The sequence below is a fragment of the Hafnia alvei genome, assembly GCF_900095695.1.
GTDB classification, from domain to species: Bacteria; Pseudomonadota; Gammaproteobacteria; order Enterobacterales; family Enterobacteriaceae; genus Hafnia; species Hafnia alvei_B.
The window spans coordinates 1-42,172 of the sequence record NZ_FMIQ01000047.1 but is presented as its reverse complement, the minus strand read 5'-3'; the positions used below and the strand labels follow the sequence as shown (position 1 = coordinate 42,172).

Sequence of the window (42,172 nt, the reverse complement as noted above, 5' to 3'; positions counted from 1 at the left end):
ATCCTTTAGTCGGGCTACATCTGAAAGATGTGCTTTAAATCAAAAAAGTAATATTTCCTTAACATTTTTATCTCATTTCAATAGGCAAATATTAGCCGCCCATCTATAATCGGCGGCGATTCATAGCCGGGGTTCGGCTTTTGAGGTGTGAAATAAGAGAATAATCCTTTCATTCAAATGGTTAGTGCTCTAAAAATATTCCATCTGCCTCTTACTGCTCGTAAACTCATAAAAAGTATCCCTAGAATCATTGGTGTTATGCCAAGGTCCAGCGGAAATAACGGCTCTCATTGGAAGTTAGACAGAGGTTTAAATGACAGTAGAACGTACCTTCTCCATCGTAAAACCGAATGCGGTGGCTAAAAATGTTATCGGCGCTATTTATTCTCGCTTTGAAGCAGCTGGCCTGAAAATTGTTGCGGCAAAAATGGTTCATCTGACTCGTGAACAGGCTGAAGGTTTCTATGCCGAACACAAAGGTCGCCCGTTCTTTGACGGTCTGGTGGATTTCATGACTTCTGGCCCAATCATGGTTCAGGTTCTGGAAGGCAAAGATGCCGTTCGTCGTAATCGTGAAATCATGGGCGCGACCAATCCTGAAAATGCTTTAGCTGGCACATTACGTGCTGACTATGCGGATAGCCTGACTGAAAACGCCGCTCACGGTTCTGATTCATTAGAGTCCGCCGAGCGCGAAATCGCATATTTCTTTGCAAACAATGAAGTTTGCCCGCGCACTCGTTAATCGATTACGCAAATCGGGAATTGATTCGTTAAGCTAAGCCTAATGGCATAGCATACCGATGAGAGACCGAGTACAATACCGCGCCCTGAGTGATTATCCTCAGGGACTTTTTTTTAGGCACATTGCTAACCGCTTTATTTAATAAGTGTTTTTAATGTGTTGTACCGAGCAAGACTGAATCAGATGCAAACTGGGTTTGTATCCGTCGCCAACAGGCACTACGCTTGTCGGGTCAGTCACTTTAATACCGTGCCGCAAAGTGTAACAACGAGGCCAGAGTTTAGTATGTCTATAAGCATGTCTGAAGATCCAACAACTACCCCCCATTCATCCAATTCAGATGCTATGTCTGAATCTATTGTCGTCGAGTCAAACTTGTCTGAAATTAGCGCACCAGTAAATGCTGCGCAGGTTGATACTGTGCAACCTGCCCCGGCCAATTCGTCGGAAAAAATTAACCTTCTCGATCTTGATCGCCAACAACTGCGTGAGTTCTTCGCTAAGTTAGGTGAGAAGCCGTTCCGCGCCGATCAGGTGATGAAATGGATGTATCATTATTGCTGCGATAATTTTGATGAGATGACCGACATCAATAAGGTGTTGCGTAACAAACTCAAAGAGATCGCTGAAATTCGTGCACCAGAAGTGGCCGAGGAGCAACGCTCAACCGATGGCACCATTAAATGGGCGATTCAGGTCGGCGACCAACGTGTAGAAACGGTTTATATCCCAGAAGACGATCGCGCCACGCTGTGTGTCTCTTCGCAGGTGGGGTGTGCGTTGGAGTGTAAATTCTGTTCTACCGCGCAGCAGGGCTTTAACCGCAATCTGCGCGTATCTGAAATTATCGGTCAGGTATGGCGTGCAGCTAAGATTATTGGTGCTCACAAAGTTACCGGCCAACGCCCGATCACCAACGTGGTGATGATGGGGATGGGCGAGCCTTTACTGAACCTGAATAACGTTGTGCCAGCCATGAATATCATGCTGGACGACTTCGGTTTTGGTTTGTCTAAGCGCCGTGTCACCTTGTCGACATCAGGTGTTGTCCCTGCATTGGAAAAACTGGGTGACATGATCGACGTGGCGCTGGCTATCTCTCTGCATGCGCCGACGGATGAAATTCGTAACGAAATTGTGCCTATCAACCGTAAATACAATATCGAGACTTTCCTTGGGGCTGTGCGCCGCTACTTAGAGAAATCTAACGCTAATCAAGGACGTGTCACGGTTGAGTACGTGATGTTGGATCATATCAATGATGGTATGGATCACGCACATCAGTTGGCAGAGTGTCTGAAAGATACCCCATGTAAGATTAACCTGATCCCATGGAACCCGTTCCCTGGTGCACCTTACGGACGTAGCTCAAACAGCCGCGTAGACCGTTTTTCTAAGGTTCTGATGGAATATGGTTTTACCGTAATTGTGCGTAAAACGCGTGGTGATGACATTGATGCGGCCTGTGGACAGTTGGCCGGTGATGTTATTGACCGCACGAAACGCACGATTAAGAAAAAAATGGCCGGTGAACCTATTATGGTTCGCGAGGTCTGACGCAGAGCGCATGCATATTAGTGATTTCCCTAGCATTGTTGGTCAGATTTTTTGATGATTCAGCGAAAAGGATAACGGGGTAAAGCAATGAAGCTAAAAATGGGATGGGTAATAGGACTACTGACGGCGAGTTTGTTGGTGGGCTGTTCAAGCTCTAAACCCGAAGGAGAGCAGATGGCTGCGGCATCGCAAAGCCGGCTCGAACTTGGCTTGGAATACTTGAATCAGGGCGACTTAAAAGCTGCCCAACAAAATCTGGAGAAAGCACGAGATGCGGCTCCAGATGATTACCGAACCCAGCTTGGCATGGCGCTTTACCAGCAACGCACGGGCGATAACAATGCTGCGCAGAAAAGTTATCAAAAAGCGATGAATTTAGCGCCACAGAATGGCACTGTGATGAATAATTACGGTGCGTTTCTGTGTAGTTTAGGGCAGTATGTAGCGGCACAACAACAGTTTAGTTCAGCTGCAAATCTTCCTGATTACGGTCAGGTTGCAGATAGCTTCGAAAATGCAGGTTATTGTTTTCTAAAAGCAGGACAGACTGACGAAGCGCGAAAATTATTTAGTCGCGCTTTGAAGAGCGATCCGGATAAGGGAGTTTCGCTAATTGCGGAAGCTATCCGAGAATTTGACCAAGGGAAGCGCGGAGATGCGCGAGTAATGTTGGATGTTTACAATCATATTCTACCGGCGAGTGCCAATAGCCTATGGTTACAAATCCGCTTCGCTGCGTTAGATGGGCGCCAAACGAACTTAGAGCGTTATGGCAAACAACTGGCGCGAAATTTTCCACAATCTCAACAGTACCAGCAGTTCCTAGCGAATGAATACTGAAGCCCCCCAAGATCAAACAGCTCCATTGACTACAGGCGAACGCCTGCGCCAAGGGCGCGAAAAGTTAGAACTTACACAGCAGGCTGTTGCAGAACGTCTGTGCCTGAAAGTTTCAACGGTTCGCGATATTGAAGAAGACAAGGCTCCGGCTGATTTGGCCTCAACGTTTTTGCGTGGATATATTCGTTCCTATGCAAAACTGGTCCATATCCCGGAAGACGAACTAACGCCGCTGTTAGAAAAGCAGGCGCCGTTGAAGGCGGCAAAAGTTGCGCCGATGCAAAGCTTCTCACTGGGTAAAAAACGCAAAAAGCGCGATGGTTGGCTGATGATGTTTACCTGGTTGGTGGTATTTGTGGTTATTGGCATCACCGGTTCTTGGTGGTGGGAAAATCACAAAGCTCAACAAGAAGATATTGCGACAATGGCGGATGAGTCTTCTGCTCAGCTGGCAAAAAATGGTCAGTTACAACCGTCAGAATCGGCTAATGGTTCTGATGAAGCTGCGCAATCTGCGGATACTCAAGAGTCTGTCGGTACACCGCCAGATTCGTCAGTGACCACGGCAGATAATGGCCAAGCGGCTGCTGCACCTACTGATGCCGCTACCGCGCCAGCCACAGCGGCTCAAACCCAGCCAAACCAAAGCAATAATACCGTTGTTGCTCCTAGTCAGGCTCCGGTTGATACCACCTCCACTGCGAATGGTGCAACTTTACCAACCGCAGGGGCGACCGTTGATTCTGCAGCGTCAGCATCCAACAACTTAGCGATGAAATTTAAAGCTGATTGCTGGTTAGAAGTTAAAGACGCAACGGGTAAAACGCTATTCAGCGGAATGCAAAAATCCGGTGCTTCACTGGATTTAGCCGGTACGGCACCGTATAAGCTGAAAATTGGTGCACCAGCCGCCGTGGATATCACGTACCAAGGTAAGCCAGTTGATTTGAGCCGCTTTATCAAATCAAGTCAGGTTGCTCGTTTGACGTTGAATGCTGAGTGATTCGGTAGAGTCACCTATGGTGAATGCAGCGTGCTGTGAATACGAAATGAACCGCTCTGACATTCTGCATTAAGCAGGGGCAAGGCGGTTTATTTTGTACAGCGTTGGCAGTACAAGTACTTTGTTTACCTGATTGTCGGTTAAATGTTGTAAGCAGAATATGCGCGCTTCAATTGATAGCACGGCATTCATGGAGAATTAATATGCATAATGAGTCACCCATTAAGCGGAGAAAATCGACCCGCATTTATGTCGGTAATGTGCCTATCGGTGATGGTGCACCGATTGCCGTACAGTCGATGACTAACACCAAAACAACGGATGTTGATGCCACGGTAAAACAAATACGCGCACTTGAACGTGTTGGCGTAGATATTGTCCGTGTCTCCGTTCCGACTATGGATGCTGCTGAAGCATTCAAACTGATTAAGCAGCAGGTTTCAGTGCCACTGGTGGCCGATATTCATTTCGACTACCGCATTGCGCTGCAAGTTGCTGAGTATGGCGTTGATTGTCTGCGTATTAATCCAGGCAACATCGGCAACGAATCACGCATTCGCTCGGTTGTTGACTGTGCGCGTGATAAAAATATTCCCATCCGTATTGGAATTAACGGCGGATCGCTGGAAAAAGATATTCAAGAGAAGTACGGCGAACCGACGCCTGAAGCATTGCTCGAGTCAGCTATGCGTCATGTCGATATTCTTGATCGTCTTAACTTCGATCAGTTTAAAGTCAGCGTAAAGGCGTCAGACGTATTCCTCGCGGTACAGTCCTATCGTCTGTTAGCTTCACGTATCGATCAGCCTCTGCATCTTGGGATCACCGAAGCAGGCGGCGCGCGTAGTGGATCGGTTAAATCAGCAGTGGGCTTAGGCATGCTGCTGGCCGAAGGGATTGGTGACACGCTGCGTATCTCGCTGGCGGCAGATCCTGTTGAAGAAGTGAAAGTGGGCTTTGATATTCTTAAGTCGCTGCGTATTCGTTCGCGTGGGATTAACTTTATCGCTTGCCCGACCTGCTCACGACAGGAATTTGACGTTATTGGCACGGTAAATGCGCTAGAGCAGCGTTTGGAAGACATCATCACACCAATGGATGTATCGATTATTGGTTGTGTGGTGAATGGCCCAGGCGAAGCCTTGGTTTCAACGATTGGCGTGACAGGCGGATACAACAAGAGCGGCTTCTATGAAGACGGTGTGCGTCAAAAAGAGCGTTTTGATAACGAACAGATGATCGATCAGCTAGAGGCTAAGATCCGTGCCAAAGCATCGATGCTGGATGTTAACAAGCGCATCGAAGTCAGCCAGATCGACGAGAAGTAATTGAATAGCAGGTCGCTTTAGGCGGCCTGTAATCTCATTTGCTTTGAATAAACAATGCTCCCGATTGATGAGATGGCTTCAATCCTCCATAATCGGGGTCATTTTTTTGAATTACATAGTATAGAGAATTGACGTGGCGAAGAATATCCAAGCTATTCGTGGCATGAACGACTACCTGCCGGAAGACACGGCGCTTTGGCAGCCGATTGAAGCTGCGCTCAAACAAGTCCTGACCAGCTACGGTTACAGCGAAATCCGTTTGCCGATTGTAGAGCAGACCCCGTTATTCAAACGTGCGATTGGTGAAGTGACCGACGTCGTTGAAAAAGAGATGTACACCTTCGATGACCGCAATGGTGACAGCCTGACGCTGCGTCCTGAAGGGACAGCTGGCTGTGTGCGTGCCGGTATCGAACATGGTCTGCTGTACAATCAAGAACAACGTTTATGGTATATCGGTCCGATGTTCCGTCATGAACGCCCGCAAAAAGGTCGCTATCGCCAGTTCCACCAGCTGGGCGCTGAAGTTTTTGGCCTGAATGGTCCTGATGTAGACGCAGAACTCATTCTGCTGACGGCTCGTTGGTGGCGTGCGCTGGGGATCTCTGAGCACGTTGCTCTGGAGCTGAACTCAATCGGTTCTCAGGAAGCTCGTGCTAACTATCGTGATGCATTAGTGGCCTATCTGGAACAGTTCAAAGACAAGTTGGACGAAGACTGCAAGCGCCGTATGTATAGCAATCCGCTGCGCGTTCTGGACTCTAAAAATCCAGACGTACAGGCGTTGCTCAACGATGCACCGCGTCTGTCAGAGTATCTGGACGAAGAGTCTCGTGAGCATTTTGCTGGCCTGTGCAAATTGCTGGATGAAGCGGGCATTGCGTATACCGTTAATGAGCGTTTGGTTCGCGGTTTGGACTACTACAACCGTACCGTATTTGAATGGGTGACGAATAGCTTAGGCGCGCAAGGTACCGTTTGTGCCGGTGGACGCTATGATGGCTTGGTTGCTCAGCTTGGCGGTCATGCCACGCCAGCGGTTGGCTTTGCTATGGGCTTGGAACGTCTGGTTCTGTTGGTTCAAGCGGTAAACCCTGATTTCCAACCTCAGCGCGCCGTTGATGTCTATCTGATTTCTTCCGGTGAAGGCACACAAAGCGCTGCTATGCGTTTGGCAGAAAAAATTCGTGATGCGTATCCGCAGGTCAAACTGATGACCAACTATGGCGGCGGTAACTTTAAGAAGCAGTTCGCCCGTGCTGATAAGTGGGGCGCTCGCGTTGCACTGGTATTAGGCGAAAATGAGATGAATGCGGGCCAGGTGAATGTTAAGAACCTGCAAAGTGGCGATCAGCAAACTATTGCACAGGATGACGTTGCGGCGCTCCTGGCATCAATGTTGGCGTAAAGGAGTAGAGAACAGTGGAAGTCTATAGCACAGAGAACGAACAAGTTGATGCCCTGCGCCGCTTCTTTATCGAAAACGGTAAGGCGTTGGCGATTGGTGTTGTAATTGGGATTGGCGCACTGCTCGGTTGGCGTTACTGGCAGAATCATCAGCAGGCAGAGATGACCGGGGCATCCCAGTCATATCAGCAAGCAAGTGAAGCGCTGACCGGTGGTAAAGCCGATGGTGTGGCGTTGGCTGAAAAGTTTATTGAAAAAAACGCTAACAATTATGGTGTTTTGGCTGCTTTGCAGCTAGCGCAACATGAAGTTGACCAGAAGAACTTTGCTAAAGCTGAGCAGCAGCTGGTTTGGGCTCAAGGTCAAACTAAAGACGAAAATCTGAAATCCCTGATTGATTTGCGTTTAGCTCGTGTGCAGCTGCAGGAAAATAAGCTGGACGACGCACTCAAAACATTGGATTTAATTAAAGCGACCGGCTGGGTTGCTATGGCGCAGGATGTTCGCGGTGATGTGCTGGTTAAGAAAGGCGACGTAAAAGGCGCCCGTGAAGCATACAGCAAAGGCTTAGCCTCTGATGCTTCCCAGTCATTGCAGGGTTTACTGCGCATGAAACTGAACAATTTATCCAACTAAGGGGATAATCAATGCAATTGCGTAAAACGCTCTTGGTCGGATTGCTGTCTGTGACGTTTTTGAGCGGATGCTCTTGGTTCAGCAGTGAAACTGATGTGGTCACCATGTCACCGTTGCCAAAAGTTGAAAACCAATTCACACCGAACAAGGTGTGGAGTACGTCAGTCGGTGATGGTGTCGGTGAGTTCTATTCCCACCTGCGTCCAACTTGGCAGGATAACCGCATTTATGCGGCTGACCGTATGGGTGTAGTAAAAGCAATGGATGCGGATAGCGGCGACGTTGTTTGGTCTGTGAACTTGGCTGAAAAAGATGGCTGGTTCTCACACAAAACAGCGCTGTTGTCTGGTGGTTTAGCGGTATCTGGCGGAAAAGTCTTTGTTGGTTCAGAACGTGCCGTTGTGTATGCGCTGAGTACTGAAGACGGTGCCGAAGCGTGGAAAACGACGGTTGCTGGTGAAGCTATCTCTCGCCCAGTGATTAGCGATGGTCTGGTATTGATCCATACCTCCAACGGTATGCTGCAGGCGTTAGATGAAGCAGATGGTTCTATCAAGTGGACCGTTAACCTTGATATGCCTTCTCTGACCTTACGTGGTGAGTCAGCGCCTGCTACGGCATTTGGTGCTGCTATCGTTGGTGGTGACAATGGTCGCGTTAGCGCAATCATGATGCAGCAAGGCCAAATGATTTGGCAGCAGCGTGTTGCACAGCCAATGGGTTCAACCGAAATCGACCGCTTAAATGACGTGGATACTACCCCTGTCGTAGTCGATGGTGTTGTATACTCTCTGGGTTACAACGGTAACTTGGCGGCGCTGGATCTGCGTTCTGGACAAATCCAATGGAAACGCGAGATGGGTTCAGTGAACGATTTCATCGTTGATGCAGGCCGTATCTATGTTGTTGACCAAGATGACCGCGTTGCGGCATTAAGCGCCGATGGCGGTGTTTCTCTGTGGAAACAAAGCGATTTATTGCACCGTAATCTGACCGCGCCTGCGCTGTATAACGGCTATTTAGTAGTGGGTGATAGCGAAGGTTATCTGCATTGGCTCAATACCGATGATGGGCGTTTTGTCGCTCAGCAAGAAGTAGACAGCTCTGGTCTGCTCAGCGCGCCTCTGGTAGCCAGCGATAAGCTGATTATTCAGGCTCGTGGCGGTAAAGTTTACGCATTTACTCGCTAATAAAACAATTATTTAGGGCGGCGAATTAGCCGTCTGGGAACGGCTCCTGATCACCTCAGGAGCCGTTTCGTCTTCTGAAAAGTCCTTGCTCGGGAGTGAATATTCCCCGCGTATTTGGAATTAAATTAAGTAATAGAGGCTTCAACAATGATACCTGTCGTCGCGCTGGTCGGGCGCCCGAATGTGGGTAAATCCACCTTATTTAACCGCTTAACGCACACTCGTGATGCGTTGGTTGCGGATTTCCCTGGGTTGACCCGTGACCGTAAATACGGCCGTGCTGAAGTTAATGGAAATGAATTCATTATCATCGACACCGGTGGTATTGATGGCACTGAAAATGGCGTTGAAACGCACATGGCTGAGCAATCGTTAATGGCGATTGAAGAAGCGGATATCGTGCTGTTTATGGTTGATGCTCGTGCGGGTTTAATGCCTGCCGATGAAGGTATTGCCCAGCACCTACGCAGCCGCGAGAAAGCCACTTTCTTAGTTGCTAACAAAACTGATGGTATCGATCCTGACGTTGCCATCGGCGATTTTTACTCATTAGGCTTTGGCGAAGTTTATCCAATTGCTGCCTCCCATGGTCGTGGCGTTGCTCAGCTGATTGAAGAAGCGCTGATCCCCTTCGTTGATGCGCCAGAACCAGAGCGGGAGCTGACGGAAGAAGAAGCTAACGCGGCCTACTGGGCTGAGCTTGAAGCGGATGAAGCCGATGAGATGGCTGAAGAGGAAGAAGACGACTTCAATCCTCAAGATCTGCCTATTAAGATTGCTATCGTTGGTCGTCCAAACGTCGGTAAGTCCACACTAACCAACCGTATTCTGGGTGAAGATCGCGTTGTGGTTTACGACATGCCGGGAACGACGCGTGACAGCATTTATATCCCAATGGTACGTGATGAGCGCGAATACGTGCTGATTGATACCGCTGGGGTGCGTAAGCGTGGGAAAGTGACCGATACGGTTGAGAAATTTTCCGTCATCAAAACGCTGCAGGCGATTGAAGATTCGAACGTTGCGTTACTGGTGATTGACGCTCGTGAAGGTATTTCAGACCAAGACTTGTCGCTATTAGGCTTTATCCTGAATAGTGGGCGCTCACTGGTAATTGTGGTCAATAAGTGGGATGGCCTGTCTGAAGACGTCAAAACTCAGGTCAAAGAGATGCTGGATCTGCGTTTAGGCTTTGTGGACTTCGCGCGCATTCACTTTATCTCTGCATTACACGGCAGCGGTGTGGGTAATCTGTTTGAATCCATTCAAGAAGCCTATGACTGTGCGACTCGCCGCGTAAGTACATCCTTACTAACGCGTATCATGAACATGGCGCAGGAAGATCATCAGCCGCCGTTAGTTCGTGGTCGTCGTGTAAAACTGAAATATGCCCATGCCGGTGGTTATAACCCGCCGATTGTGGTGATCCACGGCAATCAGGTGAAAGATCTTGCGGATTCTTACAAGCGTTACCTGATGAATTACTTCCGTCGTTCACTTAAAGTGATGGGAACACCTATTCGCATTCAGTTTAAAGAAGGCGATAACCCGTATGCGGGTAAACGTAACATGCTGAATCCAACTCAGCTGCGTAAACGTAAACGTCTGCTTGCTCATATTAAAAAGAGCAAATAACGTATAGCTAATACGCAAAGTTATGATGGGGCGCAGAATATGCGCCCTATTTTTTTATGGTAGCGCCGTGAATTTTCAGTGTATTCTCTTCGTCTGCAAACTATTTTTTCAACGCCAACAAGGATTTGAGTATGTCGTGGGAGACGTGGAGTTTTGCCTTTGGTGTTACGGTGCCCAATTTACTGATGTTGCTGCTGGGCGTTGTGCTGCGCCGGTTTCGTCTATTAGATGATGCTTTCTGCGATGGCGCTACCCGTCTGGTGTTTAATCTCTCACTTCCTTGTCTGCTCTTTTTCAGCATTGCTACCAATCATTCGACGCTTGGCAATAATTTAGCTTTTGTTGTTTATGGGGGCGTGGCAACAGTGGTGAGCTTCTTGTTGCTGGAATTGGTTGCACTCAAATTGGTGAAAGAGCCGCGTGAGCGAGGTATTTTCGTTCAGGGTGGTTTTCGTGCGAATACCGCTATTGTAGGTTTAGCCTATTGTGCCAGCGCTTATGGTAGCGAAGGGGTTGCCGTTGGGTCGATGTATATGGCTGTAACCGTGATCCTGTTTAACGTGCTTTCAGTGGTCACCTTGACCAGAACATTGAGCTCAGATGGCCAGCAGAAAATCAGCTGGGGTAAGATATTACGCGGAGTTATAACTAACCCGCTGATCATCGGCATTGTTCTTGGACTATGCTATTCGCTGACCAAACTACCGGTTCCAGAAGTCTTGTCCTCAACCGGGAAATTTATTTCATCGATGGCGCTACCGTTGGCGTTGCTGTGTACCGGAGCAAGTATCGATTGGCATGCCATGTTCAGCTCTTCTAACGTGGCTGGCTACTCTAGTGCGGCTAAGTTAATTGCCGTCCCAGTACTTATGACGTTGGGCGGCTGGCTGTTTGGGTTTCGTGGTGTGACGTTGGGGGTTATTTTCTTGTTCACTTCCACGCCAACCGCCGCAGCTAGCTACGTAATGACGAGAGCGATGGGCGGAAATGCAACCTTAGCGGCTAATATTATTGCGATTACTACCGTAGGATCTTTTTTCACCACGGCGCTGGGGCTTTATTTTCTACGCGGCTGGGGTGTTATTTAGGAGGTTTAAATGGACGTGTTTTGTCCGAAGTGTCAGCATGAAATGGCGTGGCGGCAGGGCGATTATTTTTGTCAGCATTGCCAGCAAACCTACCAGCAACGTGTCGAGTGTCCAGATTGTGGTAAGCCACTTCAGGAATTGAAAGCCTGTGGCGCCGTTGACTATTTTTGCCCGAACGGTCATGGAATGATTTCCAAGAAACGCGTGGTATTTAGCTACGCGGTTAAAGAGTAAATTTTAAGCTAGGCGCATTCGTGCGCCTAGCTTACGCTAGCTCGGTTTGGCTCCCTACACCTACACGCGGTGCCTTTGAACAAAATTTTCCAGACGAACCATCGCTTGTTCAATAAGCGCTTTCGGCGTGCCAAAATTAATACGGATATAGTGCTCACCGTTTTGTACGTAGTGCGTGCCATCTTCAACAACTACGCCGGTTTCATGAGCCAGCCGATGTGTAAAATCATAGGCACTCATTCCTGTTGCGCTAACGTCAATCCACGCGAGATACGATGACTCGGAACGCATCATCTTTAATGTTGGTAGGCGCTCACTAATGAAGTCATAAAGATAACGTTCGTTTTCAGCTAAGTAGCTATTCAAGGCTTTTAGCCAGTCCAATCCTTGCGTATAGGCATAAATTAATCCCCATACGCCGAACATATTCGGCGAGGTAATTGAGTTTTTCTCTAGCTGCTGACGAAAACGTGCACGTAATTCTTCATCGGGAATAATGCTATAAGAAGTCTTAAGCCCGCCGAGATTAAAGGCCTTATTGGGGGAGGTGAGCAGAATAAGATTATCTGCATGCGCACAGCCCTCATTTAAGGCATTGATGAAGGTGCCGTGCAGAATATGCTCAGCGTGAACTTCATCAATAACTAATATCACCTGATACTTTTGGCACAGTTCAGACACCCGACGGATCTCTGTCGCCGTCCAAATTCTTCCTGATGGATTGTGCGGTGAGCAAAACAGGTAGAGTTTTGGCTGGTGCTCTTTTATCTGCTGCTCTAATTTTTCGAAATCGAGCTGATAGCGCTGATTTACGGCAACCAGAGGATTGGCTATTACGCGTACTTTTTGGCGCTCTGCCGCCAATGCAAAGGGATCGTACACCGGCGTGTTCATGAGAATAGCATCGCCTGCGTTGCAGAATGCCTGAATGGTATAGTGCAGCGTTGAGACTGTGCCATAGGTGAGCGTGATCCACTCTCGAGCAATATCTGCATTATGCTGCTTAGCTTGAAAATCGATGACGGCCTGATAGAACTCATCAAAGCAATAGGTATAGCCGAAAGTACCGTGCTCAACGATTTGGCGCAGCCCTGCGATGATCTCCGGTGGCGATTTGAAATCCATGTCAGCAATCCACATGGGAATAAAATCTTTTGGCACAGCCCCAAAGCGTGAGCAGACGTAGTCATAATCCCACTTGCGGCATTTATCAACGCTACGATCGATAATCTCATCAAAATTATACATACGGTTCCCTTGGGCTAAATTAATGCTTCAATGCCGGTTTTAACGCTTTGTACCTGTGGGCCGATAATAACCTGTAGGCTATGGCTATCGAGAACCACGACGGCAAGTGCGCCTGCTTTCTTTAATATATCTTTATTGATAAGCGCCATATCTTTTACCACCAAGCGCAAGCGAGTGATGCAGTTATCTAAAGAGTCGATATTATCTTTGCCACCCAACGCCGAGAGAATTAACTCGGGATCGTATTTGGAGCCTTTCTTCTTTTCAGCTTTCTGTTCTGCTTTCGCAGTCACGCTGATGTCATCATCTTCTCTGCCCGGTGTTTTAATATCGTGTTTGAGGATATACCAACGAAATACAAAGAAATAAATCGCAAACCAAATAATGCCAACTGGGAATATGAGATACCACTTTGTTGCCGTTCCTTGCATGATACCGAATATTAATAAGTCTAATATCCCACCGTCGGTATTCCCTATGGTAACACCTAAAAGTGCCATAACCATAAGCGCTAGACCCGACATGATAACGTGGAAGACATATAAGAAAGGTGCAATAAATAAGAATAAGAACTCAATCGGCTCTGATATGCCTGTTACTACGGAAACTAAAACACCAGAAAGTAAAAGTCCTTTTATAATTGGTCTATTTTCAGGCTTAGCGGTACGGTAAATAGCATAAGCAACAGCAGGTAGGCCAAAGATAAAGGTTGGCATAAAGCCTTGAGAGAGAAACGCCGTTACATGTGGACTAAATGGCAAGCCGGCCTTTAGTTCAGCATAGAAAATATTAAGGGCTCCTGATATTTCTTGCCCGCCGATGAATTCGGTGCCACCTGCCGGTGTGAATCTTACCATGGCTAATAAAATATGGTGTAAGCCAAATGGTTTTAATAATAGAACGCCGACGCCATATAAGAATGGGCCAAATACGTTAGTGCTCTGAATTAATCGCCCAATGGCAGTGATGCCGATGGCAACATATTCCCACAAAAACGGAATGATCAGCCCAACGATAGAGAGCGTGAGTGCTGTGATGATTGGTACAAAGCGGATGCCGCTAAAAAAGGCAAAAGCATCATGGAGTTGCGTATCTTGAAAACGCTCATGCAAGAAATAGGTAATAACCCCAACAACAATCCCGCCGAGAACGCCCATTTCAAGCGACTGAATACCTAATACCATGGCCTGCCCAGCTTGCTTCATATGTGCTGCATCGGCAAGTTGATGACTACTCATAAGATAATAATTAATAGAAAGGTTCATTATCATATAGCCAACAAAACCAGAAAATGCGCCAATGGCTTTATTACGCTTAGCAAGACCTAATGGAATTGCCATTGCAAACATAATAGGTAAGTAAGTGAATGCGAACCCACCCACGGTTGCAACAAATCCAAACGTTAGCTGAACTAATTCATTGCCTAAAAATGGAAAGCTTTTTATGGTGGATGGACTAGTAATTGAACTTCCGACGCCTAATAACAAACCCATAAAGGCCAATAACGAAACGGGAAACATAAAAGTCTTTCCTAGACTTTGAAAAAATTCCCATAACCTTGACTTAAAAGATTTTGTGTCCGACATGTGGGCACTCCCAATAAACAGGTAATGATAATAAACCGCCATTGTTAAAAACGAATGGTGATAATGTTTTATCTGTGAACTAGGAGATATTTAATAAATATGATGATCCCCTAATAGCCTTAATGGGCTGTGAGGAATTAAAACAAAGCGGGTGTTTATAGAATGCACTGAGGATCACAGTTTTATTTTGCATCGATTTCACGCCATTTAGCTTTCGATTCATAACCAATCAAAAGCAAAGTGAAATTTAAATGCGTTGTTTTTATCTATAAAGCAAGGAAGGGATGACAGAATAACGAAAGTGGGTATAAACAGGATTCAGGTCACCGCTTTTATTATGCGAAGTGACCTACATCACAGAACTCACTATTTAGGCCTACGAGTCATGTTTCACGTTACGCTTTTTAGGCAGTGTTGCGATGGATGTCACGGTGCTTTCGACCCACCCGTCTTGCACTCGGGTTTTTAACAGATCGCCATGAGTCACCTGCTTAATGCTTTTCAGCACGCCGCCGCTTGGTGGCTGCGTCACGCTAAATCCGCGCGCTAGCGTTGCAAGTGGGCTAACGCCTTCTAACTGCGAACAGAGTGCGCCAAAGCGTTCACGATTGCCGCTAAGCTGGCGTTGGACGAGTAATTCCAGCCGGTTGTGAAGCTGCTCGATGCGCTGTTGATGGCGCTGAATGCGTACAGAAGGCTGCTGTTGGTTTAGGCGCTGATTGGCACGTTCTTGCTGGCGCTCCGCCAGGCGCAGGCGCGTTTGCACCGCTTCATCCAAACGGCGGCGTAGCTTAATCAGCAATGTGTGCTGGCGTGCCAGACGTAGCTGTGGATGCTGCTGCTGTAAACGATGATTCAAGCGAGTGAAGCGCTGCTGATGCCGAGCAAGATAATAATCCATCGCCATTTCCATGCGCTGCTGCTGTGAAAGCATTTGGCGCATGAGCTCGGTTTGATTGCGGCTGACTAATTCTGCGGCCGCGGACGGCGTTGGCGCTCGCAGATCGCCAACGAAATCAGCGATAGTGACATCGGTTTCATGGCCAACGGCGCTTACGATAGGGATTAGGCTGGCAAAAATAGCCTGCGCCACGCGCTCATCATTAAAGCTCCATAAATCCTCAAGCGAGCCACCGCCACGACCGACAATCAGCACATCACACTCTTTACGCTGGTTGGCTAATTCAATGGCGCGAACAATTTGCATTGGTGCATCTGCGCCTTGAACGGCGGTCGGGTAAATGACGACTGGCAGAGACGGATCGCGTCGTTTTAATACGTTAAGGATATCGTGCAGCGCGGCACCGCTTGATGAAGTCACAACGCCCACGCAGTGGGCTGGCGACGGTAATGGTTTCTTGTGGGCAGGATCGAACAGACCCTCTTCCTGTAAGCGTTGCTTCAACTGCTCAAATTGCTGTTGCAGCAAACCATCACCGGCGGGCTGCATACTTTCAGCAATCAGTTGGTAATCCCCACGCGGCTCGTACAGCGTGATGGTGGCACGCATCAAAATCTGCTGACCGTTTTGCGGGCGGAAAGTGACACGGCGGTTGCTATTACGGAACATCGCGCAGCGAACCTGAGCACGATCGTCTTTAAGCGTGAAGTACCAATGGCCCGATGAAGGCTGAGATAAATTGGAGATTTCGCCTGATAACCAGATCTGCCCCATTTCCATTTCTAACAACTGACGGACGGTCTGATTTAACCGGCTAACGGTAAAAATTGGTGGGGAAGATGGCAGCGACATGTGACGTAGATCAAACTCTAAATCAAGGTGTTAATCAGTCGATACTACATGCTTGAATGACCTTCGCAAGACTTTTTTATAAAAAGTACTGGAGGCAACCGTTTTCGGCCTGTATAATGCCGCGGCAATATTAAATCTATTTGATTTACCACTCTGGTGAGATATTGCCCATGCTACGTATCGTAAAAGAAGCCCTAACGTTTGATGACGTTCTCTTAGTTCCAGCCCATTCTACCGTTCTGCCAAACACTGCCGATCTTAGCACTCAGCTGACTTCATCCATTCGTATGAATATCCCAATGCTGTCTGCGGCAATGGACACCGTTACCGAAGCGCGCCTCGCGATTGCCTTGGCACAGGAAGGCGGTATTGGTTTCATCCACAAAAACATGTCTATTGAGCGTCAGGCTGAAGAAGTTCGCCGCGTCAAAAAACATGAAAGCGGTGTGGTAAAAGATCCTCAAACGGTGACGCCAACCACCACTCTGCGCGAAGTGAAAGAGCTGACCGAACGTAATGGTTTTGCGGGTTATCCAGTCGTTACTGACGATCTGGAACTGGTTGGTATCATCACAGGTCGTGACGTGCGCTTTGTTACCGATTTAGAACAGCCTGTTACTGCGGTAATGACGCCGAAAGAGCGTTTGGTTACCGTGAAAGAAGGTGAGGCTCGCGAAGTTGTTCTGCAGCGCATGCACGAAAAACGTGTGGAAAAAGCGCTGGTTGTTGATGAAAACTTCCACCTGTGCGGCATGATCACCGTTAAAGATTTCCAGAAAGCAGAGCGCAAACCTAACGCTTGTAAAGATGAGCATGGCCGTCTGCGCGTAGGTGCTGCGGTTGGTGCTGGTGCAGGCAACGAAGAGCGCATTGCAGCGCTGGTTGAAGCCGGCGTTGACGTACTGCTGATTGACTCTTCCCACGGCCATTCTGAAGGCGTGTTACAGCGCATTCGCGAAACTCGCGCTAAATTCCCTGACCTGCAAATTATCGGCGGCAACGTTGCTACGGCTGCGGGTGCAAGAGCATTGGCTGAAGCCGGTGTGAACGCGGTTAAAGTGGGTATCGGCCCTGGTTCTATTTGTACTACACGTATTGTTACCGGCGTTGGCGTTCCACAGATCACCGCCGTTTCCGACGCCGTTGAAGCGCTGGAAGGTACTGGTATTCCTGTTATCGCCGATGGCGGTATCCGTTTCTCCGGTGATATCGCGAAAGCACTGGCCGCTGGCGCAAGCTGCGTCATGGTGGGGGGGATGCTGGCAGGTACCGAAGAATCCCCTGGTGAGATCGAACTGTATCAAGGCCGTTCATTCAAATCATATCGCGGTATGGGTTCACTGGGCGCGATGTCTAAAGGTTCTTCTGACCGTTACTTCCAGAGCGATAACGCTGCCGACAAACTGGTTCCTGAAGGTATCGAAGGCCGCGTAGCTTACAAAGGTCACCTGAAAGCGATTATCCATCAGCAAATGGGCGGTCTACGCTCATGCATGGGTTTGACAGGCTGTGCAACCATTGATGAATTGCGTACCAAAGCTGAGTTTGTGCGTATCAGCGGCGCAGGGATTCAAGAAAGCCACGTTCACGATGTGACCATCACCAAAGAGTCACCGAACTACCGCATGGGTTCGTAATATCTCTACAGGCGGCGAGGGCGCAAAGCTGTTTCTCGCCGCTCAATATTCAGTGACCTATTTTCGTTTTTTTTGGCTATTTATTTTTCTAAACAAGGCCTGACATGACTCAAAATATTCATAAGCATCGCATTCTGATTCTGGATTTCGGCTCCCAATACACTCAGCTTCTGGCACGCCGCGTACGTGAGATCGGCGTATATTGCGAGCTGTGGGCATGGGATGTTACCGAAGAGCAGATCCGTGAATTCAACCCAAGCGGTATTATTCTGTCCGGTGGCCCTGAAAGTACGACTGAAAACAACAGCCCACGTGCGCCAGAATATGTCTTTACTGCCGGTGTGCCTGTATTCGGCGTATGTTACGGCATGCAGACCATGGCGATGCAGCTGGGTGGCCATGTAGAAAGCTCAAACGAACGCGAATTTGGCTATGCGCAGGTTGAAGTGACCGCGCACAGCAAAATGTTTGACGATATCAAAGACTCTCTGACTAAAGACGGCACTCCAGTGCTGGACGTTTGGATGAGCCATGGCGATAAAGTTACCGCTATTCCTTCCGATTTTGTCACCGTTGCCAGCACTGAAACCTGTCCTTACGCCATTATGGCGAATGACGAAAAACGCTTCTACGGCGTTCAGTTCCATCCTGAAGTGACTCATACCCATCAGGGACAGCGCATGCTGGAGCGTTTCATTCTGGATATCTGTGGCTGTGAAGCGCTGTGGACGCCAGCAACGATCATCGAAGATGCGGTGGTACGTCTGCGTGAACAAGTGGGCGAAGATGAAGTGATCCTGGGCCTGTCTGGCGGCGTTGACTCTTCTGTGACCGCGCTGCTGTTGCATCGTGCCATCGGTAAACGTTTGACCTGTGTATTCGTTGATAATGGTCTGCTGCGCTTGAACGAAGGTGAGCAGGTTATGGATATGTTCGGCGATAAGTTCGGCTTGAATATCATCCACGTTAAGGCAGAAGAGCGCTTCCTGAGCGCGCTGTCTGGCATCAGCGATCCTGAAGCTAAACGTAAAACCATTGGCCGCGTATTTGTTGAAGTTTTTGATGAAGAAGCGTGTAAGCAGCCAGGCGTTAAGTGGTTGGCACAGGGTACTATCTACCCAGACGTGATCGAATCTGCAGCGTCAGCAACGGGCAAAGCGCACGTGATTAAGTCTCACCATAACGTGGGCGGCCTGCCAAAAGAGATGAAGCTGGGTCTGGTTGAACCGCTGAAAGAGCTCTTTAAAGATGAAGTGCGCAAGATCGGTTTGGAACTGGGCCTGCCATACGACATGCTGTATCGCCATCCGTTCCCTGGTCCTGGTTTAGGCGTACGTGTGCTGGGCGAAGTGAAGAAAGAGTACTGCGATCTACTGCGTCGTGCGGATGCTATCTTCATCGAAGAACTGCACAAAGCGGACCTGTACAACAAAGTGAGTCAGGCATTCACCGTGTTCCTGCCGGTTCGTTCCGTTGGCGTGATGGGTGATGGCCGTAAATACGACTGGGTTGTCTCTCTGCGTGCGGTAGAAACTATCGACTTCATGACTGCGCATTGGGCACATCTGCCATACGATTTCCTTGGCCGCGTGTCTAACCGCATTATCAATGAAGTCAACGGCATTTCCCGCGTGGTGTATGACATTTCCGGCAAACCACCGGCTACCATTGAGTGGGAATAATCGTTTAAGGATTATTTTTCGCTAATGGGTAAACACTAAACCTCGCTACGGCGGGGTTTTTTTATGTCTAATTATCTGAGTTTTTACCAAGTTGTGGATGGCGGTCTATGCTTAATGTTGTGTCTCATCAAGATGATGGGAATTCATTAACACCATTTAAGGAGAGTGAGATGGGATTTTGGCGAATTGTTTTCACCATTATATTGCCACCGCTAGGGGTATTGTTAGACAAGGGGATTGGCGGCGCTTTTCTGCTAAATATTATCTTAACGCTGCTAGGGTATATTCCGGGGCTTATCCATGCGTTCTGGATCCAAACACGTGATTAAAATGAACGATATTTAGTGAAAACCGTACGCCGCACCGCGGCGTACGTGGGATAAAACCTATTTCTTCATCTTCACAAAACAACGACGCGCAGCGTCGATGGTCTTCTGAATATCTTCCTGAGAATGCGCCAGCGACATAAAGCCCGCTTCAAACGCTGAAGGAGCGAAGTACACGCCTTCTTGCAGCATCAAATGGAAGAACTGTTTGAAACGTTCCACGTCGCAGCGCGTCACATCCTGGTAGCAGGTAACGGTTTCCTGATCGGTGAAGAAGATCCCAAACATGCCGCCTACGTGATTCACTACCAGTGGAATACCTTCTTTCTGCGCGGCATCTAACAGGCCGGAGGCCAGATTGTCGGTGAGTTCGGTTAGCTGTGGGTAGATACCCGGCTGAGAGATCTCGTTGAGGCAGGCGAAGCCCGCGGCCATCGCGACAGGGTTACCTGAAAGCGTACCCGCTTGATAAACAGGGCCGGTGGGTGCCAGTGCTTCCATCACGTCACGGCGACCGCCGAATGCGCCAACGGGCATGCCGCCGCCGATGATTTTGCCTAAGCAGGTCAAGTCCGGTGTCACGCCGTAGTAATCCTGTGCGCCAGCCAGCGCAACGCGGAAGCCTGTCATCACTTCATCAATAATCAGCAACGCACCGTATTGGTCGCACAGCTCACGTAAACCTGGCAGGAATTCAGGCTGCGGAGGAATGCAGTTCATGTTTCCCGCTACCGGTTCAACGATGATACAGGCGATATCGTCAGGGTATTGTTTGAACGCCTGTAAAACGGACTCAATATCGTTATAGGTGCAGGTCAGCGTATGTTTAGCAAAGTCAGCCGGAACGCCCGGAGAGTTTGGTTGGCCTAGGGTGAGGGCACCCGAGCCAGCTTTCACCAGCAGGTGATCGGCGTGGCCATGGTAGCAACCTTCGAACTTGATGATCTTATCGCGCCCTGTGAAGCCACGAGCAAGGCGGATGGCGCTCATGGTTGCTTCTGTACCCGAGTTCACCATGCGCACCATGTCCATGCTTGGCACCAGCGTGGTGACCAGTTCGGCCATTTTTACTTCCATTTCGGTTGGTGCACCAAAACTCAAACCACGTCCAACGGCCTCTAGCACGGCTTCGCGAATCGCTGGATGATTATGGCCGAGAACCATTGGTCCCCATGAGCCAACGTAATCAATGTAGGCTTTGCCATCGGCATCGTACAGGTAAGCGCCATCTGCGCGCTCAATAAATAAAGGCACACCACCAACGCCGGTGAAGGCGCGAACCGGGGAGTTAACGCCACCCGGAATTAGCTCTTTTGCCTGAGCGTACAGACTTTCAGACTTACTCATAAATCGGCTCCTGACCTGTGCTGAATGTAAAAAGTCGCTTCTATTCTAAAGAAGTCGTCACTGAGATGAAATGAAGAAAAACGTCAGGTTGGCGTTGAACATAATTCAATCTCCACAACGTGGATCTAAACGCTATCCTTATGGAGTAGCAATCTCTCACTCACAAAGGGGACTTAGCGACGTTTGCCATGTAGAATAACGCTTCTTTTATTTGTATTACTTATCAACCACACCTTTAGTTGACTGATTATGACACAGAAAGAACAACAAACTTCTCTGCCGTCTGCCACGCGTTTGCGTCGTAGTGACGTGATACTGCAAATTTTACGCCGCGATAAAACTCCAGTGGCCATCTTATTAATGGCCGCGGTGGTCGGGACTCTTGCGGGTCTTATCGGCGTAGCGTTTGAAAAAAGCGTCGATTGGGTGCAGCAGCAGCGATTGGGTGGATTGGCCCACGTAGCTGATTATTGGATTATTGTTTGGCCGATGGCGTTTATTGGCTCCGCGCTGTTAGCGATGTTTGGCTATTATATGGTCCGTCGTTTTGCCCCAGAGGCAGGCGGTTCCGGCATTCCCGAAATTGAAGGGGCGCTAGAAAATTTACGTCCGGTACGCTGGTGGCGAGTGATCCCTGTGAAGTTTTTCGGTGGTTTGGGAACGCTTGGCGCTGGCATGGTGTTAGGACGCGAAGGACCCACCGTGCAGATGGGGGGGAACCTTGGCCAAATGGTATATGACCTGTTTCGCGCTCGCAGCACGGAGGCGCGCCATAGCCTTCTGGCAACCGGTGCGGCTGCGGGGTTAACCGCCGCGTTTAATGCGCCGCTGGCGGGCATCTTATTTGTGATTGAGGAGATGCGCCCGCAGTTTCGCTATAGCCTGATTTCAATCAAAGCGGTCTTTATTGGCGTTATTATGTCCTGCGTGGTGTTCCGTTTTTTCAACGGCGAACGCACGGTCATTGAAGTGGGTAAGTTGGGCAACGTTGGCATTAATACTCTGTGGCTGTACCTGCTGCTCGGCATGATTTTTGGCGTGGTCGGGGTAATGTTTAACCGTGGCGTATTCCGTGTTCAGGATATGTTCCAGCGGTTACACGGTGGCGATTGGCGCAAACTGGTGCTGATTGGCGGCGTTCTAGGCGGGCTGTGCGGCGTGCTAGGACTGATTCAGCAAGAGGCTGCGGGCGGTGGTTTTAATCTCATCCCAATTGCTGCTGCTGGGAATTACACGATGGGCATGTTGCTGTTTATCTTTATTGCCCGCGTAGTCACTACGCTACTGTGCTTTGGTTCCGGTGCGCCAGGCGGCATTTTTGCGCCTATGCTGGCTTTGGGAACGTTGCTGGGAACGGCATTTGGGATGGCAAGTGCACATCTGTTTCCACAATACGGCATTGAGGCTGGCACGTTCGCCATTGCCGGAATGGGGGCCCTATTTGCCGCCACCGTTAGGGCTCCGCTCACCGGAATCGTGCTGGTTTTAGAAATGACCGATAACTATCAGCTCATTTTACCGATGATCATTACCTGTCTTGGCGCTACACTATTAGCCCAGTTTTTAGGTGGAAAACCGCTGTACTCTTGCATCTTAGAAAGAACGCTCAAGCGTCAGGAGCTGGCACAAAAGCAGGCTCAAGAACAAGCAGCTCAGCAAGAAGCGGAAAAGGCATCGTTACCGACGAGCAATACTTGAACGAATTAGTCAGGTATTAGATAATGACCGCATAAATCAACATGGATTTCTGACGATACCTGCATGTACGTGTCTCCATGTTGTGTAGAAACATTCTGTGAAAAGCAGAGTTTGGGAGTGAGAAATGAGTGAAGATATGGCTCTGCCGTTGCAGTTTACCGAAGCTGCAGCTAATAAAGTTAAAGTACTGATCGCAGACGAAGAAAACCCGGATCTGAAACTGCGCGTCTATATCACCGGTGGAGGCTGTAGCGGCTTCCAGTATGGTTTTACCTTTGACGATAAGGTAAACGACGGTGACATGACCATTGAGAAGCAGGGCGTTATGCTGGTAGTCGATCCAATGAGCCTGCAATATCTGGTTGGTGGTTCAGTCGATTATACCGAAGGTTTGGAAGGTTCTCGTTTCATCGTAACTAACCCGAACGCGAAATCGACCTGCGGCTGCGGCTCCTCTTTCAGTGTTTAACTGTTAGTAAATAAAGCCCGTGTCTATCGCGGGCTTTTTGTTTTTAACAACCCACTACCCCATGGCCTTTTCTACGTTCACCATCCAAGGGATCCCGAACTTATCGGTTAGCATCCCAAATCCTAAAGCCCAAAAGGTTTCCTGAAAAGGCATCGTCACCGTTGCCCCTTCCGATAGTCGCTCAAACCAAATTTTCCCCTGTGTTAAGTCATTCGAGTGCAGGCTAACGGCATAGCCGCCGTGCTTTTTCTCTTCCTCACACATGTTGCCATCGCTCAGCATAAGCAAACTATCTCCAATTTTAAGCGAAGCATGCATAATTTTATCGGTAGGGAACGGTGGCGTGGTTGCGCATTGAGCATCATCGACAGGAGCGTCACCAAAGCGCATTTTGAATAAAACTTCGGCGTCTAGCGCCTGAGCATAGAACGCAATTGCCTCTTCAGCGTTCCCGTCAAAGAAAAGATAAGTACTTAATTGCATAGATATATTCCTCGGTAGCGTTATGGATTACCGAGTGCTCATGATCTTAGCGCTTCGTACCTGAGCGTTAGGATCTGCTGTAAGAGAAATTATATGCTGAAAGTAATCCGCAACAGAAAGTGTAGTCAAAGACAGGCCGTATTGCCGCCGCGCTGCTTTACGGGTGATCATCATCAAACGTCTTTTAATTTGGTTTCATGATTTTTGAAACGCAGGTTTAGTTATCGGTGTCACAAAAATATTGCTCCTTTTTGGTAGAATGTTTCTTTACTTGAAATGCCGGTTCATTTTTATGGGGATAATGGGGCGAAGCATGAGTCAATAAACCTACTTACTCAGATGTCTTTTTACATTTGGTGTTAGATATATTAGCCAAAATTATAAATTTTATGCCATGTGAAATGGTTGGGGATTATTTAATTAAATAACAGTAGAGAGTATTTAACTATTTTTCTACGGAATAAATTAATACGCCTAATAACAAATTTTATTTATAAAAAAGAATGCGGCTCATTAAGTTAGCTATTTGATGAGGGGATGAGTGTTGCCGTTTCTTGCTGGACATGATTTTTAAACTTAATATAAAAATAAGGTTTCTCATGGACTATTTATTAAAGGTTTTTGGAACACCATCGATCATCATAGCTTTTATTGCTTTCTGCGGACTTTGCCTGCAAAAGGCAAAGTTAACCACGATTATAAAAGGGACCGTATTAGCCTTTTTAGGCTTTGTGCTGATTAAAACCGGAGGCGGAATACTGGGTGGCGTATTGACCATGTTCAGCGACCTGTTTACTCACGCATTTGGCTTGAGGGGTGTGGTTCCCAGTAACGAAGCGATTATGGCGCTGACTATTGACCGACTAGGTCGGCCTGCGGCAATTATTCTATTTTTTGCCATGATAATTAATATACTGCTTGCGCGATATACACGATTTAAATCTATCTATCTGTCATTGCATCTTATTGTCTTTATGGCTTTTTCAGTGACAGCAGCACTGGTGGGCTTAGGCTATAGCGAGCTATTTTCCATCGTCTTTGGCTCAGTTGTTATTGGCGTCTATATGGCCGTGTTTCCAACAATTTTGTCCCGGTTTAGCCGAAAAATTATCGGTCATAATGATTATTGTATCGCTCACGCAGCATCCAGTTCTTATCTTATCGCTTCTTTCCTAGGTAAATGGTTTGGCAACACCTCTGTTAACGTCGAACACGTTAACGTCAGCGATAAATTCAGCTTTTTGAAAAACTCAGACGTAGCAACGTTCCTCACCATGTTCTGCCTTCTTGGTGTCTCCTCTTTATTCTCCAGCAATGAATATTTGGTTAGCATTATGGAGAAGAAACCTTATCTTGTTTGGCTGTTGGAAAAATCGGCGGTGTTTGCCGGTGGTCTATTTATTGCTAAAAAAGGCGTGGTGTTATTTGCCGAGGAGATTGTTCCCGCATTTAAAGGTATTTCCCAAACTATTGCTCCCGGATCAATTCCGGCTGTTGATCCCATGGTACTTTTTGATAAGTCGCCTAACGCGGTATTGATTGGTTTTTTAGTGAGTTTCTTTGCTGAACTTTGCTGTATTGCGATTTTCCCTTCGCTTGGCTTACCGATTATTGTGCCGGGAATTCTCGCCAGCTTTACCTGCGGTGGTACCGCAGCCATCTTTGGTAATGCCACCGGTGGTTTAAGAGGTGCAATCATTGCAAGCTTCGTTAACGGCTTATTATTGTGTTTTCTTCCCGCGCTCGTTTTGCCGTTATTCAGCTATTTAGGTGCCACTGGCGTGACCTTCGCCGATCCTGATTTCACTATCTTATCCGCTTTTATTAAATACACGTTTGGCCTTGCGCACTAAGAAAACGTTGCTTTAACTATGGCGAATATATTAACGAAGAGCCTATATCGAAAGGAATAAACCATGTTTTTCTTTTACCAAAATATTGCAGTTGAACCAGCCGGTGAAGGCGTTACCCGAAAGGTTCTCGCGCATGGTGGCAGTATGATGATGGTGGAGGTTTGCTTCCAAGCAGGGGCGATTGGCCCATTGCACAATCATCCACATGAACAGAGTACCTACGTAAAATCAGGCGTTTTCGATTTTACGATTGGTGACGAAACGCATCGGGTGAGTGCGGGCGACACGCTCTATAAAAAGCCAAATGTTACGCATGGTTGTGTATGCATCGAGGCGGGGACGTTAGTTGATGTGTTTACACCGCAGAGGCAGGACTTTATTTCATAATGCTTGAAGATAAATAGATTCAAGATGGTGCATTGGTAGGAGCGGCTAAGTACCGCTCCTAGAAGGATCTGTTAACTGTCCAGAGTAAACGTGGGCAGTTTCAAATGCCAACGAATAGCGGCAAGGCGAATGGCTAGCGTCACGAACATGCCTAGCATCATCGCGTTCTGTAGAGCCATTCCGAAGGTTGCATAAGCGGTTACGTGGACAATACCGCCAATAATACAGGCCGTTGCATAAATTTCAGTGCGCAGGATCATCGGGATTTCGCGCGCGAGAACATCGCGGATCATGCCACCGCCCACGCCGGTAATTACCCCCATACAAACGGCGATAAGCGGGCCTGCGCCACCGGCAAATGCTTTGTTAACACCGATACCCACAAATACCGCTAAACCAACCGCATCCAGTACTGGCAGGACCCAGCTTGGTAAGCGACGTGGTTGCCGTACCAGCACAATGGTTGCCAGACAGGTAACCATTGCCACAACGAGATCGGTAGGATCCTTGACCCAAAAAACAGGGCCGTGGTCGAGTGCCATATCACGAATAGTTCCGCCACCAACGGCGGTAACAACGCCTAAAACCAGTACGCCAAATGGGTCCATTCTCAGTTTACCTGCTAATAAAACGCCTGAGATGGCAAATACCGCGGTGCCTAAAATATCCAGCCAATATACCAGCATGGTTGGTTCCCCTGTCTGTTCCTCTGCAATGTATGACCACTGTCAAATACGAGAGTGAGTGATTATGTAATTAACTTATTGTTTTAATTGATTATTTTATTTCTTATGATACAATAAGATACATTGAATTTTGAACACTTTCTATGGCGGGATACAGAATTAAACACTTTTCTTCACTGGTTAAAGAAAAGTGTTTTTAGCTATTGTGCCGTTTTAGGCGTGAGATTATCTAACTGCTCGCAAAGAGATTGAGCTGCCAGAATAATGCGCGGGCCGCTGCGGTTTAGCCAGTCTTCGTTGATGGCGATAACGGGAACGTTTAACTGTGGTTGCCAAAACCGTTTCACCGTTTCGATTTGCTCTTGCGAACCACTGACTACAATCACCTGTGGTTTACGGACAATGACTTGCTCGCGACTCACCTGAGGCCAAGGCACTGGGCTGTCAGCAAAAATGTTTGTCGCGCCGCACAGCGACAACAAATCGCTCTGGATGGTGGCTTTAGAGGTCGTGAAAAGTGGCTGGGTGCCAAACTGCATTAGTACGCGAGTTGCCGTTGGGCGATGATACTTCTCACGTAGCATTTTCACCTCGTCACGAAAATGGTTTGCTGCATCGTGAGCAACTTTCGGCGTTGGGCTATAAGAGGCTAAGCGATCGAGATCGTCAGCGATCCCATCAATGCTCTTAGGATCGGAATAAAAGATGGGAATATTGAATCCGGCCAGCTGATCGAGCACGCGCTGAGGATTACCTCCGCGCCACGCCAGAATTAAATCAGGCTTCAGCGCGAGAATACGTTCAAGGTTTATTCCCTGCCATGAGGCCACTTTTTCGAGTTTTTCCGCAGCTGGCGGATAATTAGAATAAGCGCTGGCCGCAACCATCTTATCGCCCAGTCCGGCGGCGTACGCCATTTCGGTGGTATGTGGTGAGAGGCTAATGACGCGGTCTGCCGCAGAGAGCGGCAGACACAGCAGCAGCCAAAGAGCGCCTAACAGGCGTGAGACAGGCTGTTTCAGTTTCATTTTTGGGGTCTCATAATGTCTTAAGCCTGTTTAGCGAATTCCTGCAGCATCGCTTCGACCATCAGTGACGACTGTTGAGCGGCAACCACTAAGAACTCATCAAAGCTCAGGTGCGATTCTTTATCCGCCACGTCAGAGATAGCGCGCACAACCACAAACGGCGTGTTAAATGCGTGGCAAACATGGGCAACCGCTGCTGCTTCCATCTCAACCGCAGCAACGTTTGGGAAGGTTGCACGAATGCGAGCCAGCGGCTCTGCGCCGTTAATGAATGCATCGCCGCTGCAAACTAAGCCGCGAACCGCATTCAGATTCAGCGCAGCGATGCAGCGCTCTGCCAGCGCAATCAGGTTGGCGTCTGCGACAAATGCGGCAGGGCAACCAGCCATTTGCCCTGGCTCATAGCCAAAAGCAGTTACATCGGCATCGTGATAGCGAACTTCATCGGAAACGACGATATCGCCCACTTTCAGTGTGTTAGCCAAACCGCCAGCAGAACCAGTGTTTATCACCACGTCTGGGCGGCAGTGTTCCAGCAGCAAGGTGGTACCCATCGCGGCAGAGACTTTACCAATCCCCGATTTGAGCAAAGCGATTTCAACACCACCAAGGGTGCCGGTATAGATTTCACAGCCTGCACGCTGCAGCGTTTGACGATTTTCGATGCGATCGCGCAGCACAGCAACTTCTTGCTCCATTGCACCAATGATGCCTACTTTCATGATAATACCTGCAAAATTGTGAGTTAATGCTCGTTAAATATTCAAGCTTAAGCCATTCAAAGACCTGCCCTAGTCTATCATGAGGAGATAAAAAGTGCTTTTGGCTGTAAATGGGCCGCTAATGCAAGAGGGATGGCGAAAAAAGGATGAATTTTCAGTATATTACTGTTAGCGTATTCTTTTATTGGTTATTTTTTGTCTGTTGTTTGAGGGCTTGGAAAAGGATGCAGAATGGATATTAACCTAGGTGCTAAATTTTGCTATCAGCGGTTCTATAGCGCAGATTGCCAAGAACTCGACGATGGATATGAAATAGCACGACGTTTTGAAAGCGATCGTGGTCGTATTATCAATTCAGCTGCCATTCGCCGACTACAGCAGAAAACACAGGTCTTTCCTCTGGAACGCAACGCCGCCGTTCGGAGCCGCCTGACTCATTCGATGGAAGTGCAGCAGGTTGGACGGCATATTGCTAAAGAAGTGATCCATCATTTGAAAAGAACAGAGCGCATAAGCGAACTCGGTCTGGATCTGTATCTTGATTCCTTTGAAAGTATCGTTGAAATGGCGTGTCTGATGCATGACATCGGCAATCCACCGTTTGGCCACTTTGGCGAATCAGCGATTAACGATTGGTTTAGTCGACGATTAGGCGTAATTGCTGAAGGTCAGAAGTGTTCAGATGATGAATTACAGTGTCAGGTTGTTGCATTGCGTCGTGACATGGTTGATGCAGATCTGAATACTTTGCGCGCTAAAATTAGAATTGATCTCTGTAATTTTGAAGGTAATGCTCAGGCAATACGACTTATTCATACCTTATTGAGATTAAATTTAACCTACGCGCAAATTGCCTGTGTTTTTAAATATACCCGCCCAGCCTATTGGACAGGTGAGAAGCCGAAGCAATATAGTTATTTAATGAAAAAGCCCGGCTATTATTGGGCGGAAGAAAGTTTTATTCATACCTTACAAAAAAAAGTGAATATCCAGCAATACCACCGCTTTCCTCTGACTTATATAATGGAAGCAGCGGATGATATCTCCTATTGTGTTGCAGATTTAGAGGATGCGGTAGAAAAAAGCATTTTTACCGTAGAACAGCTTTATGACTATCTCAAAGTTGAATGGAACAAAAATGGAGACGGCGAACTCTTCGCCACGATTGTGGATGACGCATATTGCCGTATGCAAAAAGCGGGTCGCTCAGAAGCGTTCTTCATGTATTTGAGAGTTAATGTCATTAAAGTATTGGTGCCGCATGCCGCCGACCGTTTCTGTCGTCATCTTGAGTCAATTGTTGAAGGGGCATTTAATGAGCCGCTCATTGACGATGAAGGACAAGAAAATCGTCTGCTTGATGTGTTTAAAAATGTTGCGCGTAGCTATGTGTTTAATCATCACGAAGTTGAGCAGCTTGAGCTGCAGGGATATCGCGTTATCACTGGGCTATTAGATATCTACAGTGGTTTGCTTGATATGCCAACGGGCGACTTTGCTCAACTCGTTGAAGATAATAAACATAAAAAATTTCCTATTGAAACTCGGCTATTTCATAAGCTTTCGGGGAAGCACCTTGCCGCTTATCGTGAAGCCCTTAAACAGATTAAACATCTATCTAACGAGCAGCATGAGGTTCGAGAGTATTATCATCGGGCCCGTTTAATTCAAGACTATATCAGCGGTATGACCGATCTTTATGCATATGATGAATATCGACGCCTAATGGCAGCGGAATAATAAGGATGATGAATAAAGTCTAGTTTTGTAAAGGCTTGCCATAATTTTTTACGCTTCCTTGACTCATGTAAAGGGAACTTCATTGTTTTATTCGACTCTTAATATGCACAAATATCATGGCTTATTTGCCAGAGATTAGATTAGTTGGAACATATTGAAAATGCTCGAATCAGACCTACTTTATAGATAAGAGTATCTGGATAATGTTAAGTGTTCCCCCACATTATTTATCGTTGATAATACAAGAGAAAAAAGTTCTATGAAAAAATCTACTTTAGTATTGAGTGCAGTAGCATTGAGTTTGGGAATGGCGTTAAGCCCGATGTCAGCCAGTGCGGCTGAAACGGCGTCGGCTGCGACCAGCCAGCAGCTACCTAGTCTGGCACCCATGCTGGAGAAGGTGATGCCATCCGTTGTGAGCATCAATGTGGAAGGTAGTGCGACTGTGAATAACAACGCGCGTATGCCACAGCAATTCCAGCAATTCTTTGGTGATAATTCTCCTTTCTGTCAGGAAGGATCGCCATTTAGCGGTTCACCGATGTGTCAGGGCGGCGGCGCCAATGGCCCTTCTAAAGAAAAATTCAAAGCCTTGGGTTCTGGCGTCATTATCGATGCAGCCAAAGGTTACGTTGCGACGAATAACCACGTCGTGGAAAACGCAGATTCCATCCAAGTTCAATTGAGCGATGGACGTAAGTATGACGCGAAAGTGATCGGCACCGATCCACGTACGGATATTGCCTTGATCCAGTTGAAAGACGCGAAAAACTTAACGGCGATTAAAATGGCCGATTCTGATGCATTGCGCGTGGGTGATTACACCGTGGCTATCGGTAACCCATATGGTCTGGGTGAAACCGTCACTTCAGGTATCGTTTCTGCGCTAGGACGTAGTGGCCTGAATGTTGAAAACTACGAAAACTTTATCCAGACAGATGCGGCCATTAACCGTGGTAACTCCGGTGGTGCGCTGGTGAATCTGAACGGTGAGCTGATTGGGATTAACACCGCGATCCTGGCACCGGACGGCGGTAACATAGGTATCGGCTTCGCTATCCCAAGCAACATGGTGAAAAACCTCACTGGTCAGATGGTCGAGTTTGGTCAGGTGAAACGTGGCGAATTGGGGATTATGGGCACCGAGCTGAACTCTGAATTGGCTAAGGCCATGAAGGTAGATGCACAGCGTGGCGCATTCATTAGCCAAGTATTGCCGAAATCTTCTGCGGCGAAAGCGGGCATTAAAGCCGGTGACGTTGTGGTCTCGCTGAACGGTAAAGCGATCTCCAGCTTCGCGTCGTTCCGTGCTGAGATCGGGACTATGCCGGTGGGCAGCAAGCTGAAACTAGGCCTGATCCGTGAAGGTAAACCAATCACGGTTGACGTGACCTTAGAGCAGAGCCAACAAAGCCAAGTCGCATCAAGCAATGTCTTTGCTGGCATTGAAGGCGCTGAGTTGAGCAACGTGACCACCGGTAACGTTAAAGGCGTTAAGGTTGATAACGTGCAAAAAGGTTCAACGGCGGCACGCGTTGGCTTACAGAAAGGCGACATTATTCTGGGCGTGAACCAGCAGCCGGTCGCCAACTTAGGCGAACTGCGCAAGATTATGGATTCCAAACCACCGGTTCTGGCGCTGAACATCCAACGTGGTGATAGCTCACTGTATTTGTTGATGCAGTAATCTTCTCTAGGCCATTTTTCGATGGCCAGATATAAATGCTCACGCCCTGCGAGTTCATGCTCTCAGGGCGTTTTTTATGAACGGAATTTGCGAGGAGTATTGCTGATTTGAATGCAATTAGACTGTAACTGGTGTCTGATGTTTTCTTCTTCTATCTGCCGCGCTATCTTGCAGTGAGCACAAAAGTGAGCTGGCTATTGTTTATTATCTGGTCATAATGACAACACAAATGACACCACAGATTTTAAATGAGAGCTGCACATAATGAGTACTATCCATTTTCGTATTGAAGAAGAAACCAAACGTCTTGCTATGCAGGCTGCGGAGCGCAAAAAGATGACTTTAACTGAGCTGGTGAGGGAACGAGTTGAAGAGTTGGCTGAGGAGGAACGTCAGTTCCAGTCCGCGCATGCGGATGCTGCGCTTGAAGTGCTTATCGAGCAGGCATTTAGTGATTATGATGGCGGAAAAATAGAGTTTATTTCTGATGAGCAAATGAATTCAGAAATGGATCGACTAAAAACGTTGGCACGGCAGGGTAAACTGTGAGCTTCGTGACATGGGGAAATCAAGCGGTCGCTGACAGAGTCTCGATTTTCCAATTTTTAGCTCGAAGGGCTGGAGCTAGCGTCGCGATTACCACGGATGATCGTTTTGTCGCGTTGTCAGTACTCCTTGCTCAACATCCTAAGTCGGGTCATTCAATTAATGGCAATGCTAACCGGCGGAAGCTAGTTGTTCCCCGTTTTCCTTTTGTTATGGTTTATGCTTTGGAACTTGATGTGGTACGCATATTGCGCGTCATCCATACCGCAAGGAAGGTTGCAGCTAGCTATAGCCAAACAAAAGCTATTAATTCAAATAAAAAGGCCCAAACCGAAGTCTGAGCCTTATCTTTAACGATACTTTACTAACTAGTGCGCGCCACCACCGCCGCCGGCGGTTGAGAACGGTGGACGAGCAAACCAAATAAGCACCAGCAGGGCGAGGAATACGCCAGCTGAAATCCAAAATATCTCGTTGGCCGAAATAATCAGACCTTGCGCGGTAATCTCATTTGCCAAGTAGGCTGAAGCTTGCTTGCTGCTCATGCCCAGCTTTTCCAGTTCACTGTATGTCTGTTGCGCTATCGGATTATAGGGGTTCACCGATTCCGTTAGCTGTGAATGGTGCAGTGCTTCGCGGCGCGTCCACAGCGTAGTGGTAATCGACGTCCCGATTGAACCCGCCAACGTACGACAGAAGTTACTCAGGCTCGATGCCGCCGCCAAACGTTCTGGTGGAAGACCAGAAAGGCTGATAGTGGTCAATGGCATAAAGAAGCACGCCACGGCGAAGCCCTGAATAAACTGCGGCCACGCGGATGCGCCAAAGTCCATGCCGGGTTCGAAGGTATAAGCACGCCAGTAGAAACAAACCGCATACATAATGAAGCTGAAAGTCACTAGGCGGCGCATATCCAGTTTCGGCGCAAACTTACCAATAATTGGCGAAAGCAGAACCGGAATCAAACCGACAGGTGCAGATGCCAGACCGGCCCACGTTGCGGTATACCCATAGACCTCTTGCAGTAACTGAGGCAGCAAAACAATGGCGCCAAAGTAGAGCATATAGGCCAAGCTGATACACAGCACGCCGATGGTAAAGTTTCGCATCTTGAAGAGCGACAGATCGACGACCGGATGATCATCGGTGAGTTCCCAGACCAGCAAGAAGCACAGCGCTACTACGGCGACAACCGTCAGCACAATGATCTCGGTGGAGTTGAACCAATCGAGCTCTTTACCTTTATCCAGCATGACCTGCAGACAGCCCACGCCAAGCGCCAGAAGTACTAGCCCCACCGTGTCGATAGGTTTGATCTCGGTTTTGGTTTCTCGTCCTTTCAACGTAGACATCGCGACCAGCGCAACGGCAATCCCTAGAGGGACGTTGATAAAGAAGATCCAGCCCCAGTGATAGTTATCACTGATATAACCACCCAGAATCGGTCCACAAATCGGCGCGACGATTACGGTCATCGACCACATCGCCAACGCCATACTTCGCTTCGCTGGCGGATAGTTACTGAGCAAGAGACTTTGCGAAAGCGGGATCAGCGGGCCTGCGACGATCCCCTGCAAAACGCGGAAGAAGATCAGCATTTCCAGACTAGAGGAGATCCCACATAGCCAAGACGCGACGGCAAACAGGATCGTCGACCACAGGAATAAGCGAACTTCCCCGAAGCGTTTTGCTAGCCAGCCGGTGATCGGGATCGAGATGGCGTTTGCCACCCCGAATGATGTGATCACCCAGGTTCCCTGCGAGTTAGATGCACCCAGGTTCCCGGAGATCGTAGGGATCGCCACGTTGGCGATCGTCGAGTCCAGAACCTGCATAAAGGTGGCCATTGCTAGCGCCACCGTCATCCATGCAAGCCGTGCGCCCTCAAGCGGTTTTTGTTGCACGTTAACCTCTGCCGTTTTTAGCTTGCGTTAGCCTGAATAATCTCGGCAATCACCTGATTCACCGGTTCCAGATTCAACGTCAGGACATTACTTTCGTATGCAGGCGTTTTACGTACGGTATTTGCCAGCACTACCCCGTCGGCATTCGCGGTATCCACCGTCACCAGCGTAGACAAACCGATACGTAACGGATGCTCTGCAATCTGTTTCGCATCAAGCTCAATACGCACAGGTAAACGCTGAACTACTTTGATCCAGTTACCGGTCGCGTTCTGCGCAGGTAGCAGAGAGAACGCGCTGCCAGTACCCATATCTAAACCGACGACTTTACCTTTATAAACCACGTCGTCACCGTACATATCGCTCACGACGGTAGCCGGTTGGCCAATACGCATACCGGCTAACTGGGTTTCTTTAAAGTTGGCATCAATCCACAGTTGGTTATCAGGAACAACCGCCATCAGCGGGGTACTTGGGGTGATTTGAGCGCCCACCTGAACACTACGGCGTGATACATAACCGGTGATAGGACTGCGAATCTGAGTACGTTCCAGCGCCAGCCATGCATCACGAACCTGCGCTGCAGCCTGTTGAATGGCTGGTTGTTTTTCTAGCGGCGTATTCAGAATCAACGCCTGATTGGCGTTGTACTGCTGAACGGCAACGTCCAATGCGGCTTTCGCACTTTCAACGGCGTCTTGCGCGTGTTGCAGTTCTTCACGGCCAATAGCGTTAACGCTGCCTAAAACTTGGCGACGTTTATAGTCATCGGTCGCTTTATTCAGCTCGGTTTTACGCAGCTGAATGTTGGCTTGATACTGCTTGCTATTAATAATCAGCTGGTGGGTTTGACGTACGCTGTTTGCCAGCGCGGTTTTAGCTTTCTCGAAGGCCTGCTCCGCATCGGTACGATCGAGCGTAACCAGAATATCACCGGCTTTAACCAGATCGGTTCCGTCGAAATAAACCTTGGTTACGCTGCCGGAAACCTGTGCACTGATCTGCACCTGATTACCGGTGACATACGCATCGTCAGTTTCCTGATGATGACGCAGAACGAGGAACCAATAAGCCAAATAGGCAATGCCAATAACAACAAAAATGACGGTCAAAATCGTGAGCCACGTTTTGCGCTGTCTCTTTTTGTTTGAAGGTTGCTGCTGAGTGGTTTGAGCTGCCACGCTTTCGCTCATGTGTATCTCCGCCTTACTAAAATATTATGCTTTTGAATTCACTGCTGGGGCTTGGTAGCCGCCGCCAAGTGAACGAATAAGATCAATTTTTGACTGCAACAGATTATTTTTGGCATTCAATTCTGCCTGTTGCTGTTGTAACAGCTGAGTTTCGCTGTTGAGCATAGGAAGACGTCCTGTCAGCCCGCTTTGGTACTGAGCCTGTGCAACACGGTAAACCTGCCCCGTAGACTGCGAAGCGCCCTGTGCCTGCTGATACATTTGGCTTGCGCTTTGTTGCTGGGTAATAGCATCAGCCGCATCTTGAACTGCACTAAGGATAGTCTGGTTATAAGATTCTACCGCCTGATCGTATAGCGCTGATTCTTCACCCAATTTGCTCTGTAGCGCACCCGCGTGGAAGATTGGCAACGAAATCGCTGGCGCTAAATTCCATGCCTTACTCGCGGCCTCAAGCAGAGTGGGGTTGGTGCCTTTAAAGTTGGCAGTGGTAAAACCGGCAAAACCACTGATGGATACGCTTGGATAGAAATCTTTGCGGGCCGCCTGAACGCTTTGTTCATACGATTCGACTAACTCTCGCTGAGCCGTGATATCTGGGCGTTGGCCCAACAGATTGATAGTTAACTCTGTGGGCGGTGTTAGCAGATTGCTATCCGGTAAGGCAACGCGCTGGAGGTTGGATTTTCCGGCGGCGCTTTTCCCTGTCAATGCGGCAATTTGGTGAGACAGCAAATCAATTTGCGTCTGAATTTGTGTCACGAGCTGGCGATTAATATCAACCTGTGCCTGCGACTGTTGCCATACTTCAATGCCGATGACGCCCGCGTTGTATTGCTGCTCATTGATTTCAGCCAATGCTTGATAGGATTGGATTTGCTGGTTGAGCAAATCCTGCATCGCATAGTCACTTTGCAACTGATAATACGCAGACGCAATAGCAGATGTCAGAGACAACGCCGTTTGCTGTTGTTCAGCTTGAGCGGCATTCACCTGAGCTTTTGCGGCATTCACCTGATTGCGATATTTCCCCCACCAGTCAAACTCATAGCTAAAGCTTAAGCCTAAGTTATTGGTGGTTTCATACAGCGGCTGTGGATTTGGCACGTTGGGCGCCAGCGGCTGGATTGTGTTCTTGGAGAAACGATCGCGGCGGCTGTTGGCGGTTAAATCCAAATTTGGGCCGTTGGCCGAGTTCGCCATACCTACCGCGTTCTCGGCTTCACGTACGCGTGCTGCCGCCTGCTTCAGCGTCGGCGCATTTTTCAGGGCGTCGGTCATCAACGCATTAAGCTGCGCGTCGTTGGCTGCCGTCCACCAGTTGATACTCACCGCTTTGGCGGCGTTCGTCGACGTCGATAACTGCAATTGCTGTGAGTTCAGCAGTGAAGACTGCGGTTCAATATTATTAGTTGATGCGCAGCCAGCCAGCAGAAGCATCGTAGCGAGCACAGTCATTTGCCTACGAATAGGGAATTGCATGGTTAATACCTGACGATTGAGTTGGCGCGCGATTACTGCGTTAGGCCAGATTGTTCCATTTCTTCGATACGACCCAGCAGCTTGCGCGTTAAGGTTTCGAGCTGTTGTTGCTCGTCCGCACTCAGAGTAGACCATAAGAAATGCAGGCATTTATGCTGCGGAGGAATAATTTCCCCGAGGAACGCCTCACCGGCTTCGGTTAGGTGTAAATGCAGGCAACGGCGGTCGCTGTCGCTTTCTTTACGTTCGATCCAACCGCGTTTTTCTAACTCATCGGCAATGCGGGTGGCATTGGTGCGTGATGAGCCTAACGCCGCGCTCAGTTCAGATGGCTGAATACTTTTGCTCTCTTGTGCATCCAGCGTGATCAGAGCCATGAACAGTGTTTCGTTAATCCCTTGTTCTTTTAGCATTTTGTTGCGATTTTCCAACAATTTGCTTTGCATGTGCATGCACAAACGCGTCAGTAAAATTTCTTGATAAGGGAAGTCCTTCTGACGGAGCGCGCGTTGCTTCAGCATTTCCTCAATATGAGCTATAGAACTTGACATGGGTGTAACCTCATTAGTTTCGGGCGATATAGTAACTACAGGGATTAATAATGTAAATAATCTAACACATAAATAATTAGCAATAATTGTTATTAATTGCTGTTAGAAACATTATCCATAAAAATAGTTTGACGGGTTAATATCATTCAGTCGAAATCAGGTGAACATCATCATCATCTTAAAAACCAGCCCAAAGGTCACAGCGCCGGATAACGTTGACATAATGATGCTTTGCGAGCGGTAGAAGCACAGTGCGAGAGCAAGGAAACCACACAGGGTGGGGATCAGGCGTTCATGCTGGGCTAAGATCTCTGGCGTGCTGGAAACCACCAACAACGCACAAATTGAGGCGATGCCAATATTGTCTAACAGAAGGGTGACAATACCTTGCTTAGCCGTATCGCTTTTACGTGCGCGGCCTAGTCGAAGCGGCAAATAACGAAAAAGGAAGTTCGCCGCCCCCACAACTAAGCTGATGGTGATTACCGTCGAGTCCATGGCGAGGCTGCTGAAGGAGAAATGACTAATCATCGCAAACCTCTGGGATGGGTTGTGGTTTAGGACTCAACAATGAGGCAATGCAACCCGCTGCGATACCGGCCAAAATAGAAGCAGGGATCGAGAAAATAAGCAGCGCGGCCAAAGACGCTGCGATGGATGCAACTACCGTAAAGCTTTGCTGGCGCTTAAAGGAGGCTAACAGGAAGCTCAAAAAGAGCGCGGGCAGCATAAAGGTGAGGGACGCTTCAATGGCCGGATAGGCCTTCAGGGGACCATTGCCGAAAACAGCACCTACGGCGGTGCCGATCACCCAAGAAAGCCACGAGCAAAGCGCAATGCCAATCATCCAGTTTTCGCTCCACTGGCGATTATCACGCATCAGTTTGCTGGTTGCGGCGGCAAACACCTCATCAGTTAGGCCAAATGCCCACAGTGCGGTTTTCCCCGGACTCATTCGGGTAACAATACGATGACGTAGCGACGGGCCATACAGGATATGACGAATATCCATCGCCATCACGGTGAGTGCTGAAACCCATAGCGACATCCCCGCGCTGAGCAATGCGGTGATCACAAATTGGCTGGCACCTGCATAGATGACGCTGGAAAAGAAAATGCTCTCGAGCGGAGAGAACCCGAGTTTTACTGCGGTTAAACCGAAAGCAAAGGCGACGGGAAAGTAACCAATCACAATAGGCAGACTATCCACTACGCCTTCTTTAAATGTTGACGGCGTTGCAACAGGCTCTGCGGCTTGTTCAACAGAAGTATGAGTTTGCATTTTTGAGTCGTTATTTGATTGGATTAGAGACACTACAAGCGTATGAATCGTTAAGGTGATCACATTATCAGACTGTATACATGCATGATAGTCCCGCAGATAATTAAAATAAAAAATAACTATTCGCAGGCTAATTTATGCGCATTGTATATATGTTATTTAAAATGCATAGCAGAAATAACTACGCATCCTCATAGCCGTTAGGTTTTGGGCGAGATATTCAGTGGCCGACAACGAACTAATCTTGCTCTGAAGATCCATCCATATAGTAGACGTTGCTGTTAGCCGCACCGTCTTCCGTGGATATTGCCGTGAATCTTGCGTTGTAGCGCAGACGATAGGCCGCCATCTCGTTAGGATCTGGCTCAAGTTCGCGCAAAAATGTGAGCGCCAAGCGCACGTGTTTATGGGTAATTTCAGTGGGCAGATGGGCTTTGCGCAGAACCGAGCGCCAAAATGTTAAGCTTTCGTCTGATTCATCAACGATAAATGTCTGATAAATAAGCAACACGCCAGCGGCATTCCCCATGTGCGACTCATTATCCTGCAGCAGGTAGCTGATAAACTCTCCACCAGCCGTTTTCCCCATCTGGCTCAACATCGACTCAACATACACCGGCTCAATGTTCAACCGTTTCGTTAGAGCTTGAGACGCGCGTCGCGCGTCGGAGTTCAGCACCCGAAAGCCGACAATAAATACCACCACCAGCGTTGCCAGCATTAACCAAATCATGGAAAGCCCTATCAAGAAAAGTGAGTGACATCATAATGGCAAAAAACGCTGCCGCAAAATAATCACATCATAGGTAGGCGTCGCTCGCCGTCCCAACGGTAATGGCGCACGGCGTGTTGGTCAGAACCATAGCTGTCTTGAATACAGTTGCCGTATTCATCGTAGCGATAGTGATGGCTGCCGAGCAGCGTGAGGCGATGCCGCTGACCTGCCCATGTATATTGTCATAGCGATATTCTTCATTGGTGCCATTTGCGTAGATAATATGTTTGAGCAGGGTTGAGTGGGGCAGATACTCGAACTGGGTCTGATTACCCAGCTCGTCTTGTTCAAGGGTAATTTGGTGATAGGCGTTGTATTGCCAGCGTTTAGGTTATTTACTTACTGGTTTAGATAGCGGTGTTATTAATTTTATATAACTCATCTTAGGCTGGGTTTGACATGAACTTTGGAATTAATGGTGTCATGAAAATAAAAATAGCCGAAAAGAATACACACTCCTTTCGGCTTTTCCTTCTCACGATGTAGGTATTTCCCATGAAAAGTCGAAGGCTAATAAACCGGCTTCTTCTACGCGTTGTTTGAATTTGTCTGTAACAAAAACCCAATTAATACCTTCTTCGATAGAAAAAAGATACTCATCTGAAATATTTTCAGATATTAACACCGGTTTATAAATCATCAAGCCATTGGGGTATTCTATATAGTCTGAAAGTTCGTGATTGAAACAATTCGATAGTGAGTTTGTTGGATAATATCCAAAGAATTTTTTCTTTTTACTCCGTGATATGATAGGTAAAATTTGCCCTCTGGGTAACAAAATATCACTTAATGAACTGAGAGTATTTTCACTTATTATAAAAAAGGGGGTAGTGCACTGCTAATATCAAACTTAAAGTTTTTCTTGCCTGTTCCATTTCTTCGTAATTCAAGAGTGATTGGAACATAACTATCATCGAAGAATCGCCAGTCTTGATCCATTGCTAAACCAATAATGCTTTCTTGCCCTTGAGGATAGTTTTCAATAAATGAACAAAAACCTTCTACATCAGACCTTAGTTTATATATTTTACTCATTTTAATACATTACTCCATGATGTATTACGGTTTGCTTTGAGAAGGATGTTTCGCATTACTCTTAGTTCTGTAATAATTTGAAACTTGCCACCCTTACGATCTGCACGCTTTATTCTTTCATTTGTATCATCAATATGATCATCAGGATGCCTGCCATTGTGCTCTATCCCCGGCAGGTCATCGGTATTATGACGATTCGGCAAAAATACGCCGTTATCTGCGCCGTTAATATCAATGCCATGTTTATTCAATATATCTCTCGCAGGGCCTGCCGATTGAGCTCTTTCCGGAACAATATGATGCGCTTCTGAGTTGGCGGGTCTTGATATTCCAGCCTCTTCTATGGCCTCGGCTAACTTACAGCTTGTTAACCCCAACGGATCCACCCAGCTCAGCGGGCTTGGCACATCGGCGTACGCATTAACGCCGCCGGCTAAACCTATCGGGTCTGGCGATAAATACCGCAGGGCACTGACATCTTAATAGCGATAGCGGTTATAAGACAACCCGCTTTCGTCGTCGTGATATTGCCATTGAAAATATTTTTATTTTTTATGAGACAAATAAAACTGTAGGTATTTATTATCAAATCCTTGAAATGCTCTTATTTTCCCCTTTTGATAGGCTTTTTCAAATTGCTCCATTGCCTCATTCTCTAGGCCAAGTTCAACATATACTTTCCCTAAATTAATTAACTCTGATGTTGCTTTGTAAGGAATGTTACAGTTAAATACTTCCTTAGCCCATTTTTCTGCAGAAATATAATCCTTCAAAGAAAAATAAACATTATAAATGCATCTTATTAACCATCGAGTCTCATCAATATCATAAATATTCTCATAAGAGTTACGAAGATCATCCAAGACGGAAAAATAGATATCGAGAGACTCTTTGTTTTTACCCTGCTCATGAAGACTGTTTCCTTTTTCAATCCTTTTTACAATCATTTCATAAGGTATTGTCATTTGTTTTTTTATTCCTAATTTAATAATCACAGATAAGTAAACTTGTCTCAATTTAGCGCCAGCTGAGCGGTTTATTGAGTTGTGATCAAGCACATAGTTATTTGAGTCAAGCATCCATTTCCTTACTTCTTCAGATCGTTCTCCTTGGTACCTCCCTGTTTGATTCCACCATGTGACTGCGTCGGTAGTATGAGACATATCTGCTTCAGTTATTGGATGTTACTTGTTATCTGATGATTGAAGTTTAAGGTGTTTATAAGTGTCTTAGGCTTTTTTTAGCTTGTCAATTTGCATTCTTTCAATAATTTTTTAGTTAAGTTTATAATTATTTAAGATGTTATTATCATGTATTACATGGTTGTGATTGATGCATGTACTATCTAAATACCTTAATTTCATTGGTTTGGAACGTGAATGGAAGAGAATCTTCAGTTAATCAGTTAA

The 42,172-nt window shown here is 47.7% G+C and carries 40 protein-coding genes; 22 read left to right on the top strand and 18 right to left on the bottom strand.

The features are described from left to right. The first annotated feature begins 313 nt into the window (after positions 1 to 313). The 11 genes from ndk (at position 314) to BN1044_RS12735 (ending at position 11,663) form a co-directional block, all read left to right on the top strand. Complete coding sequence (gene ndk, locus BN1044_RS12785) at positions 314 to 745, top strand: nucleoside-diphosphate kinase (RefSeq protein ID WP_025800427.1); 432 nt, start codon at positions 314 to 316, stop codon at positions 743 to 745. Between the two features lie 345 nt (positions 746 to 1,090). Next, positions 1,091 to 2,302 carry a dual-specificity RNA methyltransferase RlmN gene (locus BN1044_RS12780; RefSeq protein WP_072309031.1) on the top strand — a complete coding sequence of 404 codons (1,212 nt, stop codon included), beginning with the start codon at positions 1,091 to 1,093 and terminating at the stop codon, positions 2,300 to 2,302. An 87-nt stretch (positions 2,303 to 2,389) separates the two neighbouring features. Next, the gene (pilW, locus tag BN1044_RS12775) at positions 2,390 to 3,142 is read left to right on the top strand and encodes a type IV pilus biogenesis/stability protein PilW (RefSeq protein WP_072309030.1); all 753 of its coding nucleotides are present in this window, start codon (positions 2,390 to 2,392) and stop codon (positions 3,140 to 3,142) included. Then, a complete protein-coding gene (gene rodZ / locus BN1044_RS12770; protein ID WP_063585785.1) occupies positions 3,132 to 4,145 on the top strand; it encodes a cytoskeleton protein RodZ in 1,014 nt (337 codons plus the stop codon). The genes pilW and rodZ overlap by 11 nt, the downstream gene beginning before the upstream one ends. A gap of 203 nt (positions 4,146 to 4,348) precedes the next feature. Continuing rightward, positions 4,349 to 5,473 (top strand): flavodoxin-dependent (E)-4-hydroxy-3-methylbut-2-enyl-diphosphate synthase, encoded by a 1,125-nt coding sequence (ispG, locus tag BN1044_RS12765; protein WP_072309029.1) that lies wholly within the window; start codon positions 4,349 to 4,351, stop codon positions 5,471 to 5,473. A 133-nt stretch (positions 5,474 to 5,606) separates the two neighbouring features. Further along, positions 5,607 to 6,881 carry a histidine--tRNA ligase gene (hisS, locus tag BN1044_RS12760; RefSeq protein WP_072309028.1) on the top strand — a complete coding sequence of 425 codons (1,275 nt, stop codon included), beginning with the start codon at positions 5,607 to 5,609 and terminating at the stop codon, positions 6,879 to 6,881. 14 nt (positions 6,882 to 6,895) lie between these two features. Next, positions 6,896 to 7,516 carry a YfgM family protein gene (locus BN1044_RS12755; protein WP_072309027.1) on the top strand — a complete coding sequence of 207 codons (621 nt, stop codon included), beginning with the start codon at positions 6,896 to 6,898 and terminating at the stop codon, positions 7,514 to 7,516. A gap of 11 nt (positions 7,517 to 7,527) precedes the next feature. Next, positions 7,528 to 8,706 carry an outer membrane protein assembly factor BamB gene (bamB, locus tag BN1044_RS12750; RefSeq protein WP_025800434.1) on the top strand — a complete coding sequence of 393 codons (1,179 nt, stop codon included), beginning with the start codon at positions 7,528 to 7,530 and terminating at the stop codon, positions 8,704 to 8,706. Between the two features lie 147 nt (positions 8,707 to 8,853). Beyond that, positions 8,854 to 10,341, top strand: a complete 1,488-nt coding sequence (gene der / locus BN1044_RS12745) for a ribosome biogenesis GTPase Der (protein ID WP_043491279.1) — start codon at positions 8,854 to 8,856, stop codon at positions 10,339 to 10,341. Between the two features lie 131 nt (positions 10,342 to 10,472). Next, on the top strand, positions 10,473 to 11,429 hold the full coding sequence (locus BN1044_RS12740; protein WP_072309026.1) for an AEC family transporter: 957 nt from the start codon (positions 10,473 to 10,475) through the stop codon (positions 11,427 to 11,429). A 9-nt stretch (positions 11,430 to 11,438) separates the two neighbouring features. Then, positions 11,439 to 11,663, top strand: coding sequence for a zinc ribbon domain-containing protein (locus BN1044_RS12735; RefSeq protein ID WP_072309025.1), 225 nt, complete (start codon positions 11,439 to 11,441; stop codon positions 11,661 to 11,663). A gap of 60 nt (positions 11,664 to 11,723) precedes the next feature. Here BN1044_RS12735 and BN1044_RS12730 read toward each other — a convergent pair whose 3' ends face one another. From BN1044_RS12730 to xseA, 3 genes are all read right to left on the bottom strand, one after another. Beyond that, positions 11,724 to 12,911: a MalY/PatB family protein gene (locus BN1044_RS12730; protein WP_072309024.1), complete on the bottom strand. Its 1,188-nt coding sequence runs from the start codon at positions 12,909 to 12,911 to the stop codon at positions 11,724 to 11,726. Positions 12,912 to 12,925: 14 nt separating this feature from the next. Beyond that, positions 12,926 to 14,497 (bottom strand): maltose/glucose-specific PTS transporter subunit IIBC, encoded by a 1,572-nt coding sequence (gene malX, locus BN1044_RS12725; RefSeq protein ID WP_072309023.1) that lies wholly within the window; start codon positions 14,495 to 14,497, stop codon positions 12,926 to 12,928. Positions 14,498 to 14,873: 376 nt separating this feature from the next. Further along, a complete protein-coding gene (gene xseA, locus BN1044_RS12720; protein WP_072309022.1) occupies positions 14,874 to 16,250 on the bottom strand; it encodes an exodeoxyribonuclease VII large subunit in 1,377 nt (458 codons plus the stop codon). Between the two features lie 170 nt (positions 16,251 to 16,420). Here xseA and guaB point away from each other — a divergent pair, with 170 nt between their 5' ends. The 3 genes from guaB to BN1044_RS12705 all read left to right on the top strand — a co-directional run bounded on the left by guaB (position 16,421) and on the right by BN1044_RS12705 (position 19,898). Beyond that, positions 16,421 to 17,887, top strand: coding sequence for an IMP dehydrogenase (guaB, locus tag BN1044_RS12715; protein WP_040046758.1), 1,467 nt, complete (start codon positions 16,421 to 16,423; stop codon positions 17,885 to 17,887). 104 nt (positions 17,888 to 17,991) lie between these two features. Continuing rightward, a complete protein-coding gene (gene guaA / locus BN1044_RS12710; RefSeq protein WP_072309021.1) occupies positions 17,992 to 19,569 on the top strand; it encodes a glutamine-hydrolyzing GMP synthase in 1,578 nt (525 codons plus the stop codon). A 170-nt stretch (positions 19,570 to 19,739) separates the two neighbouring features. Beyond that, positions 19,740 to 19,898, top strand: a complete 159-nt coding sequence (locus BN1044_RS12705; protein WP_072309020.1) for a YqaE/Pmp3 family membrane protein — start codon at positions 19,740 to 19,742, stop codon at positions 19,896 to 19,898. 57 nt (positions 19,899 to 19,955) lie between these two features. Here BN1044_RS12705 and hemL read toward each other — a convergent pair whose 3' ends face one another. Continuing rightward, entirely contained in the window at positions 19,956 to 21,242 is a 1,287-nt protein-coding gene (gene hemL, locus BN1044_RS12700; protein WP_072309019.1) for a glutamate-1-semialdehyde 2,1-aminomutase, read from the bottom strand. A 249-nt stretch (positions 21,243 to 21,491) separates the two neighbouring features. Between hemL and clcA the strand changes: the two genes are divergently transcribed. Both clcA and erpA read left to right on the top strand, forming a co-directional pair. Next, on the top strand, positions 21,492 to 22,940 hold the full coding sequence (gene clcA, locus BN1044_RS12695; RefSeq protein WP_072309018.1) for a H(+)/Cl(-) exchange transporter ClcA: 1,449 nt from the start codon (positions 21,492 to 21,494) through the stop codon (positions 22,938 to 22,940). A gap of 124 nt (positions 22,941 to 23,064) precedes the next feature. Next, the gene (erpA, locus tag BN1044_RS12690) at positions 23,065 to 23,409 is read left to right on the top strand and encodes an iron-sulfur cluster insertion protein ErpA (RefSeq protein ID WP_025800446.1); all 345 of its coding nucleotides are present in this window, start codon (positions 23,065 to 23,067) and stop codon (positions 23,407 to 23,409) included. Between the two features lie 54 nt (positions 23,410 to 23,463). On the opposite strand, the gene yjdN is transcribed toward erpA, so the two are convergent. Beyond that, positions 23,464 to 23,892 carry a VOC family metalloprotein YjdN gene (yjdN, locus tag BN1044_RS12685; RefSeq protein ID WP_072309017.1) on the bottom strand — a complete coding sequence of 143 codons (429 nt, stop codon included), beginning with the start codon at positions 23,890 to 23,892 and terminating at the stop codon, positions 23,464 to 23,466. Between the two features lie 599 nt (positions 23,893 to 24,491). Here yjdN and BN1044_RS12680 point away from each other — a divergent pair. Continuing rightward, positions 24,492 to 25,745, top strand: coding sequence for a PTS ascorbate transporter subunit IIC (locus tag BN1044_RS12680; protein ID WP_072309016.1), 1,254 nt, complete (start codon positions 24,492 to 24,494; stop codon positions 25,743 to 25,745). 63 nt (positions 25,746 to 25,808) lie between these two features. After that, positions 25,809 to 26,132 (top strand): cupin domain-containing protein, encoded by a 324-nt coding sequence (locus BN1044_RS12675; protein WP_072309015.1) that lies wholly within the window; start codon positions 25,809 to 25,811, stop codon positions 26,130 to 26,132. Positions 26,133 to 26,203: 71 nt separating this feature from the next. On the opposite strand, the gene BN1044_RS12670 is transcribed toward BN1044_RS12675, so the two are convergent. From BN1044_RS12670 to mtnN, 3 genes are all read right to left on the bottom strand, one after another. After that, the gene (locus BN1044_RS12670; RefSeq protein ID WP_072309014.1) at positions 26,204 to 26,818 is read right to left on the bottom strand and encodes a TRIC cation channel family protein; all 615 of its coding nucleotides are present in this window, start codon (positions 26,816 to 26,818) and stop codon (positions 26,204 to 26,206) included. A gap of 200 nt (positions 26,819 to 27,018) precedes the next feature. Further along, positions 27,019 to 27,846: a vitamin B12 ABC transporter substrate-binding protein BtuF gene (gene btuF / locus BN1044_RS12665; protein ID WP_072309013.1), complete on the bottom strand. Its 828-nt coding sequence runs from the start codon at positions 27,844 to 27,846 to the stop codon at positions 27,019 to 27,021. Between the two features lie 20 nt (positions 27,847 to 27,866). Continuing rightward, entirely contained in the window at positions 27,867 to 28,568 is a 702-nt protein-coding gene (gene mtnN / locus BN1044_RS12660; protein ID WP_072309012.1) for a 5'-methylthioadenosine/S-adenosylhomocysteine nucleosidase, read from the bottom strand. 231 nt (positions 28,569 to 28,799) lie between these two features. On the opposite strand from mtnN, the gene dgt reads away from it, so the two are divergent. From dgt to BN1044_RS12640, 4 genes are all read left to right on the top strand, one after another. Beyond that, the gene (dgt, locus tag BN1044_RS12655) at positions 28,800 to 30,308 is read left to right on the top strand and encodes a dGTPase (protein ID WP_072309011.1); all 1,509 of its coding nucleotides are present in this window, start codon (positions 28,800 to 28,802) and stop codon (positions 30,306 to 30,308) included. Between the two features lie 259 nt (positions 30,309 to 30,567). After that, complete coding sequence (degP, locus tag BN1044_RS12650; protein WP_072309010.1) at positions 30,568 to 31,995, top strand: serine endoprotease DegP; 1,428 nt, start codon at positions 30,568 to 30,570, stop codon at positions 31,993 to 31,995. A gap of 264 nt (positions 31,996 to 32,259) precedes the next feature. Beyond that, positions 32,260 to 32,544 carry a damage-inducible protein J gene (locus BN1044_RS12645; RefSeq protein WP_072309009.1) on the top strand — a complete coding sequence of 95 codons (285 nt, stop codon included), beginning with the start codon at positions 32,260 to 32,262 and terminating at the stop codon, positions 32,542 to 32,544. Next, positions 32,541 to 32,882 carry a type II toxin-antitoxin system RelE/ParE family toxin gene (locus BN1044_RS12640; protein ID WP_072309008.1) on the top strand — a complete coding sequence of 114 codons (342 nt, stop codon included), beginning with the start codon at positions 32,541 to 32,543 and terminating at the stop codon, positions 32,880 to 32,882. Before BN1044_RS12645 ends, BN1044_RS12640 begins: the two co-directional genes overlap by 4 nt. Positions 32,883 to 32,909: 27 nt before the next feature. Here the strand turns inward: BN1044_RS12640 and emrB are convergent, their stop codons facing one another. The 10 genes from emrB to BN1044_RS12590 all read right to left on the bottom strand — a co-directional run bounded on the left by emrB (position 32,910) and on the right by BN1044_RS12590 (position 41,926). Next, entirely contained in the window at positions 32,910 to 34,445 is a 1,536-nt protein-coding gene (gene emrB, locus BN1044_RS12635; protein ID WP_040046772.1) for a multidrug efflux MFS transporter permease subunit EmrB, read from the bottom strand. Between the two features lie 17 nt (positions 34,446 to 34,462). Further along, entirely contained in the window at positions 34,463 to 35,638 is a 1,176-nt protein-coding gene (gene emrA, locus BN1044_RS12630; RefSeq protein ID WP_072309007.1) for a multidrug efflux MFS transporter periplasmic adaptor subunit EmrA, read from the bottom strand. A 24-nt stretch (positions 35,639 to 35,662) separates the two neighbouring features. Next, positions 35,663 to 37,120, bottom strand: coding sequence for an efflux transporter outer membrane subunit (locus tag BN1044_RS12625; protein ID WP_072309006.1), 1,458 nt, complete (start codon positions 37,118 to 37,120; stop codon positions 35,663 to 35,665). A gap of 32 nt (positions 37,121 to 37,152) precedes the next feature. Next, the gene (mprA, locus tag BN1044_RS12620; protein WP_046458672.1) at positions 37,153 to 37,671 is read right to left on the bottom strand and encodes a transcriptional repressor MprA; all 519 of its coding nucleotides are present in this window, start codon (positions 37,669 to 37,671) and stop codon (positions 37,153 to 37,155) included. Positions 37,672 to 37,827: 156 nt separating this feature from the next. After that, a complete protein-coding gene (gene ygaH, locus BN1044_RS12615; RefSeq protein ID WP_072309034.1) occupies positions 37,828 to 38,169 on the bottom strand; it encodes an L-valine transporter subunit YgaH in 342 nt (113 codons plus the stop codon). 25 nt (positions 38,170 to 38,194) lie between these two features. Further along, on the bottom strand, positions 38,195 to 38,953 hold the full coding sequence (locus BN1044_RS12610; RefSeq protein ID WP_072309005.1) for an AzlC family ABC transporter permease: 759 nt from the start codon (positions 38,951 to 38,953) through the stop codon (positions 38,195 to 38,197). 238 nt (positions 38,954 to 39,191) lie between these two features. Then, complete coding sequence (locus tag BN1044_RS12605; RefSeq protein WP_072309004.1) at positions 39,192 to 39,686, bottom strand: DUF1198 family protein; 495 nt, start codon at positions 39,684 to 39,686, stop codon at positions 39,192 to 39,194. 855 nt (positions 39,687 to 40,541) lie between these two features. Continuing rightward, a complete protein-coding gene (locus tag BN1044_RS23915; protein WP_247650260.1) occupies positions 40,542 to 40,763 on the bottom strand; it encodes a hypothetical protein in 222 nt (73 codons plus the stop codon). Continuing rightward, on the bottom strand, positions 40,760 to 41,170 hold the full coding sequence (locus tag BN1044_RS12595) for an AHH domain-containing protein (protein WP_254663930.1): 411 nt from the start codon (positions 41,168 to 41,170) through the stop codon (positions 40,760 to 40,762). Before BN1044_RS12595 ends, BN1044_RS23915 begins: the two co-directional genes overlap by 4 nt. Before the next feature lie 138 nt (positions 41,171 to 41,308). Then, entirely contained in the window at positions 41,309 to 41,926 is a 618-nt protein-coding gene (locus tag BN1044_RS12590; protein WP_211095618.1) for a GH-E family nuclease, read from the bottom strand. Between the last annotated feature and the right edge of the window lie 246 nt (positions 41,927 to 42,172).

Coding starts and splice junctions, on each gene's coding strand:
- BN1044_RS12670 (WP_072309014.1), bottom strand. CDS start 26,818: ATGCTGGTATATTGGCTGGATATTTTAGGCACCGCGGTATTTGCCATC.
- ygaH (WP_072309034.1), bottom strand. CDS start 38,169: ATGGACTCGACGGTAATCACCATCAGCTTAGTTGTGGGGGCGGCGAAC.
- ndk (WP_025800427.1), top strand. CDS start 314: ATGACAGTAGAACGTACCTTCTCCATCGTAAAACCGAATGCGGTGGCT.
- BN1044_RS12680 (WP_072309016.1), top strand. CDS start 24,492: ATGGACTATTTATTAAAGGTTTTTGGAACACCATCGATCATCATAGCT.
- BN1044_RS12625 (WP_072309006.1), bottom strand. CDS start 37,120: ATGCAATTCCCTATTCGTAGGCAAATGACTGTGCTCGCTACGATGCTT.
- BN1044_RS12590 (WP_211095618.1), bottom strand. CDS start 41,926: ATGTCTCATACTACCGACGCAGTCACATGGTGGAATCAAACAGGGAGG.
- BN1044_RS12705 (WP_072309020.1), top strand. CDS start 19,740: ATGGGATTTTGGCGAATTGTTTTCACCATTATATTGCCACCGCTAGGG.
- BN1044_RS12780 (WP_072309031.1), top strand. CDS start 1,091: ATGTCTGAATCTATTGTCGTCGAGTCAAACTTGTCTGAAATTAGCGCA.
- dgt (WP_072309011.1), top strand. CDS start 28,800: ATGGATATTAACCTAGGTGCTAAATTTTGCTATCAGCGGTTCTATAGC.
- BN1044_RS12610 (WP_072309005.1), bottom strand. CDS start 38,953: ATGCAAACTCATACTTCTGTTGAACAAGCCGCAGAGCCTGTTGCAACG.
- emrA (WP_072309007.1), bottom strand. CDS start 35,638: ATGAGCGAAAGCGTGGCAGCTCAAACCACTCAGCAGCAACCTTCAAAC.
- btuF (WP_072309013.1), bottom strand. CDS start 27,846: ATGAAACTGAAACAGCCTGTCTCACGCCTGTTAGGCGCTCTTTGGCTG.
- BN1044_RS12645 (WP_072309009.1), top strand. CDS start 32,260: ATGAGTACTATCCATTTTCGTATTGAAGAAGAAACCAAACGTCTTGCT.
- guaA (WP_072309021.1), top strand. CDS start 17,992: ATGACTCAAAATATTCATAAGCATCGCATTCTGATTCTGGATTTCGGC.
- hemL (WP_072309019.1), bottom strand. CDS start 21,242: ATGAGTAAGTCTGAAAGTCTGTACGCTCAGGCAAAAGAGCTAATTCCG.
- BN1044_RS12740 (WP_072309026.1), top strand. CDS start 10,473: ATGTCGTGGGAGACGTGGAGTTTTGCCTTTGGTGTTACGGTGCCCAAT.
- BN1044_RS12735 (WP_072309025.1), top strand. CDS start 11,439: ATGGACGTGTTTTGTCCGAAGTGTCAGCATGAAATGGCGTGGCGGCAG.
- bamB (WP_025800434.1), top strand. CDS start 7,528: ATGCAATTGCGTAAAACGCTCTTGGTCGGATTGCTGTCTGTGACGTTT.
- guaB (WP_040046758.1), top strand. CDS start 16,421: ATGCTACGTATCGTAAAAGAAGCCCTAACGTTTGATGACGTTCTCTTA.
- BN1044_RS12730 (WP_072309024.1), bottom strand. CDS start 12,911: ATGTATAATTTTGATGAGATTATCGATCGTAGCGTTGATAAATGCCGC.
- BN1044_RS12675 (WP_072309015.1), top strand. CDS start 25,809: ATGTTTTTCTTTTACCAAAATATTGCAGTTGAACCAGCCGGTGAAGGC.
- clcA (WP_072309018.1), top strand. CDS start 21,492: ATGACACAGAAAGAACAACAAACTTCTCTGCCGTCTGCCACGCGTTTG.
- ispG (WP_072309029.1), top strand. CDS start 4,349: ATGCATAATGAGTCACCCATTAAGCGGAGAAAATCGACCCGCATTTAT.
- mtnN (WP_072309012.1), bottom strand. CDS start 28,568: ATGAAAGTAGGCATCATTGGTGCAATGGAGCAAGAAGTTGCTGTGCTG.
- erpA (WP_025800446.1), top strand. CDS start 23,065: ATGAGTGAAGATATGGCTCTGCCGTTGCAGTTTACCGAAGCTGCAGCT.
- der (WP_043491279.1), top strand. CDS start 8,854: ATGATACCTGTCGTCGCGCTGGTCGGGCGCCCGAATGTGGGTAAATCC.
- yjdN (WP_072309017.1), bottom strand. CDS start 23,892: ATGCAATTAAGTACTTATCTTTTCTTTGACGGGAACGCTGAAGAGGCA.
- xseA (WP_072309022.1), bottom strand. CDS start 16,250: ATGTCGCTGCCATCTTCCCCACCAATTTTTACCGTTAGCCGGTTAAAT.
- pilW (WP_072309030.1), top strand. CDS start 2,390: ATGAAGCTAAAAATGGGATGGGTAATAGGACTACTGACGGCGAGTTTG.
- degP (WP_072309010.1), top strand. CDS start 30,568: ATGAAAAAATCTACTTTAGTATTGAGTGCAGTAGCATTGAGTTTGGGA.
- malX (WP_072309023.1), bottom strand. CDS start 14,497: ATGTCGGACACAAAATCTTTTAAGTCAAGGTTATGGGAATTTTTTCAA.
- BN1044_RS12605 (WP_072309004.1), bottom strand. CDS start 39,686: ATGATTTGGTTAATGCTGGCAACGCTGGTGGTGGTATTTATTGTCGGC.
- rodZ (WP_063585785.1), top strand. CDS start 3,132: ATGAATACTGAAGCCCCCCAAGATCAAACAGCTCCATTGACTACAGGC.
- BN1044_RS23915 (WP_247650260.1), bottom strand. CDS start 40,763: ATGAGTAAAATATATAAACTAAGGTCTGATGTAGAAGGTTTTTGTTCA.
- mprA (WP_046458672.1), bottom strand. CDS start 37,671: ATGTCAAGTTCTATAGCTCATATTGAGGAAATGCTGAAGCAACGCGCG.